Source organism: Kitasatospora sp. NPDC008115, from assembly GCF_042957205.1.
Taxonomy (GTDB): domain Bacteria; phylum Actinomycetota; class Actinomycetes; order Streptomycetales; family Streptomycetaceae; genus Kitasatospora.
Genome location: NZ_JBIBHU010000015.1, coordinates 1 through 55,618, shown reverse-complemented (window position 1 = coordinate 55,618; position 55,618 = coordinate 1). Strand labels below are relative to the sequence as shown.

Here is a 55,618-nt window from a genome sequence, read left to right as displayed (position 1 = left end):
TACCCCGACCAGCCGCACCGACGGGTCGGAGGCGCGCAGCCGGGTCGCCACCCCGCCGGTCGAGGCGCCGGAGCCGACGCCGCCGACGACGGTCAGCGCGGCGCCGGGGAAGGCGGCCGTGATCCGGTCGGCGACCTCGTGGTAGCCGAGGTAGTGGACGTCGTCGTGGTACTGCCGCATCCAGTGCCAGTCCGGGTGTTCGGCGAGCAGTTCGCGTACCCGCCGCACCCGCAGTTCCTGGTCCAGCTTGAGGTCCCGGGACGGCACGACCTGCTCCACGGTGGCGCCGAGGATCTCCAACTGGGCGCGGGTGGTGGCGTCGACGGTGGTGGACGCGACGATGTGGCAGCGCATGCGGTGCCGGTGGCAGGCGAGCGCCAGCGCGTAGGCGTAGATGCCGCTGGAGCTGTCCACCAGGGTCTGCCCGGGGCGGACGGTGCCGCGCTCCAGCAGGTGGCGGACGGCGGCGAGCGCCGAGTAGATCTTCATCGACTCGAACCGGACCAGCACGAGGCCGTCGGTGAGCCGGACGAGATCGGGGACCTTCAGGGCGTCGGCGATGTGGGGGTGGATCACCTGTAGCCTCCTTGGGCGAAGGAACACTGGTGGCCGAGCGAGTGGAAGAACGCGGACAGGTCCGACTTGAGCGCGGCGTCCGGGCGTTCGGGGAGCAGGTAGCCGATCAGGCAACCGGTGTGGGCGACGAAGATCCCGTCGGCGCCGAACTCCTCGCGGTGGGCGAGCAGCGCGTCGAACGTCCCTTTGGGGAGCACCAGTTGGGAGAGCGCGGCGCTGGCCGTGGCCGTCCGCGCGACGGCGGCCGGGTCGCCCGCGGCGAAGCCCGTCAGCAGGTCGGTCAGGCAGCGCCGGTACTCCTCGCCGTGCCGCCGGTAGTGCCCGAGCAGCAGGTCGGTGACGGCGGCGGTGTCCACCGTCCCGGGCTCGGTGATGTACGCGGTGTGGAAGCCGATGCCGGTGCCCAGCCGCCGCACCACCCGGTGCCGGCCGCTCAGGTGCAGGGCGAACTCGTCGAGGAAGACGCTGTCGGCCCGTTCGATCTCGCGCAGCACGGCGAGCACCACCCCGGTGTCGTACGGCAGCGCGAAGATCCGGAACAGACAGCGCAGCGTCGCCACGATGTCGGCGGTCGAACTCGCCATGCCCACCCCGATGGTGAGCTCGGAGTGCACGCACCAGCGGCCCGGCGGCAGGGTCAGCCCGAAGCGCTCCAGGAACAGCCGGGCGGCCGTCGCGGCCTTCGCCCCGAGCGGCAGCGGGTCCGGCGGGTCCGTCCCCGGGGTGAAGTGCACCCAGGAGTGGCGGTCGACGGGGAACGACACCACCGCGATGTCGGGGCGGGGACCGGCGTGCAGCGGTCCCTGGTAGAGCTCGCCCAGGGTGCCGTGGCAGACACCGGAGAGCGTGCCGCCCGGCGGTGGGGCGGGCCGGGCCCCTCCGGTGGGGGTCACCATCGCGCCGCCCGTGCCGCCGGTGGGCGGGCCGGTCGGCGCCCGGTGCGGGCGGGCGGAACTCGCGCGGTCACGGGCACGTCCTTCTCCTCGTTCCGAGCCCCGTGTCATGACCCGGAGGAGGAGGGCACGGCGTGTCGTCGCACGCCGCGCAGCCGTCCGTACCGCCGACCCAGTCCACGAGGTCACCGTGCACAGCCCGCACGTGGGGGTGCGGGCGCAGCGGCAGGTCTTCGGACTCGTGGGCCGGTGCGCCGAAGGACCGGCGCACACCTACCGGCCGTCGCTTCCCGGGCCGGGGCGGAGCCAGGCCCAGTGCTGATGACGGCTTTCGTTCCCACTCACCGCTGCGGGACAGTCCCGGTTTCCCACCGGGTTCCCTCTTGCGTCGCGCCGCCGAAGTCCGGTCGGTCGGGAGGCGCGAACCGGCTGCGGTCATGAGCATACGGGGGCTCGCGCTCCGGTGGCAGGGCGCGTGCGGGCGGTTGTCCGAATGCGGTCGGTCCGCGGGCCGGGGCGTCGGGGCGCTGCGACGGAAGGGCCGCCGGTCCACGTGCCACTCTGGCCGGATACGGGCTCGGCAAGCCGGAAGCCCTCCGCCACACTTGTTCGACCCATCGTCTGCTGTACACCGTCAAAAGGTGTCCCGCCGTTCCGGAAGGTCCACGATGCTGCCTGAGACGACGTCGGGGGACGACGCTCCGGACGCCCCGCCCGCCGCCGGGAGGCGGCCCGCCGAACGCGTCGCCCTGCGCGCCGACCTGCGGGCCGCGCTGCCCGACGCGGGCGCGGCGGTCGGCGTCACCGCGGCGGTGTTCGTGCTGCTGTACGTCCGGATGGACGCCGGAACCTCGGCGACGGTGGCGGTCATGCCGTTCATGGACGACTCGCGCACGTACTGGATGTACCTGCTGAGCCAGGCGTTCGGCTGGTCGGGACTGCTGTGGGCCTGGGGGACGGTGGTACTGGGGCTGCTGCTGTCCGGTCCGCGGCCCGCCCGGCTGCCGGTCGCCCGGCAGACCCTGGAGTGCTGGCACCGCACGACGAGCCTGACCACGACGGCCCTGATGTTCGCGCACGCGCTGCTGTTCGCGGCCGAACTCGTGCGCTACGAGGCCGAGTCGGCGTGGGGCGACCGGCTCTGGTCGGGGTTCGCCGACAGCTTCGTGCCCGGCTGGTACGACTCCGGTACCGGCCGGACCGCCATCCCGCTCGGGCAGGGCGCGCTCTACCTGGCCGTGCCGCTCGGCCTGCTGTTCTACGTGCGGCACCGGATCGGGCCGAACACCTGGCGCCGGCTGCACCGCTTCGTGGTCGTCGTCTACGTGCTGAGCGTCTGGCACACCCTGCTCTACGGGACCAACGTGTGGTTCGGCGAGTGGCCGCGCACGGTCCTGTGGCTGCTGCAGGTACCGCTCGCCGTCCTGCTGTTGGTCCGGCTGCTGCGGCCGGCCCGGCGGGCCGAGCGGTTGGGTGCGCCGGGGCGGGGCGGGGCCCGGTCGCTGCCGGCCTGGGTGGTGCGGGCGCTCGGACGGGTGGCGGTGGCGGCCGTCGTGGTCGCCCTGATCGCGGTGGCGGCGTCCGGCCACGACGGCGGGCGGGCCCGTCCGCCGGCTCCGCCGGCCTCGGTCGGTCAGGCCGGCGGCACCGGCTGACCCGCCGTCCGCGGGAGTACCGCCGGCCGCACGGGTGCCGCCGGCCGGTCCGGAGGTGGGCTGGGCGAGCGGCCGCTCCGATGGGATGATGATCGGCGACAGGGCGACGGCGGAACGAGGAAGCCGGTGGAAATCCGGCGCGGTCCCGCCACTGTGACCGGCGAGCGGATCCCGCACGGGCCACTGCCCCCGCAAGGGGCGGGAAGGCCGGGACGAGCAGCGACCCGGGAGCCAGGAGACTCACGGCGTCGCCTCCTCGTTGGAGCCCGGGGCGGATCTCCCCGGAGAGAGGGGTGGTTCGGCGTGCCCGACCTCATGGACCTCGGAAGGCCCGAAGCCGTCGGCGGAGCCCTCGCCGGTACGGGAGTCGGCATGGGAGCCGTCACGGGCGGTGAGGCGGCGGAACCGCCCGGCGCGGTGCCCTGCCGGGTGGTGGTCTGCCGGGACTGCTGCTGCGGCACGGTCAAGGTGGCCGGCGCGGACCACGCGGCGCAGACGGCGCGACTGCGCGAGGTCGCCCCGGTGGGGATCTCCGCCTGCCTGGACGTGTGCGAGCAGGCGAACGTGATCGTGGTCCGGCCGTCCGCCGGAGGCCGGGCGGCCGGCGGACGGCCGGTCTGGCTGGGCCTGGTCAACGACCCGGCCGCGACGGAGGCGGTTGCCGACTGGATCCGGGCGGGCGGGCCCGGGGTGGCCCCGCGCCCGCCGCTGCTGGATCGTCACGTCTTCCCCGCACCGGGCCGGCCGGCCGGCCGGGTTTCCGGCGCCGGGTGACGGGTGACGGGCCCGGCCCGGCGCCACTTCTGTGGCGAAGCCGTGGCACTGCGCCCCGAGGCGTCCGCCGGGCCCGCGCGGCCGGTTCGAACACATCGGCGACCGGGTCGCCGGAAGGGGTGAACGCCGCTGGGGACGGTCCATGGCAGTGGTCATCGGCGTCCGGTCCGGGCGGATACGATCATCGTTCTCCGGACCGCCCGGGCCTTGTGCGGCGGTCAGATCTTCCGACGACCCGAGGACCTTACGCGTGCACCCGAACCCGCAGCCGCCCACCCCACCGCAGCCGCGAACCACCGGCAACCGGCTGGTCCGGATCGCCCTGTTGATCCTGCTCCCGCCGGTCGCCGCCGTGCTGCTGTGGCGGTCGCGGCGGGTGCACGTCGCCCTCAAGGTGCTGCTCACCGTGTGGTGCGTGTTCATGTCCTTCTTCTGGCTCGGGGCGATCCTCGGCCCGGCCGAGAAGGACCCGGCGGCGCCGGTGGCCACCGTCACCACGCCCGCGCCCACCGACTCGCCCACTCCGACTCCGACTCCCACCGAGTCGGCCTCGGCCACCCCGACCGAGAGCCCGAGCGCCGTCCCCACGCCTGAGGCGGTCACCGCCGTCCCGACGCCGCCCCCCGTTCAGCCGCCCGTCCAGACCCCCGTTCCCGCTCCGGTCACGACTTCCGCCGCGCCCGCGCCCGTCCCGGCGCCGGACCGCACCACCCCGCCCGTGCCGACGGCGCCTCAGGTCCGGCCTGCCGAACCCCCGGTGGCGACCGTCCCCGCGCCGCCGCGGACCACCCCCGCCGCCGAGCCGACCCCCGAACGCCCGGCGGCCTCCTACCGGAACTGTGACGAGGCGAAGGCCGCCGGCGCCGCCCCGCTCCACCGCGGCGACCCCGGCTACCGCTCGGCGCTCGACCGCGACGGCGACGGAATCGCCTGCGAGAAGTAGCCGCTGTCGGGCCGTCCGCCGACGGCGGACGGCCCGAACATCAAGCCTGACGGTCAGTCGGAGACCTTCCCTTGCGGACCCGTTCAGTACACGGCGGGCCGGACGGGCCGGTCGGTGGGCCGGTGGGCACTCAGGAGCTGCGCGCCCCCGCGGGTGAGCAGTCCGACGTCGGTGCCCACCGCGATGAACCGGCAGCCCGCCGCCCTGGCGATCTCCGCGAGCCGCTCACTGCCGGCCAGGGTCCCCACCGGCTTGCCCGCGTGGTGCGCGCGCTCGACCACGTGCCGGAAGGCCGCGAGCACCTCGTCGTGCGCCGGCTCGCCGAGGCGGCCGGTCCCGGCGAACCCGCTGGTGCCGCCGCTCCCGTCCACGCTCCCGGCGTGCAGGGCCGGGGCCTGCCCGGCGGCGCTCAGGCGTGCGGGACGACGGCGACCGGGCAGCCGATGTGGTGGACGGCGGCGTGTGCGGTCGGGCCCAGGTGCGTACCGAGCGGCCACCGCCGGGCGGGCCGGCCCACGATCACCAGCCCGGCCGTCGCCGAGGCCTCGACCAGGGCGGCGGGCGGCGGGGCGTGCACCAGGACGGTGGTCGCCTCGACCTTCGGGTAGCGGTCGCGCCAGGTGGCCAGCAGGGCGTCCATGCCGTCCCGGTCGACCGCCGACAGGTCCCCCGCGCTGCCGTCGACGGCGGGGGAGGCCATGTACTCGCTGCCGATCGGCGGCTCCCAGCCGTGGACGATCCGCAGGGGCGCCCCGCGCAGGCCGGCGGCCTCGAAGGCGAAGGCGAGCAGCGCGTCGCACCGGTGCTTCAGGTCGACGCCCACCACGACCTCCCGGCCCTCCGGGGCGGGCCTCCCCTCCGCGACGGCGCGCACCAGGACGATGGGGCAGGCCGCCCGGCGCAGCACCTGGTGGCTCACCGAGCCGACCAGGAAGCCGTGCACGGTGCCCAGCCCCCGCGAGCCGAGCACCAGCAGGGAGGCGGTGCGCCCGGCCGTCACCAGGGCCTCGACCGGGTCCTCGGAGACCTGGGCCGAGGTCACCTCGCCCCCGGCGAACTCCGCGCGCAGCTCCGCCTCCCGGTCGGCCAGCCGGCGCCGGCTGCGGCTGATCACCTCGTCCGTGCCGAGCACATCGGTCTTCGGCCACGGCCAGGCCTGGAGCAGGTGCAGCGGCAGTCCGCGGCGCCGCGCCTCGTCGGCCGCCCAGCCGGTGGCGGCGAGGCTCTCGGGTGAACCGTCGAACCCGACGAGGACCGGTCCGGCGGCAGCGGGTCCGTCGGTGGCGGGTGGTTCGTTCACGGCGGCCTCCTCCCGGGAGGGATCGGTGCCGGTCAGCGCCCGTCGTCCGGCGGCGCCGGGACGGTGATGACGGGGCAGCGGGCGCGGCGGAGCAGCCCGGACGGCACGGAGCCCATCCGCATGCCGGTGAACCCGCCGTCGCCGCGCCGCCCGACCACGACGGCGAGCGCGTGCTCGGACGCCCGGGCCAGCTCCTCGACGGGGTGCCCGTGCAGCACCTCGTGGGTGAGGTGGACCTCGGGGTGCAGCGCGTGCAGGCCCGCGGTGCCGGTGACCAGCTCCCGCCGCAGCTCCGCCTCGACGGTGCGCGGGTCGGTCCGGTCGAACGCGGCGCGCTGGCGGACCCGGACGGCGCGCAGGTCGGCCCGCCGTTCCGCCGCGAGGCCGAGCGCGAAGCGGACGGCGTTGGCCGCGGCGGGGCTGCCGTCGACGCCGACCACGACGGACGGCGGGTCCTGGGTGGTGTGCTCGGGGCCCGGCACGACGACCACCGGGCAGCGGGCCTGGGCGCTCACCGGGACGGTCACCGAGGCGAGGCTCAGCACCTGCGCGACCCGGCTGAGGCGCCGGGTGCCGAGGACCACCAGCGAGGCGTGCGCCGACTCCCGGCACAGCGCGGGCGCCGGGATGTCCTCCTCGACCACCGTCGTGATCACCAGACCGGGATGGCGCGCGCGGGCCTCGGCGGCCGCCCGGTCGAGCGCCTCGTCGGCGCGCTCGCGCAGCGCCTTGTGGTAGCGGCCCTCGTCGGCGGGGCGGAACTCGCGGGCCACCGACGGGACGGCGTGGACCAGCCGCAGCGGGAGCCCGCGCCGCTCGGCCGCGTCCGCGGCCCAGGCGGTGGCCAACGGCCCGGGATCGCGGTCCACGCCGAGGACGATCGGACGGCTCCTGTGGCCCGGGGTGGTGGCTGTCATGGTTCCTCCGCACCGCTCGGCTCGACGCCGGTCCCTGTCTCCATGCTGCGCGCCCGCCCGGCTGCGCGCCCGCCGCGCCGCCGGTCGGCCGGTCCGGCCGGTCCGGCCAGTCCGGCCAGTCCGGTCGGTCCCGTCAGTCGCGCCGCACCGCCAGGAAGCTCGCGGTCCGCCCGGCCGGCGCGCCCCCGTGGGGCTCCGCCCGCAGCACCGTCCCGGCGAGGACCGTGCGCTGGCCGACGCCGGCCTCCCAGTGGCGCAGGACGGCGCCGTCGTACTCGTAGTGGAAGTCGGTGATGGGCGGGCGGCCCCGGCCGGTCAGGGTGAACGAGACGCGCGACGAGGCCGATGCCGTTCCGGTCATGTCCATGATGATCAGTGGTTCCTCTCCCGGGTCCGAGAGGATCAGCTCACCGCCGACCGCGCCGTCCGCTCCGGCCGTCAGTTCCAGGGTCGCCTGGGCGAACCGGAGCCGGTTGAAGTCGTCGACGGGGTCCGGCAGTTCGAGGAAACTCCGGTAGGTGTACGTCCCGGTCAATTCCATGACGTCCATTCCGTTCCTCCTGGGGTCGGTGGGGCTGCGGCACAGGCCAACAGTCGGAGAAGTGCCGACAAATCGCCAGGCGGGCTGGGCCGGATGGGCCTCGGCGGGAATCGGCCAAATCCGCGAGGCCCCGTGCCGCTCGCGGTGACTGGGCGTCAGGCTGGTGGGAGGGAATCGGACGAAGGAGGCCGGGCATGTCGACCTGGACGGGCGTCTCGAAGCTCTCGGTAGTGATCGAGAGCGGCTACCAGACCTGCGACATCTACGCGAACGGCCAGAACCGGATCGCCGTGACGGTCAGCGTCCAGCCGACCGACGAGAAAGGGGGGATCACCGCCGTCGATCCCGGGCACCTGCTCTCGCGGCTGTGGCTCATCGACTACGTCGACCAGTCGACGCTCTCCTGGAAGAGCGGGTCGGCCTGGTCCTACACGGACAGCGCGAACCGTTACACCGCGATCCCCGGGGGCGCCGGCGAGAAGGCCGAGGCCTCCTCCGCGGAGCGCGGCATCCAGCAGGTCACGTTCTACGTCTACTGCGGGTCCGGGGTGGTGAACGCGAAGTCGATCGGCGTCCTGGTCAAGACCGACTCCGGCGACACCTTCACCAGCTCCCTGAACGGCACGTTCAGCGACAAGATCGTCCTCACCCCGCTGTCGGCCACGGTGCACCGGCGGGGGGACGTCAGCTGGGAGTACGCGCGCACGACGACCGCCCTCGGCGGCGTCACGGAGTGGGTCACGACGGACGCCTGGAACTACTACCTGTCGCTGAACTCCGGGGAGAACCACTTCGTCACCTTCAAGGTGTGGAACTGCTTCAGCCAGGACGGCTGGGTGGGGCTCTTCTCCAGCCACATCCCGTCCGACAACCACCACGCGAACTTCTACGGCGGCTACGTCTGGAACAAGGAGCCGCACGCCTCCGCGTACTACGACGCGGACGACGGGCACAGCCTGGGGCAGGTGACCGACTTCCCCGACGGCAACCTGTGGTCCGACTACGCGAGGATCTACGACCGCAGCTACCCCGAGCGCTACCTCTGCTTCACCTGGGTGCACTCCACCACCGGCGGCGACGGCTGGCACATCCCGAACGGCCCGCTGACGCACTGGAGCGAGTGGATGACCCTGGAGATCGCCGCGTGGGACCAGTACGGCAACCGCAGCGAGTTCTGGGTGGACGGGGCCGACATCATCGGCGGACTCAACCTCTACGACAGCAGGCCGTAGCCGGCTCGCCCGGCGCCCGTCACAGGTAGCAGCGGCGGTGGCGGGCGCTGCCGGTGAGGCGGCCGGTGCGGAGGGCGAGTTGGGCGAGGAGGGCGGCGCGGCGGTCGGTGGGGCCGAGGAGGTCTGGGGTGCGGAGCAGCAGGCGCCACCAGGCGGCGGCGGCGTCGGCGAGCGGGGAGGAGGGCATGCCGGCGGGGGCGAAGTCGCGGTAGAGCTTGGGGTGCGAGCGCCCGTAGCCGTAGGACTGGCGGACGATGGCCCGGGTGTCGCCGCGGTGGCGGTAGTGCACGACGGCGTGCGGGGCGAAAGCCAGGCGGTGACCGGCCAGTTGGGCGCGCCAGAAGAACTCGGTGTCGTCGCCGCCGCCGTGGTAGCTCTCGTCGAAGCCGCCCAGCTGGTGCCACAGCTCCTTGTGGAAGCCGCAGTTGGCGCCCGCCGGGTAGGGCAGGAAGCCGAAGGTGTCGAGCAGTGCGGGGAGCTTCTTCGGCGGGCGCGCGGCGAGGGCCACCGGCCCGTTGAGCAGCCGGCGTTCGAGGGCGCCGCCGACGGCCGGGCTGGTGCGCAGGGCGTCGACCAGGCCGGCCACCCAGCCGGGGGCCGCCACGTCGTCCGCGTCGCAGAGCAGCACGAACTCGCCCTCGGCGTGGCGGCAGCCGGCGTTGCGTGCCCGGTTGACGCCGGGGGCCCCGGTGCAGGTCACCCGCAGTCGCGGCATGCGCCGCTGCCAGGACCGCAGGAGCGCACGGGTGCCGTCGCTCGATCCGTTCTCGACGACGACGACCTCCCACGGGTCCGGGTAGGTCTGCCCGCACAGCGCCTCCAGTTGCGTGGCGATGGTCGCCTCGGCGTTGCGGGCGGGGATGACGACCGAGACCAGGCGCACCGGGCGGACGCCCCCCGTCATCCGGGGTTCCCCGAGGTGAGCCCCACCGCCCGGACGGCGCGCAGCACGGCGGCGGTGTCGCGGAGGTCCGCCAGCACCGCGTCCGCGCCCGCCGCCCGCAGTTCGGCGGCGCTGCTCGCGCCCGAGGCGACGGCGACCACCCGCGCCCCGCCGACGCGCCCGGCCTGCACGTCCCGGGGCGTGTCGCCGATCAGCACGGTGTTGCCGGCGTCGAAGCCCGCCCCGTACACGGCCGCCGCGCGCCGCCGGGCGACCGGGACGAGCGCGGCCCGCTCGCGGGCGTCGCCGCCGTACGCGCCGGCCGCGGGATCCAGGTGGGCCGCGAGCCCGAACAGCCCCAGCTTCAGCTCGGCGTTGGCCCGCAGGTTCCCGGTGAGCACGGACTGGGCGACGTCCTCCCGGGCGGCCAGCGCCCGCAGGGCCTCGACGGCGCCGGGCAGGGCCCGTCCGGTGGCCCGGAGTGCGGGGGCCCGCCGGTGCAGCTGTGCGGCCAGTTCGGCGGTGACCAGGCCGGGATCGATCCCGCTGACGCCGTGCCGGGCGAACAGTTCGTCCATGATGTCGAGTTCGGTGCGGCCCGCGATGGTGACGCGGTGCAGCGCCGGGCGGCCGGTGAGGCGTTCGAAGGCGTGCGGGTAGAGCGCCTCGCAGACGTGGTCGCTGTCGATCAGCGTGCCGTCGATGTCCCACAGCAGGAGGAGCCGCTTCACACCCCGACCTCCTGCCGCCTGGGGGCGGGTCCGGCCGCGAACGGGCCGCGCCGCGTGGTGCAGGCCGCGCCGTGCCGGGCGGCGAGGTCCAGCGCGTCGGCCGTGGCCGAGCCGGTGGCGAGCGCGTAGGTGAGCACGGCCGCGAAGTTGTCCCCGACGCCGTAGGTGTCCACCAGCGGGCCGGGCGCGCGGGCGGGGCGGTAGCGCCGAGGGGGCTGGCCGCATCGGGTGAACACGCCGCCGTGCCGGCCCTCGGTGCTGACCACCAGGTCCGGCAGGCTGCGCAGCAGCGCCGGGTCGCAGCGCTCGGCGGGGTCGCAGGCGCTGCCCACCAGGGCGTCGACCCGGACGCCGGACTCCCGTACGGTGGCGAACTCGCGCGCGGTCACCACCAGCACCCCGGCCCGCCGGGCCAGGCGCAGCAGGGCGGCGTCCCCGGCGGTGAAGAACACCGCGTCGAAGGAGGCCAGCCGCCCCCAGCCGACGGGGTCGGCGGCGGCCGGTTGCAGGCGCTCGCCCAGGGTGACGGTGGTGCGCTCGCCGGAGCGGTCGATCATGCTCACCGCCGTCCGGGTGGGGCCGGGGCGGGGCGCGGCCAGTACCCGCACGCCCCGGCGTTCGAGTTCGGCCCGCGAGCGCCGCCCGGCGTGGTCGTCGCCGAGGGCGGTGAAGAAGGTGCAGCCGCCGGCCAGCTCGGCCAGCCGCACGGCCGCGACCGCACCGCCGCCGGCCGGGCCCCGCCAGAGCGGGTCCGCGTGCAGCACCTCGCCGGCGGCGGGCACCCGGTCGAGGCCCGCGATCGTCGTCCACTCGACGTGGCCCACCACGGCGACCCGGGGACGTGGGCCGCTGGGGGGAGCCGCCGCGGTGGGGCGGCTGTCTGCGTCCATCGTTCCTCGACTCTCGCTCCGGTCCTTCGCCGGCCTGCCTTCCAGTCGAGCACCCCGTTCCCGTGCCCGCACGGTTTCCTACGCCTGTCGTGGGTGCGTCGACGAACCATGAATGGCGGGCCCGGTGGGGCTGGGCCATGATGGACCCCTGGTGCCTGGCTCCGTGCACTGACCCTGGCCGCGCGGCCGTCCGCCGCTCGACGGAGGTGTACGTGAAGGACGTAGACGCGATTCTCTTCGATTTCGACGGGACGTTGTGGGATCCGGAGGCAGAGATATTCCGCGCCCATGCGGAGACCTTTCTGGAATTCGGCCACCGGCTCCCGGCCGAGGTGTGGGCGTCCCTCGTCGGCACCATCGGGCCCGACCTGTGGTCGGAGCTCGAACGGGCCACCGGCTGTACGGCGGACCGCCGTGAACTGCAGGAAAGGGTCCGCCGCCGGCAGTCGCGGCTGCTCGGCGGGCTGGGCGGCAGGCCCGGTGTGCACCGGGTCCTGGGCGCGGTCGACGCCCTCGGGATCTCCCGGGGGATCGTCAGCAACTCGACCCGGGAATGGGTCGCCCGGTACGCGCGGCAATGCGGCCTCGCGGACGGGTGGAGCACCGTGCAATGCGCCGACGGCGACCGCGCCAGCGCGAAACCGGAACCGAATCTCTATGTTGCGGCACTGGCCTCGCTGGGAATTCCCGCCGAGCGGGCGGTGGCGTTCGAGGATTCGCCGAGCGGCGTCCGCGCCGCGAAAAGGGCCGGAATCCGCTGCGTCGCGATACCGAACTCGATGACCGCCGCACTCGATCTCCACGAGGCGGATCTGCGTTTCGAATCCTTCGAGCAGGTCGATCTGCCAGGAATTGTCGGAGGAAAGCCGATGAGACAGGCCAGCCCCGCGGCACGCGCCGCGTCCGCCACGCCGAAGGCCCCGCCCGGCGGGGACGCCGCGGCGGCGCTCCAGCACTACTACTACCGGCCGGACGACCTCCGGGTGGTCGGCGGCGAGGGCGTCCACCTCTACGCCGAGGACGGGCGGCGCTTCCTCGACTGCTCCTCGGGGACGTTCAACCTGAGCCTGGGCTACGCCCATCCCGAGATCGTCGAGGTGGTCCGCGAACAGGCCGGCCGGCTCATCCACGTCACCTCCAGGTTCCAGACCGAGCCGCTGAACGCGCTGGTGTCGAAGCTGGCCGAGGTCTCACCGGCGAACCTCACCCGGGTGCACCTGAAGTCGGCCAGCGGCTCCGACGCCAACGAGGGCGCCGTCAAGATCGCCCAGGTGCACACCGGGAAGTCCGACGTGGTCACGCTCTTCCGCGGCCACCTCGGCCAGACCCTCGGCATGATCGGCGCCTCCGGCGCGGCCTTCCGGCGCGCCCCCTTCCCCTCGCACCTGCCGGGTGTGGTGCACGTCCCCGACCCGCACTGCCTGCGCTGCTTCTACCGGCAGGAGCGGGCCACCTGCGGCCTGCTGTGCGTCGAGCGGATCAACGACTTCATCGACTACGCGAGCACCGGCCGGGTGGCCTGCGTGGTGCTGGAGCCGATCAGCGGCAACGGTGGCAACGTCGTCCCGCCGGACGGCTACCTCCAGGCGCTCAAGGAGCTGTGCGAGGAACGCGGCATCGTGCTGGTCTTCGACGAGATCCAGACCGGCTTCGGGCGTACCGGCCGGATGTTCGCCGCCGACCACTTCGGCGTCGCCCCGCACATGATGACCTTCGGCAAGGGCCTCGGCGGCGCGGGCCTGCCGATCGCCGGCATCCTGACCGAGGAGCGGCTGACCGGCGTCGAGGGCCACCACATCAACTCGACCTTCGGCGGCAACGTGCTGGCCGCCGCGGCCGCCCTGAAGACCCTGGAGATCATCGGCCGCCCCGGCTTCCTGGAGAACGTGCGCGACGTCGGCGCGTACGTGCTCGGCCGGCTGCGCGACCTGGCCGCCAGGGTGCCGTTCGTCCAGGAGGTCCGCGGCGTCGGGCTGATGATCGGCATCGACATCGTCGACCGCGACGGCCGCCCCGACCCCGCGCTCACCAACCACCTCGCCGAACTCGGCATGGACCACGGACTGCTGCTGCGGACCTCGCTGTACGGGCACGGCAACGTGCTGAAGGTCCGCCCGGCGCTGATCATGACCCGTCAGGAGGCGGACGAGATGTGCGACCTGTTGGAACGACTGCTCCTCTCGGTCTCATGAGGGGCCTCGTCCAGGAGCTGTCCGGGCGGATCCGGACGGCCGTGCGCGACGGACTCCACCAGGTCGGCAGCCGCTACGTGGCGGGCACGGCGAAGGGCGGCGACGCGGAGTTCCCCGTCGACGTGCTCGCGGAACGCGCCGCCTGGGACTTCCTGCGCGAGCGCGGCGAGCCGGTGGCCGTCTACACCGAGAGCGAGGGGCTGCGCACCATCGGCCGCGCGCCCGGGTACGTGCTGATCATCGACCCCATCGACGGCACCCGGGGCGCCGCCGCCGACCTGGAGATGGCCTGCGTCTCCATCGCCGCGGCACCGTTCGGCGAGGCGCCCGTCATCGGCGACATCCGGTACGCGATGCTCCAGGAGATCAAGACCGGCAACTGGCTGTACGCCGACGCGGACGGGAGCGGGATCGAGTCGTCCGGCTACCCCGTGCCGGTGCCCCGGCTCTCCGCCACCGCCGACCCGGAGCGGATGTTCTGGTCCCTGGAGTTCAACGGCCACCCGGCGCAGCTGATGACCGGCGCCTACGGCCACCTGATCGACGCCTCGGCCAACACCGGCGGCGTCTACGTGTTCAACAGCGCCTCCTTCTCCATCTCACGGATCATCACCGGCCAGATGGACGCCTACGTCGACATCGGCAACCGGCTGCTGCGCGACCGCCCCGAGACCGAGGCGGACTTCCGCCGGGTCGGCCACGGCAGTGTGCTGCACCTGTTCCCGTACGACATCGCGGCCTCGGTGTACCTGGCGGAACGCGCCGGCGTCACCATCACCGACGCCTACGGCAAGCCGCTGCACGACACCCTGCTGCTGGAGATCGGCCCGCTGAACCAGCGCTCCTGCATCGCCGCCTGCACCCCGCAGCTGCACGCGGCGCTGATCGACTCGATCCGCTGGTAGGAGGCGGCCGTGCCGACCGAGCACCGGCAGGTCACCGCCGCCCGCCCGCCCGGCGGGTGGACCGGGCAGACGGTCCTGGCGGCCGTCGCCGACGCCCTCTGCCTCACCGTCGGGGAGGAGATCCTGGACGGCGGGTCGCCCGCCCGGGTGCACCGGGCCACCGGCCCGGCGGGGGAGCGGCTGGTGGTCAAGGTCCTGGTGCCCGCACCGGGCGCCGTGGACGGCCACGACCTGGTCTCCTTCCGCCGCAAACCGCGCCAGATCGAGCTGCTGCGCACCGTCGCCCCGCGGCTGGCCGCGCACTACCTGCCGGTGCCGCACGTCCTGGACGGTGACGGCTGGTCGGCCTGCACCACGCCGTACTACGACTCGGCGGACCTGGCGGCACCCCTGCGGGCCTCGCCGCAGGGCACGGGGGAGTTCTTCCGCCGCTACACCGCCCTCGTCCAGGCCCTGGTCCTGGACGGCTACGCCGCGCGCTCCCACCCCACCCCGCCCGGCCACCTGGCGGACGTCGTCGTCGGGCGGTTCCTGCGACGCCTGCCCGTGCTGTCCCGCGCCCTGCCGGCGGAGCTGATGGCCGCCGAGCGCCTCACCGTCAACGGAGTGCCCTGCGAGGCCCCGCACCTGGTCCTGCGCCGGCTGACGGGGCGGCTGCCGGCCGGGCTGGCACCCGCCCGGCTGATGGCCCCCGGACACGGGGACGCCAACACCCGCAACGTGCTGCTGTCCACGAGCCCCGGGGCGGCGGCGGAGGACTTCCGGCTGATCGACCCGCGCGGCTCCGTCGAACCCTGGGACCCGGTCTACGACCTGGCCAAGACGCTCTTCAGCCTCACCGTCTGGGACCCGGCGCTGCGCACGGGCTTCTCGGTGCACAGGTCGAAGCACGGCTACGAGGTCGGCTTCCGGCAGCCGGTGTTCCCGGGCTACCGCGCGGCGATCCACCGGTTCCTGCCCCACCTGGCGTCCCACCGGGGCCTGGCCGCCCTGTTCCACGACGACCCGCTCTGGCGCGAACGGCTGCTGCTCACCCACGACCTGCACGTCCTGGCGGAGGCCCCGTGCCGGCTCTCGGACCGCAAGCCCAAGCCCGACCTGCGGGGCCGGGACTCCACGCCCACCGAACTCGCCCTCGGCCACTACCTGCTCGGCACCCTGCTGATCAACGACCTCGCCGCCGGGCTCACCCGCCCCGGCGGTGGCGTGGACGCCGAGCGCCACCTCGCCCTGGTCGCCGATCTAGGCGGCTAGGTGCGCGAGCGCTTCGTCCAGACCGGGGCCGAGCAGGGTGTGCCGGGTGCTGCGCAGCACCAGCCGCGGCGGGCGGCGGCAGCCGGAACCGCCCTCGGTGGGTACCACCCGGGTGGGGAGGCCGAGGGCCCGCCGGACCGCGGACATCAGCTCGAACCGGGTCAGCACGTCGGCGCCGCCGTAGTGCACGACGCCCGTGCGGTCCCAGAGCCGCTCCAGCGCCGGGCCGATGCTGGGCAGGTAGACGGGGGCGCAGACCAGGTCCGTGCGGGCGGCGGTCGTCGGACCGGCCAGCCGGTCCAGGAAGGTGTTCGCCCAGGGGCCGCGCCCGAAGACCAGCGGAATGCGCACGATCAGGTGCCCGCCCTCGGCCAGCAGCAGGTCCTCGGCCGCCGTCTTGGTCCGCCCGTAGACGTTGACCGGGGACCTCGGGTCGTCCTCGGTGTACCGGGGGCGGGTGCCGTCGAAGACGTTGTCGCTGGAGAGCAGCAGCAGCTTGGTGGCGGAGCCGCGTACGGCGTCCAGCAGCACCTCGACGGGGCGGACGTTGAGCCGGTGGGCCAGGGCCGGGTCGGCCTCGGCCGCCTCCAGCGGGACCAGGCCGGCCGCGTGGACGATCAGGTCGAAGCCGCCGGCCGCGAGCGCCGCCAGCCGGGGCTCGTCCCGCAGGTCCAGCCGGACCAGTCCCGGCAGCGGCCGGGTGGCGCAGGTGCCGACGACCTCGTGGCGCGGCGTCAGGGCGGTCCACAGGCCGCCGCCCACGAACCCCGACGCGCCGAGCAGCAGGATCCTCGGCCGGGAGCCCGATGGCGTCGGCCACCCGCTCGGCTGCCAAAACGGGTTCATACCGGACACTCTATGCGACCGTTGGTGAACGATCCGCTGGGAGGCTGCGCATGAAGGCCGTCGTGTTCGAGGACGTGGGCCGGCCCGGGATCCACGAGCGCGCCGTCCCCGCCTTCGCACCGGACGAGGTCCTGGTGAAGGTGGCGGCCACCGGCATCTGCGGCACCGACCGGGCGATCCTGCTGGGGGAGTTCCCCGCCCGGCGGGGCGTGGTGCTGGGGCACGAGGCGGTCGGCGCGGTGGCCGCGACCGGGGCCGGCGTCGGCTCGGTGACGCCGGGCGACCGGGTGGTGATCAACCCGACGTACCACTGCGACCGGTGCCGCCCCTGCCGGCGCGGGCTGCCGGCCCACTGCGGGGCGAAGGCGGGCCGGGAGGTCGGCGTCGACCGGGACGGGACGATGGCCGACTACGCCGTGGTGCCCGAGCGCTTCGTCCACCGGCTGCCCGCCTCGGTGTCCTACCGGCGCGGCGCCCTGGTGGAACCGCTCGCCTGCGTGCTGAACAACCTGGCGGCGGCCGGGCCGCGCTGGGACGACCGGGTGCTGGTGGTCGGCGCCGGTCCGATCGGGACGCTGTGCGCGCTGGTGCTGGCCCGGCGCGGGGCCAGGGTCACCCTTGCCGAGTGCGACCAGGGCCGGGTGGACCTCGCCCGGCTGCTGCTGCCGCGCACGGTCCGGGTGCTGACGGCGCAGGAGGCGGCCGGGGCGGTACGGCCCGATGTGGTCGTCGACACCACCGGGGCGCTGCCGGACGGCCTGCTCGGCGCGATGGCGCCCGGCGGCACGGTCGTGGTGATGGGCGAGAAGGAGACCGGCGTCGCCACCGTGCCGCTGCGGGCCCTGGTGACCGGGGGCATCCGGCTGGTGGGGGCGGGACCGTACCGGCCGGCGGACTTCGCGCTGGCGGTGGACCTCGCCCGGGAGTTGCCGCTGGAGGACCTGGTGACCCACGTCCTGCCGCTCGAACGGTACGCCGAGGCGCTCGCCCTGCTCGCCGTCGCGCCGGGGGCGGGCTACCGCGCGATGAAGGTGCTGCTCGCCGCCGACGAAGGCCTCGCCCCGTGAAGCCCCGCTTCGTCGACGGAACCCTCTGGCTGGACGGCCGCCCCCGGTTCCTGATCACCGGTGAGTACCCCTACTACCGGGACCGTCCCGGCCGGTGGGCCGCCAAGCTGGCGGCCGTCCGCGAGGCCGGCATCGAGGTGGTCACCTGCTACATCCCCTGGCGGCACCACGAGATCGCCGACGGCGACGGCCGGCGGTGGTGCTTCGACGGTGATGACGGCGACGGTGGCAGCGACGGTGGCAGCGACGGCAACCGCGACCTGGGCCGCTTCCTGGACCTGGTCGCGGCCACCGGGCTGCTCGCGGTGGTGAAACCCGGCCCCTTCGTCCACGCCGAACTCCCCTACGGCGGACTGCCCGACCGGGTCAGCCCCGCGCTCGACCCGACCCGGCCGGCCGCCCGGTCCGCCGACGGCCGGCCGCTGCCCTGCCGGCAGGACCCGCTGCCCTCCGCCCATGACCCGGGCTTCCTCGCCGACGCGACGGACTGGCTGCGCGCCGTCGGCCGGTTCCTGCGCCCCTTCGCCCACCCGCACGGACCGGTCGTCGCCGCCCAGATCGGCAACGAGGGGCACTACGGCGAGAGCGCCCTGCCGATCGACGCGCTCGACTACTCGCCGCCGGGCACCGCGGCCTTCGCCCGCTACGCCCCCGGCACCGACGCACCCGCCCCGGCGCCGGACGTGTCCGCCAACGCGCTGCGCTCCCAAGTGGATTGGGGAAGGTGGTCGGCCGAGGCGCTCGCCGCCGGGATGGCGGCCTTCGCCGAGGCGCTCGCGCCCGGCGTCCCCGTCTTCACCACCTGCGCGCCACCGGCCAGGGCCGACCGCGTCCCCGGTCGGGAGGTCGGACGCCATGACGCCTGGCTGGCCAGGAACCGGATCGGCGCGGCCGGCGCACTGCCCCGCGCCTACACCGGCTGGACGGGCGACGTGCTCCGCGACGAGGAGGCCCTGGTCCACTACGTCCTGGCGGCCAAGGCCGGACCGGGCCCCAACATCGAGGAGAACTGGGGCCTCGGCTGGGCGGACGCGGGCTGCGCCTTTCCGGTGGTGCCGGTTCACCACACCCTGCTCGGCGTCGCCTGCGGGGCGACCGGCGTCAGCGTCTACCCGGCCTGCGCCACCGAGGGCTGGGGCCGGCACCTCGCCGTCGACCGCGCCCTGCCGACGGAGACGGCCGGGGACCTCGCGCCGTTCGAGCCGCCGTACGGGGACGCCGCGCCGATCCTGCTCGACGCCCGCCCCGGCCCGGCGTTCGCCGCGCTGCGGGTGCTGACCCACTTCCTGGCCGGGCGGCAGCAGGCGCTCGCCCTCTCCCGCCCGGAACCCGGGGTGCGGTGGGGCGTCCATCCGCCGTACGCGGCGATCGGCGCATGGGACTGGGCGCGCGACGGCGACCGGCCGGTGCCCTCGGCCGACCGCACCCTGGTGCCCTTCGTCGCCCACTGCCTGCGGCGGAGCCTCCCCTTCCGGCTGACCGAACTCACCGGCCGGACGGCCCCCGACCCCGCGGCCGGGCCCCTGGTCGCCGTCTCCGGCCGTTTCATGGAGCGGGCCCTGCAACAGCGGCTCGCGGACTTCGTCGGGCGGGGCGGCTCCCTGCTGCTGGTGGGTGAACCGCCCGCGCTGGACGAGCACTTGAACCCCTGCACCGAACTGGCGGACGCGGTGCGGCGGAGCGGGACCGGCGTCGTGGCGCTCGACGGGCGGCCCGTCGCGGCGGCCGTCGAGGACTGGCTGGCCGACCGGCCCGGCGCCGTCGTACGGGCCAGACCGGGCCCGTGGCTCGACCTGCGCAGGACCACCGAGGACCCCGGGGAGGCGCTGGTCTTCCTCTTCAACCGCTCGGACGCCCCCGTGCGGGCACGCACCGCGTACGGCGGACACCCCGTCACTGCCGACCTGGTCGGCGGCGGGTGCGCCGTCGTCCAGGTGACGGACGGCAGGCTCGGCGCCTGCTACGTGAAGGGCCGCAACGAGCGGACCGGCGCCCAGGTGCCGGTCCGGGTCCAGGTGGGCGGCGACCTGCTGAGCACCGACCGGCCGTGCGACCTGTCCGCCCTCCGCGCGCCGGACGGCTTCGCGGTACGGACCTCGGCGGAGCGCGGCGAGGCCAGGGTGTTCCTCCCGGCGGGCCCGTGACCGCGCCCCCGGCGGAGGCGGTCGGCATCGACGTCGGCGGCACCAAGATCGCGGCGGTCCGGGTGACGGCCGACGGTGCGGTGGCGGCGCGGGCCCGCTGCGCCACGCCGCGCCGCACGGCCGCCGACCTGGTCGCCGCCGTCGCGGGCCTGGTGGCGCGGGTGCGCGGCGAGCGGTCGGCGGCGGTCGGCGTCGGGCTGCCGGGGATGGTCGACGCCCGGAGCGGGGCGCTGGCCTTCGCGCCCGGGCTGGAGTTCGCGCGGGCGCCGCTGCGGGAGCTGATCGCGGACGCCGTGGGGCTCCCGGTGGTGACCGACAACGACGCCAACGCCGCCGCCTGGGCCGAGTACCGGCTCGGCGCGGGGCGCGGGTACGAGCACCTGGTGCTGGTGACGCTGGGCACCGGGCTCGGGTGCGGCGTGGTGGTCGCCGGGCGGCTGCTGCACGGCTCGCACGGCTTCGCCGCCGAGGCCAGCCATCTGATCGTCGAGCCCGGGGGGCCGCTGTGCGAGTGCGGCAGCCGCGGGTGCTGGGGCGAGACGGCCTCCGGCGCCGCGATCGGACGGCGCGGGCGGGCGGAAGCGGCGGCCCGCCCGGCCTCGCCGCTGGCCCGGCTGCTCGGCGCGGGCCCGCCGGACGCGGGCCAGGTCGTCACCGAGGCCGCCCGGAGCGGCGACCCGCAGGCGCTGGCGATCCTGGAGCGGGTGGGCACGCTCACCGGCGTCGGCCTGGCCGCCCTGGCGAACGTGTTCGACCCCGCCGCGCTGATCGTCGGCGGCGGGCCCGTCGCGGCGGGCGGCCTGCTGCTCGCACCGGCGCGCGCCGCGCTCGCCGACCGGCTCCACGCGCCCGGCGACCGCCCGCCCGTGCCGGTGCTGGCGGCCCGCTTCGCCGGTGACGCCGGCGCGATCGGCGCGGCGCTGCTGGCGATCGACCGCTTCCCCTGACGGCGCCTCAGCGGCCGCGGGCCGGCCGGGGCGTGGCCGGGTCGGCGAGCAGCGCGGCGGCCGTCCGGAGCGCCTCGTCGGCGTCCGGCGCCCGCCGGGCGACGGACCGGTGCCGGTCGTGGTCCCAGGTCTGCCAGTAGCCGCTGATCTTGCCGTTCCGGTCGTCGACCACCACGTGCGGCAGACCGAGCAGCAGGCTCAGCAGATGTCCGTGCAGCCGGTCGGTGACCACCGCCGAGGCGCTGCCGAGCAGCCGGCAGCCGCGCTGGAGCTGGAGTTCGGCGTGGCGGTCCTGGGCGTCGGCCAGCTCGGCCGCCGCGCTGTCGGCCGCCGTCCGGCAGAGCTCCGCCGAGGCCCGCTCGATCCGCCGCCGGACATGCCGGGCCGCGGCGGTCCAGCGCGCGTCGGCGCCCTCCTGCGCGGTCCAGTCCGTGCGGTGCACCTCGCCGTCCGGACGCGGCTCGCCGGGGGCGGCCGACTCGTGGTCACCGCGCCGCAGCCAGAGGATCCGCCGCTCGGGCTGCGGGAGCCGGGGCAGGCCGGGCAGCGCGAAGGCGCAGTCCGGGGCGAGCGAGGAGGGGGCGCGGAAGGACCGGCGGGCCGTGCGCAGGCTCGGCTCGTCCCGCAGCAGCAGGGTCAGATCGGGGTGGGCGTCGAAGACGGCCCGGGCCCGTTCGAGGCGGGCCGGGTCACCGAAGTGGACGGACTGCGGCAGCTGGACGATCCGGTGGCCGGGGAAGGCGCCGACCACCTGTTCGCGCATCCGCTGGTGGCTCGGCCACAGGTCGCCCAGGTTGCCGCCGCCGGTCAGCAGGATGGTGCCGCTCGGCAGCCGCCGGGCGAGCGTCGCCGGGCAGAAGTCGTGGTGGTCGGCGGTGTAGACGACCTCGGCGCCCAGTTCGGCGAGCAGCGCGCGCACCCCCAGCCAGATGGCGCTGTCGCCGACGTTGGCGTAGTACGGGAAGCCCAGCAGCGCGCAGCGGGTCGACGGCTCGACCAGGGAGCCGAGGAGCTCGGCGAGCCGGCGCCGGTTGCCGGCCCACCGGCCGGGCCCGGTCACCGCGCCACCGCCGCGGGAAGCCGCGTCCCGGCCCGGACGGCGGCCGGCAACTGCCAACCGGGCGGGCTCGGTTCGCACCTGACATCCTCGACGATGATTCCTCTGCGGCAGCTCACCATCCGCTTCTACCAGGCCCGCCCCGCCTGCCCGCCCGGCGGCGCGGGCACACGCCCGGTGTCCACCCGCGCGGGTCTAGGGTCCGTCTTCGAACCCCCGCCTGCCGGGCGGCGTCTGGGCACGCACCTCGCCGCGTTGTCGTCGGTCGCCGATGGCCCCCGGCCTGGCGGCCGGGAGGTTCCCCCACCTCCGCCCTAGGGCCCGTCTTCAAACCCCCGCCTGCCGGGCGGCGCCTGGGCACGCACCTCGCTGCGTTGTCGTCAGTCGCCGATGCTCCGCATGGACTCCCTCCTCCGCCTTGCGATGCACGCACCCAGACGCCGCCCGGCCCGCCCTGCGGGCGGACGACGGGGGTTTGAAGACGGGACCTAGGGTCCCCACGGGGAGGACACGGCGGCCCGTTCGAGTTCGGTCACGCCGTGGGCCCGGCGTTCGCGGAGCAGTTCGCCGCCGATGGAGTAGCGGGGGGCCGCGGCCTCGGAGCGGGCGGCCCGTTCCACGATGGCGTCGACCAGGGAACGGACCATGGACAGGCGCGGGTGGGCGGCGTGGATCCGCGGCTCCCACCGGGCGACGACCTCCGCCCTGCGGCCGAAGTCGACGCCCACGCCCTCGCGGGTGAGGTGGCAGAGCAGGCCCCGGCGCTCGGCGATGCCGGGCGAGGTGTGCAGGGCGATCGCCTCCCACACCCGGTCGACGTCCGCCTCGGGGACCTGGTGGCGCCGCAGCACTCCGGCCGCCAGGTCGGCGCCCTCGACCTCGAAGCGGGCCTCGCCCCGGGCGAGGTCGCCGGCGCCCAGATCGTGCAGGGCGGTCGCGGCGAACAGCAGGTCGCGGTCGTAGGCGGCGTCCTCCAGGCAGCCCTCGTGGGCGGCGACGAGCTGGGCGAAGAGGAAGCTGCGAAGGCTGTGGTTGGCCACCGAGGGGGAGGTGGAGGTGCGTACGGCGGAGAGGACCGCCTCGGCGAGGGGGCCGGTCGGCAGGTCGAGTGAGAAGTCCATGACCGCAGGTTAGGAATCCCCCGCCCATCCCCGACAGTGGCACCGGGACCAGGTACCGCTAGGATCGTGCCATGACGGCCGTCGATGAGCACCGGGTCGTGGTGCTGGCGCTTCCAGGAGTCCTTCCGCTCGACCTCGGCATTCCGGTGCAGGCCTTCGGGCCGGACCCGCACTACCGGGTGACGGTCTGCACCGATCCGTCCGCCGGGCCGGTGGTCAGCGGCGGGTTCACCGTCGTCACGTCGGCCGGGCTGGAGGCGCTGCGGGAGGCCGACACCGTCGTCGTCCCGGGCTACACGGACCCGGAGACCGCGCCGTCCGCCGCGGTGCTGTCGGAGCTCCGTTCGGCGCACGCGCGTGGCGCGCGGCTGGTGTCGATCTGCACGGGGGCGTTCGCGCTGGCGGCCGCCGGGCTGCTGGACGGGCGGCCCGCGACCACCCACTGGCGGGACGCCGCCGCCCTCCAGCGCCGCCACCCCCGGGTCGACGTCCGGCCGAACCTGCTCTTCGTCGACGACGGCGACATCCTCACCTCCGCCGGGGTGACCGCCGGCATCGACCTCTGCCTGCACGTCATCCGGCGAGACCACGGCGCGGCGGTCGCCAACGCCCGCGCCCGGGCGCTCGTCGCCCCACCGCAACGCCCCGGCGGCCAGGCGCAGTTCATCGAGCGCTTCCGGCCGGCCCCGCGCGGGGACGAGCTCGCGCCGCTGCGCGCCTGGATGCTGGAGAACCTCGCCCAGCGGCAGGGTGTGGACGAGCTGGCCCGGCGCGCCCACATGTCCCGCCGGACGTTCATCCGCCGCTTCCAGCAGGAGACCGGCACCTCGCCGATGGCCTGGCTGACCGCCGCCCGGATCGACTGGGCCCGTGAGCTCCTGGAGACCACGGCGACCCCCGTCGAGCAGGTCGCCCGGCTCAGCGGGCTGGGCAGCCCCGCCGCCTTCCGCGCGGCCTTCCACCGTCACGTCGGCACCTCGCCCGCGGAGTACCGGGTCACCTTCCGGGCGTGACCCCCGGCCGGTGGCCGGCGTGGTCGAGGTGGCCGGCGTGGTAGGCGACGTAGCGGAGCAGGCCGTCGCGGTTGGAGGGGACGGGGCGGGCGGCGGCGAGGGTGGCGAGGTGGGCGGCGCGGGTGGTGCTGAAGCGGGCGGCGGCGTCCTCGAAGGCCATCGGTGAGCGGTCGGGGCGGGTGGTCGGCACCGGCAGCAGGGCGAGCGCCCCCGCGAGCGGGCGGTTGTCGGGCTCGGCGGCCGCCGTCCGCTGGACGGCCTGCCAGAAGTCCCGGTACTCGACCTTGCGCAGGCCGAAGGCGGACCCGAAGGCGCCGAGCAGGTCGTCGAGCGGCAGCGGGCCGGGGCGCAGCAGGTGGAAGTAGCCGGGCTGACGGTGGGTGACGGCGGCGACCAGCAGCCGCCCGACGTGGTCGACCGGGGTGTAGTCGGTGCTGAGGTCGCTGGTGAAGTAGGCGCCCACCCGCAGGCAGGCCTGGATGAGCAGTTCGACCCGGGAGCCGGGGTTGGGGATTCCGGTGCCGGTGGCGGGCATGACCTCGCCGAGCCGGTGCACCGCGACCGCCAGGCCGCGGTCGCCGGCGAGCTGGACGAGGTGTTCGGCGACCCGCTTGGACTGCCCGTAGCCGGTGTCGGGCGTGCGGTCGGCGGGGACCGGCAGCTCGGGGACCGGTGTGTCGCCGGCCTCTCCGGCCGGGCAGGCGGCCAGGGTGGAGATGAAGTGCACCATGGCGGGGCGGCCGGTGGCGGCGAGCCGGAGCAGGTCGACGGTGCCGGTGACATTGGCGCGGCGGTGGGCGCGGTAGCCGCGGACCAGGTTGACCATGGCGCCGGCGTGCACCACGGTGTCGATCCGCTCGGCCAGCCGGTGGTGGTCGGCGGGGGAGAGGCCGAGCCGCGGGCTGCCCAGGTCGCCGGGTACGGCGTGGATCCGGTGGCCGCTCCGTTCGGACCACAGCCCGTACCGGTGCAGCGCGTCGGCCAGCCGGCGGCGGGCCGCGGCCGGTCCGTCGGCGCGGACCAGGCAGTGCACGGTGGCGTCGGTGCCGTCCAGCAGGTCGCGCAGCAGTTGGGCGCCGACGAAGCCGGTCGCGCCGGTGAGCAGCAGGTGCCGGGGCGGGCCGGAGGGGACGCCGGCCGGGCGGATGTCGGCGGGAAGGGTGAGGTCGCCGGCGGAGGCCGCGCTGACGGGCGGGGCGGCGGGCAGGGTGCGGCGGCCGTCGAGGGCGGCGGCCTGGAGCGCGATGGTGGGCGCGTGGACGATGTCCCGGATCGAGAGCGGGGTGTCGAAGCGGGCCGAGACGGCGAGGGCGAGCCGCTGGGCGCGCAGCGAGTCGCCGCCGCTGTCGAAGAAGTCGGCGTCGGGGCCGGCGACGGGTTCCGGCAGCAGGGCGTTCCACAGCTCGGCGAGGGTGCGCTCGGTGCTGCTCCCGGCGGCGCTCCAGCCGTTCGGGTCCAGCGGGGCGCGCGTCCTGAGGAGTTCCGCGAGGGCCTTGCGGTCGGTCTTCCCGTTGCCGTTCACCGGGACGGCGTCGATCCGGAGGAACCGCTTGGGGATGAGCTCGGCCGGCAGCAGGGTCCGCAGGTGCGTCCGCAGCCGCTCCATCGTCAGTTCTCCGCGCAGGGTGACGAAGGCGGCCAGGTGCTGTCCGCCGCCCTGGTCGCCGACCAGTACCTTGGCCTCGCGCACCAGGGGGTGCGAGGTGATCGCGTGCTCGATCTCGGAGAGCTCCACCCGCACTCCGCCGATCTTCACCTGCTGGTCGCGCCGGCCGTCGAAGTAGAGGAGTCCGTCCGCGCCGTAGTGGCCGAGGTCGCCGGTGCGGTACATCCGTTCGCCCGGGAGCCCGGGGAAGGGGTTGTCGACGAAGGCCAGGGCGGTGCGCTCGGGGTCGCCGAGGTAGCCGGTGCCCAGGCAGGCGCCGCCGATGCAGATCTCGCCGATCTCCCCGTCGGGGGCCGGCCGCCCGCGCTCGTCCAGCACGATCGCCCAGGTGTTGTCGATCGGCCGGCCGATCGGCACGGGGACGGAGTCCTCGGGTGTCACCTCGTGGAAGACGGAGCCGATCGAGGCCTCGGTGGGGCCGAAGGTGTTGGTCACCCGCAGCCGCGGGAGGAGCCCGCGCAGGGCGCGCACGCTCTCCGGGGCGATCTCCTCGCCGCCGACCAGCAGCATCCGCAGGCTGCCCAGGCCCGTCACCAACTCGGGCCGCGACTCCAGGAGTTCGACGAGGGCGGTGAGGATGGTAGGTACGAAGTCGGTCATCGTGACGCGGTGGCGCCCGATGACCTCGACGGTCGCGGTCAGGTCGAGGATGTCGTGGGAGCGGGGGATGACCACCCGGCTGCCGCAGGTGAGCGGCCAGAGCAGCTGCCACAGTGAGGAGTCGAAGGTGTGCCGGCTGTTCTGCAGCACCACGTTGTGCGGGGAGGTGCCGAACCGGCGGCCCATGGCGAGCAGCCGGTTGGCCAGGCCGCCGTGCAGGTTGAGGGCGCACTTGGGGGTCCCGGTGGAGCCCGAGGTGTAGAAGCCGTAGGCGAGTTCGTCCGGCCGCGGCGGTTCGGGCGACGGCGGTTCGGGCGTGCGCGCGGCGGGCGACGGCGGCGCCGGGTCGGGCGGTGCGGGGTCGGGACCGGAGACCGGGTCGACGGTGAGGGCCGGGGCGGTCCAGCCGTCGGTGGTGGCGCCAGGGGAGAGCAGGACGACGGCGGGCCGGCAGGCGTCGACCATGGGGCGCAGCCGGGGGCCGGGCCACTGCTCGTCCAGCGGGACGAACACCGCGGCCGAGCGCATCACGGCGAGCATGGCGACCAGCAGTTCGGGCCCGCCGGCCATCACCAGCGGGACGAGGTCGCCCCGGCCGACCCCGGCGCGGGCCAGCCGGGCGGCCAGCGCCTCGGCCCGGTCCAGCAGCGCGCGGTAGGTCAGGGTGCCGCCGGGTTGCTCGACCGCGACGGCGTCGGGGGTGCGGGCGGCCGCCGCCTCGATGAGGCTCCAGGCGGTGGCGTCCGGGTGGCGGGGGACGGTGTCGCCGCGGTACTGGCTCAGCTTCCGCTCGGTCGGGGCTCGCATGGGTCTCCCTTGGTTGCCGAACAAGGACGAGGACGGGGCGGGCCCGGCGCGACCGGGCCGGCCCGCGGCCGCAGCAGGTGCGGGCGCCGGCCGGCCCGGGAGCGGATCAGAGCCTCAACGGCACTGCGAGGGGTCTCAGACCTCCGTCGCCACCCAGCTGATGTACCAGCCGTGGCTCACGGCGTACTCGACCGGCAGCGGACGGCCGTCCTGCCAGCGGACGTAGATCCGGAAGCCCTTCGCCGTCGGGGTGTAGATGGTGTTGCCGCCGGTGGTCGTCCACATGGAGTCGCGGCCGCAGAGGTTGGCGGTGTAGACGGGCGTCTCGGCGAAGTTGCCCGCCGAGGTGTCGACATCGATGTAGATGCCGGTGCCGTTGTCCTCCTCCACGTGCTGCTGCCAGTCGTCGATGGCCGTGTTGCCGGCGATGAACCTGGGGTTGCTCATACCTGTCTCCTCGCTGTGATCACAGAAATGGGCAGGGGGGCGGATCAGAATGGATCGCCGGTTGCACCAGGGATCATCCGCCGCAGCCGAGTCTGAGTGAATCTTTCATTGATCACAAGAGCGCTGGATGCGAACCATCGAATTCCGGTTCCGGCGGCCGGTCAATCGGGCTTTTCCGATCAACAACACTGCCCTTCCGGATCCTTGACGTTGCGTGGTTCGATCGTGCTATACCTGTGGCTTCTGACGTGGTCCGGTCACCGGACCCCCGTGTGCGCTGGTCCACCTGTCTCTGGAAACGCGCTGTCTCATATTCCGGTACGTCATGGTCTGAATTCCAGAAATCTTCAGTATGCGAGGAGAGCGTGATCAGCATGCCCGAATTCCTGTCCGTTCCGGAGATTTCCGCCGCAGATTCCTGGGAGGACCTCGCTCCGGTCGTGGAGCTGGCGTACGGGGGCTACGGGCACTCCGCGGACTACCACGCCTCGGCCGCGTCGGTCTTCGAACCCAAGCGGTCCCTGGTCGCCAGGACCGGCGGGCGCACCAGCGGGACCTGCGCCGTCTACTCCCTGGAGATGACCCTGCCGGGCGGGCCGCGGCCGGTGGCCGGCCTCGGCTACGTCAGCGTCGCGCCCGAGTACCGGCGGCGCGGAGTGATGAGCGCCATGGTGCGCCGCGTCCTGCACACCCTGCACGAGGGCGGCGGCGAACCGGTGGCCGCCCTCAACACCACCGAGGCCGGCATCTACGGCCGCTTCGGCTTCGGCCTCGCCAGCCAGGCCGCCAAGGTGCGGATCCACCGGCACGCCCGTGACCTGCGGGTGGACGCCGGCGACCGGACCGTCCGGATCGGCGAACCGGCGGAGCACACCGCCGCGCTCGCCGCCGTCTACGCGCAGTGCGCCGGCGAACGCCCCGGGACGCCGGCCCGCAACGCCGCCTGGGCCGCCCGCGCCGTGCTCGACCTGCCCGACCACCGCGGCGGCTCCGGACGGCTGCTCTGCATGGTGGCCGAGGAGGACGGGGAGCCCTCCGGCTACGCCCTCTACCGGCTGACCTCGGCCTGGGAGGACTCGGTGCCGCGCTACGAGGTGTCGGTGCGCGAGCTGTTCGCCCGCGACCCCGGCTCCCACGCGGCGCTCTGGCGCGCCCTGCTCGACGTCGACCTGGCCGGCAGCGTGGTCGCCGACCGGCCGGTGGACGACCCGGTGCTCGCCCTGCTCACCGACCCCCGCAGCGCCGCGCCCGTCCTGCGCGACCAGCTGCACGTGCGCCTGGTGGACGTGGACCGGGCGCTGGAACAGCGCGGCTACGCCACCGAGACCGAGATCGTCCTGGACGTCACCGACCCGCTCTGCCCGTGGAACGAGCGGCGCTTCCGGCTGCGCACCGGCCCCGAGGGCGGCGAGTGCCGCCCCACCACCGGCCCGGCCGACCTGGAGCTGACGGCCCGCGAGCTGGGCGCTCTTCACCTCGGCGGCACCTCCCTGGTGCAGCTCGCCCGGGCCGGCCTGGTCCGCGAGCTGCGCCCCGGCGCCGTCCGGGCCGCCGCCACGGCGTTCCGCCACGACCCGGCCCCGTTCTGCCCGATCGTCTTCTGACGCGCTTCCCGAATCGTCTCCCGACCGGACCGTTTCCTGACCGGAACGCCTCCCGACCGGACCGCCGAGCGCGCCGGCCGGCCCCCCGCCCTGCCATCCGACCGACCACCGGTCGACGTCCGCCCTAGGAGCCTCATGCCTGGTCCCGGATACGCGCACTTCGGCGCCGAGGAGCGCCGCAACCTCCTCGAAGTCGTCGACTTCTGGCTCGCCACCTCCGACGCGCACTCCCGCCCACCCGGGGTGGACTCCCAGGTCCGCGACCTGGAGCAGGAGCTGTCCGCACGCTTCGCCAGCCCGCACTGCCTGGCCGTCAACAGCGGCACCTCCGCCCTGCTGGCCGCCCTCGCCGCGCTCGGCATCGGCCCGGGCGACGAGGTCATCGTGCCCGGCTACCTCTACACCGCCTCGGTGTCGGCCGTCGTCTTCGCCGGCGCCACCCCGGTGATCGCCGAGGTCGACGAGTCGCTGACCCTCGACCCGGCCGACGTGCTGGCCCGGATCACCCCGCGCACCAAGGCCGTCATGCCGATCCACATGCTCGGCGCGCCCTGCGATCTGACCGCCCTCGGGCAGATCGCCGACGACCACGGCCTGTACCTCCTGGAGGACGCCGCCCAGGCCTGCGGCGCCACCTACCGGGGCCGTCCGGTCGGCACTTTCGGGCAGAGTGGTGCCTTCTCCACCAACATCTTCAAGGTGATCACCGGCGGCGACGGCGGCTTCCTGCTCACCCCGGACGAGCGCGTCTTCCAGCGCGCCTACTCCTTCCACCACCACGGCTGGTTCCCCTACGGGCAGGAGACCGGCGACGGCGACCAACTGTTCGGCCTCAACCTGCGGATGAACGCCTTCACGGCGGCCGTCGCCCGCGCCCAACTCGGCCGTCTGGACGCCATCCTGGACCACAACCGGACGCTCGCCCGGGCGCTGTCCGCCGCGATCCCGGCCCGCGACGGCCTGCGCCCGCGCCCCCTGCACGACGCCGACGGGGACTGCGCCACCCTGCTGGTCTACCTCTTCGACGACGCGGCGAGCGCCGACGCCGTCGCCAAGGAACTCGGCACCCGCACCCTGCTCCACTCGCCCAAGCACCACTACGGCGGCCTGCCCGAATTCGCCGCCCTGATGGCCGGCGACCCCCGCCCGAGCCCCTTCCGCCGCCCGCCCGACAAGGCGCGGCACGACTACCGCACCGGCGCGCTGCCGCAGACCGACGCCGTGCTGGCCCGCTCGCTCGCGCTCACCATCGGCCTGACCGACACCTACCTGGGCGCCGACTTCGGCCTGACCACCCGCAGCACTCCCGCCGACGTCGACGCCGTCGCCGAACGGTTCAACGCCGCCGTGACCGGAGTGCTGGGCCCGTGACCGCCGCCGACCCGCCACACGACGCCGTCGACGCCGACGTGATCGTGGTCGGCGCCGGCTTCACCGGCCTGGCCGCCGCGCACGAACTCGCCCTGGCCGGCCTGCGCTGCCAGGTCGTCGAGGCGGCCGACAGGATCGGCGGCCTGGCCGCCACCTTCCCGATCGGCGGCCGCGAGCTGGAGCGGTTCTACCACCACTGGTTCGACTCCGACCGCGAGATCTTCCGGCTCTGCGCCGAACTCGGCTGCGCGGACCTGATCGAACGCCACCCCACCAGCACCGGCGTCTACCACGCCAACGCGGTCTACCGGCTCTCCAGCCCGCTCGACGTGCTGCGCTTCGCCCCGCTCCCGCCGGCCGACCGGCTGCGCCTCGGCCTCTCCGCGCTGCGGGCCGGCCGGGTGCGGCACTGGCGGGAACTGGAGTCGCTCACCGCCGAGCAGTGGCTGGTCCAGCTGGGCGGGCGCCGGGCCTACGAGGTGGTCTGGCGCCCGCTGCTGGAAGGCAAGTTCGGCTCCTACGCCTCCCAGGTGGGCGCCACCTGGATGTGGACCAAGCTGCACCTGCGCGGCGGCAGCCGCTCCCGCTCCGGACGCGAGGTGCTGCACTACCTGCGCGGCGGCTCCGGGGCCCTGCTGGACGCCTGGCGCGACCGGCTCCAGCAGTTGGGCGTCGAACTGCGCACCGGCACCCCGGTGGACTCGGTGCTGGTCGGGGAGCGCGGGGTGAACGGCGTCCGGGCGGGCGGACGCACCCTGCGCGCCCGCCGCGTCCTGGTCACCACCGCCCCCGGACTGCTGGCCGGCATGCTCGACGGCGACCCCGACGCCCACCCCGCCCTCCCGGGGCTGGTCCGCCGGCTGCGCTCCGTCCCCTACCTGGCCAACCTGTGCCTGGTCCTGGAGAACCACCGCGCCCTGTCCGACACCTACTGGCTCAACGTCACCGACCCGGCGTTCCCCTACGTCGGCGTCATCGAGCACACCAACCTCGACCCGCCCGACCGCTACGGCGGCCGGCACCTCGTCTACCTGTCGAAGTACCTCCCCGTCGACGCCGAGCTGTACCGGATGAGCGACGAGCAGGTCTACCGCCACAGCCTGCCCCACCTGCGCCGGATGTTCCCGCGCTTCCGCGAGGACTGGGTGCGCCGCTACCACGTCTGGCGGGCCGAGCACGCCCAGCCGGTGATCACCCCCGGGTACTCCCGGCGCGTCCCCGAGGCCGAGTGCGCCGTGCCCGGCCTCTACATGTCGAGCATGGCGCAGGTCTTCCCGGAGGACCGCGGCACCAACTACGCCGTACGCCACGGCCGGAACACCGGACGGCTGATCGCCGACCGGATCCGCACCCGCGAGCGCGCGGAGCCCCGCACGACACCGACCGAGGAGGCGGTATGAACGACCTGCTGGACATCGCGGCCGCCGAGAACCTGACCGAGGAGCAGGTGCACACGCTCTACCGCAGCTTCGTCAGCCGCAGCCAGGTCTCCCTGGTCGGGGCGTTCGGCTTCGGGCACGACCAGGTCGAGCGCGCCGAGGGCTGCTGGATCACCCTGCGCGACGGCCGGCGCGTCCTCGACTTCACCGGCGGGATCGGCGTCCTCAACCACGGCCACAACCACCCGAGGATCCTCGCCGCCCGCCGCCGCTTCGCCGAACAGCGCCGGATGGAGGTCCACAAGAACTACCTCTCGCCCTACGTCGCCGCCCTCAGCCACAACCTCGCCCGGCTGCTCCCCGGCGACCTGAACATCAGCTACTTCCCCAACTCCGGGGCGGAGGCGGTCGAAGGCGCCGTCAAACTCGCCTACAAGTACCACGGCGGCCGGCGCGGCACGGTGCTGCACTCCGACATCTCCTTCCACGGCAAGCTGCTCGGCGCGGGCAGCCTCACCGCCTCGCCCGAACTCCACTTCGACTACCCCCGGATCCCCGGCACCGACTTCTTCGGCTACGACGACCCCGGCTCCTTCGCCCTCGCACTCGACCGCCACAAGGCCCTCGACGGCGGCAGCGACGTCTACGCGGTGGTCCTGGAACCCTTCAGCGCCTCCAGCCTGCGCCAGTGCTCGGGGGCGTTCCTGCGCGAGGTGCGCCGGCTGTGCACCGAACGGGACATCGTGCTGGTCTTCGACGAGGTCTACACCGGCTGGGGCCGCACCGGCGCGCTGTTCCACTTCATGCACCACCCCGGGCTGGTCCCCGACGTCGTGACCATGTCCAAGTCCTTCGGCGGCGGCAAGGCGTCCATCGCCGGGTACGTGGCCCGCGAACCCGTCTTCCGCCGCGCCTACGACAACCTCCAGGACGCCACCCTGCACAGCACCACCTACTACGGCTTCGGCGAGGAGACCGCCACCGCGCTGGAGGCCGTCGCCGTCGCCGTCGAGGACGACTACCCCGGACGCGCCCGCAAACTCGGCGCCGTCCTGGAGGCGGGCCTGCGCGACATCGCCCACCGCCACCCCGCCCTGGTCGCCGCGACCGCCGGAAGCGGCGCCCTGCACGGCATCTTCCTCAAGGCCGGACCCGCCTCGCTCGACCGACTGCTGCCGCTGCTCCCGGCAGCACTCGGCGGCGACCCCCGGCTGCGGACCAAACTGATCACCGGGGCGGTGATCGCCGCCCTCTACCGCGACCACGGCGTGCTCACCTTCTTCGGCTCCAACCACGGCCTGCCGCTGATCGTCGCCCCGCCGCTGGTCGCCGAGGAACCCGAGGCGCAGACCTTCCTGCGGGCCCTGGACGACGTGCTCGGACAGGGTGCGGTCCGCCTGCTCGGCCGGCTGGCCAAGGAACTGGCCGCCGGGAGGCTCCGCCCGTGAACACCGACCTGCTCCTGCGGATCTGGTCGCTGCGCCACCCCGCCCTGCGCGAGCCCGATCCCTGCGCGGCGGCCCGCGCCCACGTCCTCGGCAGCCTCGGCCGGCTCGCCCCGCACTACCGGGCCGGCTTCGCCCTGGCACTGCGGCTGGTGCCGCCCGCACTCCTGCTGCTCACCGGCCGCCGCCCGGCCGCCGCGCCGCCCGCCGCCCTGCTGGCCGGGCTGCGCCGGGTGGAGCGGCTGCCCCTGCTCGGCACGGCGGTGCGCACGGCCGAGACCCTCGCCCTCTACAGCGGCCTGGACGCCGCCGCGCCCGTCCGGAGCCCCGCCGGCCTCGACGCCCTCGGGCTCGACGCCACCGGCCACCTCCCGACGCCCCTTGCCGCCGACCGGAGGGTCTCCCGATGAGCCGGGCGGCCCGCCCGATCGACTGCGACGCCCTGGTGATCGGCTCCGGCGCGGGCGGCAGCGTCGCCGCCCTCGGCCTCGCCCAGGCCGGCCGCCCGACCGTCGTCCTCGAAGAGGGCCCCCGGGTCACCACCGCCGAGATCGCCGCCTCCACACCCGCCCAGAACCTCCGCCGCCTCTACCGCCACGCCGGCCTGGCCCCCATCCACGGCCGGCCCGTCATCGCCTTCGGCGAAGGCTGCTGCGTCGGCGGCACCACCGTCGTCAACGGCGGCCTGCTCTGGGAACCGCCCGCCGAACTCCTCGACCGCTGGGCCGACCGGGCCGGCACCGACGGCTACCAGCGCACCGACCTGGACCGCCACCTGCACGAGATCACCCGCCGCCTCGGCGTCGCCGCCCAGCACCCCGGCGACGGCAACCGCGACTCCCGGCTGCTCGCCGACGGCGCCGACCGCCTCGGCTGGCACTGGGCCGCGGCCCGCCGCGCCGCCCCCGGCTGCTCGCACGCCAACCGCTGCCCCACCGGCTGCCCCTCCGGCGCCAAACAGAGCATGCTGCTCAGCTACCTGCCCGCAGCCGAACGCCACGGCGCCCGCATCCACCCCCGCACCCGCGTGCTGAAACTGCGTCACCGCGGCCGGACCGTCACCGAGGTCCACGCCCTGGGCCCCGAGGGCGAACCGCTCACCTACCGGCCGCGCACCGTGGTCCTCGCCGCCGGACCGATCGGCACCCCCGCCCTGCTCCAGCGCAGCGGCATCCACCGCCGCCACGCCGGCCGGCACACCGCCGTCCACGTCAACCTCAAGGTCGTCGCCCGCTTCCGCGAACCCGTCCGGGCCACCCGCGGCACCATCTTCACCGCCCAGCTCCAGCACTTCCAGGACCAGGGCCTGCTGGTGATGCCCGCCAACCTCACCCCCGGCGCCCTCGCCGCCGCACTGGTCGGCCACGACCCCGCCACCGTCCACACCCTGCTGGCCGACCTCGACCGGGTCGCCCTGTTCACCGCCCAGGTCCGGGTGGAAGGACCGGTCGCCGTCACCGCCCTGCCCGGCGGCCACACCCTGCTGCGCCACCGCATCACCGCCGACGACGGCCGCCTGCTGCGCGCCGCCCTGCACCGCACCGCCCGCCTGCTGCTCGCCGCAGGCGCCACCGAGGTCCACCCGCCCTTCCCGGGCCCGCCGCTGCGCACCGAGGACGAGGCCCGGCAGTGCGCCGAGCACAGCGCCCTCGCCGACTGGCCGCTGGTCTCCGTCCACGCCATGGCCTCCTGCCCGATGGGCGCCCCCGCGCGCGGCGGGATCTGCGACCCGCTGGGCCGGCCCTACGGCTACGACAACCTCCACCTCTGCGACTCCTCCGTCCTACCCGGCGCGACCGGCATCAGCCCCCAGGGCACCGTGATGGCCTTCGCCCACGAGATCACCGAACGCCTGCTGAACCCCACCCGACGGGAGAACACAGGATGACGCACGACCAGACACCGCACCGGCCCCCGGGCGTGATCGAACCGGACGGACCGGAGCTCACCTGCGACCTCGCGATCCTCGGCTCCGGCATGGGCGGAGCCACCCTCGCCTACGCCCTGCGCGAGTCCGGCGCACGGATCCTCGTCGTCGAACGCGGCGACTTCCTGCCGCGCGAACAGCAGAACTGGAACCCGGAGGCCGTCTTCGTCCAGGGCCGCTACCGCAACGGCGACCAGTGGCAGGACGCCCAGGGACAGCCCTTCCAACCCGGCGTCCACTACTACGTCGGCGGCAACACCAAGGTCTACGGCGCCACCCTCCCGCGCTTCCGCGAGACCGACTTCGGCCCGGTCGCCCACGCCGAGGGCGACGCACCCGGCTGGCCCGTCGACTACGCCGACCTGGAACCCCACTACGGCCGCGCCGAGGACCTCTACCGGGTGCACGGCACCCGCGGCGAGGACCCCACCGACCCCTGGCGCTCCACCGACTACCCCCACCCGGCCGTCGAACACGAGGAAGCCGTCGCCGACCTCGCCCACCGCCTGCGCGGCCAGGGCCTGCGCCCCTTCCACCTGCCCACCGGCATCGACCTGCGCGAGGGCGGCGACTGCGTGCGCTGCGGCACCTGCGACAGCTTCCCCTGCCTGCTCGGCGCCAAGAGCGACGCCGACGTCCGCGCGCTGCGCCCCGCCCTGGCCGCCGGCGGCGTCCGGCTGCTCACCCGCACCCTGGTCGGCCGGCTGTACGCGGACGCCGCCGGACGGGTGACGCACGCGGTGGGGACCCGCGACGGCAAGGAGGTGACGATCCGCGCCGAACGCTTCGTGCTCGCCTGCGGCGCCGTCAACACCGCGGCGCTGCTGCTGCGTTCGGGCCTCGCCAACGGCTCGGGCCGGGTCGGGCGCAACTACATGGTGCACAACAGCACCTTCCTGGTCGCCGCCGACCCCGCCCGCCGCAACCGCGCGGTCTTCCAGAAGACCCTCGGCCTGAACGACTGGTACCTCGCCCGCGGCGGCCGGGCACCGCTGGGCAACGTCCAGATGCTGGGCAAGCTCCAGGAGCCCATGGTGCGCTCGGCCCAACCCCATGTGCCCGCTGCCGTGCGCCGCTTCGTCACCGACCGCAGCCTCGACCTCTACCTGACCAGCGAGGACCTGCCGACCCCGGACAACCGCGTCGTCCTGGACACGGCCGGGCGGATCACCGTGCACTGGCGGCCCAACAACCTCCGCGCCCACCACGAACTGGTCCGGCGCACCACCCGCTCCCTGCGCACGGCCGGCTACCCGCTGGTCTTCACCCGCCGGATGGGCATCGAGACCAACTCCCACCAGTGCGGCACCGCCGTCATGGGCACCGACCCCGCCACCAGCGTCGTCGACCCGGCCGGCCGCACCCACGAGCACGACAACCTCTGGGTGGCGGACTCCTCCGTCTTCTGCTCCTCGGCGGCGGTCAACCCGGCCCTGACCATCGCCGCCAACGCCTTCCGCATCGCCGGGGGAGTGCTGGCCTAGGGTCCGCTAACCGCCCTGGTCCGCGGCCGAACGCAGCAGGTCGCGGGCCAGGAGGCCGGCGCCCAGGGAGCCGGCTTCGTAGGCGAGTTCGGCGGGGCGGACCTCCGGCATGACCTGGAAGGCCAGCCGGGCGGCGAGGCGTTCGCGCAGTGGGGTGAAGAGGAGTTCGCCGGCGCCTGCCAGGCCGCCGCCGAGGACGATGGCGGAGGGGTCGAAGAGGGTGACGGCGACGGCCAGTGACTCGGCCAGGACGTCGACCGCCTCGGACCAGACCCGGACCGCGTCCGGGTCGCCCTTGCGGGCCAGTGCGGCGACTTCGGCGGCGTCAGCCGGCCCGTCGGGGCCGGTGCCGGCGAGTTCGCGGTAGTGGCGCAGTACCGCCGGGCCGCCCACGATGGTGGAGACGCAGCCGAGTTGGCCGCATCCGCAGGGCTCGCCGCCCGGCCGGACGATCAGGTGCCCGAGCTCGCCGGCCTGCCAGTGCGCGCCGCCGAACGGCTTGCCGCCGATCATCACGGCGGCGCCGACGCCGGTGCCGATCGGCACGAAGAGGAACACCTCGTGCCCGCGCCCCGCGCCGAGCCGGGCCTCGGCGATGCCGCCGGCCCGCACGTCGTGCCCGAGCGCCACCGGCACCCCCGCGCGTTCGGCGACCAGTCTGCGCAGCGGCACGTCCCGCCAGCCGAAGGAGGCCGAGAAGACCGCGACGCCCGCCCGCTCGTCGACGATCCCGCAGCTGGCCAGGCCGACCGCCCGGACCGGTGTGCCGCGCTCCGCGGCCGCGGCCTGCGACTCGGAGACGACGTCCAGGAGGGTCTCGACCACGGCCTCGGCCCCCCGCTTGGCCCCGGTGGGCCGGCGGGTGGTGGCCAGCGTGGTGCCGTCCGGGCCGAACAGGGCGGCCTTGACGACGGTGCCGCCCAGGTCCACGCCGAGGACGGCGCCGTCGTCCGCCGGTTGCGCCCGCGGACTCACTCGGCGAGCTGCTTGGTGCTGAAGGGGATGACGACGCGGTGGTTGACCTCGTCGCCGTGGACCGGGTGGCCGTCGGGGGAGAGCATCGAGTAGGCGGTGACCTTCGCGCGGTAGATCCGGATCGGGGAGTCCCCGGCGAAGTCCTGCGGCGGGCGGAAGCGCCGGGCCCGGGCCGCCTCGTCCGGGTAGCGCCGTCGGTAGTACAGGTCGCAGCCCTCGGCCAGCTCGTCGCCCTCCAGCACCTCGGCCCGGGCCAGCGCGTAGAGGGCGTCGCCGCCCCCGCCGGCCGGGTTGGAGTCGTAGACGGTCAGCGAGACCACCGGGTTGGCCGCGATGTTCCGCGAGTGGAGGGTGTCCAGGCCCGACTGCCAGTAGAACCGGTCCTCGTCGTCCCAGGCGTGGGCCACCGGGGCCACCCAGGGGACGGCCTGCGGCGAGGCGGTGCCGAGGGTGAGGTAGCGGGTGGAGCGGAGGAGCTCGCGTGCGGAGGTGCAGAGTTCGTCGTCCGAGCTGGGCACAGTGCCTCCGGTTCGGTGTCGGTCGCTCCGCCGGGCATCCCGTGGCCGTGCGGCAGGGACGCCGGCTCTTCGCGTCCTTACTGTAGCGAGGCCGGGCGAAGGTCAGTAGAGGGCCGCGCCGTCAGGTGGCGGGGAACGGGCTGAGCACGGTCTGCACCGCGCCCTCCCGCGCCACGTTGACGACGCTGCTGCGGCTGGTCCGGCTGAGGTAGCCGAGGACGGTGTGGTCGAGGACGGCGACGCACAGGTCGCGGGTCAGGGAACCGACGGTGGCGGGGGCGACCCGCTCCTGGACGAGCCAGCCCCGGTGCCGTGGCGCGCCCATCAGCTCGGCCCAGTCCTCCGGGCGGTGCTCGCGCCCGATGCGCACGCTGTTGCCGAAGTACCCGTAGGGCGCCTTGAGGACCAGACGGGTGCGGTCGGCGACCGCCTGCTCGACGGTGATGCCGTCACCGAGCTTGCGGCTCCACGGCACGATGGTCCGCAGCGTCGCCAGGGCGGCGGGCGGGAAGAGGCCCTCGAAGCGGGGGTCGGACAGGACCGCGAGGCAGAGCTTGTTCTCCGCCACCCACCGCTGGGCGAGCACGTTGGGGATGACCAGTTCACCGTCGGTCACCGCCGCGCAGAACCGGTCCCAGCCGTGGACGGGGTCCGGATCGGCCGGGACGTGTTTGAGGTAGCCCAGCCGCACGCCGTCCCCGGCCGAGTAGTCCGACGGCAGCCGCATGAGGGCCGTCCGGCCGCCGCGCCGGAACTGCTCGGCGATCAGGTGCGGATCCGGGTTGCGGCCCGCGGTGTGGTAGACGCCGATGTGCCGGGTCTGTTCCTCGGTCAGGCCGCGGGCCCGGCCGTGGGCGAGCAGCCAGGAGGTGAACCAGTGCTCGTCCTCGAATCGGCCGGCGGGTACCCGCCACTCGTCGAGCAGAGCGCCGATCTCGGGCGTCCGGCGCCAGAGCCGGGCCAGGGTGCCGCATTCGATCACGGCGCCGGGGCTGCTGGCGTTGAACTCCAGGACCCGTACGGTGCCCAGCCGGTCGCCGAACAGGTCCAGCCGGCAGAAGTCCACGGTCAGGGATTGCGGGTCCCGGTGGCGCGCGATCCAGCGGTGGAGGACCGGCGGCACGTCCAGGAAGTCCTGGAGGAGCGGGTTCCCGGGATAGGCCCGCACGATCCGCTGGAGGCAGTCCACGGCGGTCAGGACCCGCTGCCGCAGGAGCGGCTCGGCCTCCGGGTGCAGGACGCTGACGGCCGGTGCCACCGGCAGGGGCGCGGACGCGGGGTCGGCCTCCGCCTCCACCGCCCGGCAGACCGCGGCGTGGGCCTTCAGCAGCGCCGGGCGGAGGGGCTGCGGATCAGCGCCCGGGACGGTGGTGAGGTCGCGGTCGGGGTCGATGAGCGACAGGTCGTCCATGGCGGCTCCTCAGAGGTAGAGCGGGTGGAGGCGGCCGGTGCGGGCGACGTTGAGCCGTGCCTCGTGGCCGGTGCGGACGAAGGCGGAGACCAGCCGGCCGTTGACGGCGCCGAGCGCCAGGTCGTGGTGGACGGGGGCTCCGTCGGGGCCCAGGCGCAGCCGCGGGCTGGGGAGGTACTCCTGGACCAGCCAGCCCCCGGCGGCGGCGTGGCCGACGGCTGCGGCCCAGGCGGCCTCGTCCGTCTCCGCCCCGACCACCACACCGCGGCCGTTGGCGTCCAACGGGCTCTTGAGGACGTACCGTTGGCGCTCACGGGTGATCCGCCGGACGGTCGGGGCGTCGCAGTGGGCGAGGTTGCGCGACCACGGGACGGCCGGCTGGACGAGGCGGTGGTCGGCCGGGTCGAAGAGGTCGGCGAACCGGGGGTCGGAGAGGACGGCGAGGCAGAGCTTGTTGTCGCCGATGACGCGGGCGCGCAGGCCGTTCTGCACGAACAGGGCGCGCTCGCGCACGGCCCGCAGGTACGGGCCCAGCTCCCCGGCCAGTTGCCCGAGGTCGCGCATGCTGATCTTGGCGTAGGCGTGCCGGACCGGCTCGCCGTCCAGGACGGCGCCCCCGTCCGGGCCGGTGCGCAGCTCGCGCGGGTCGGCGTGCAGGACGCGGACGCCGAGGGCGAGCAGGCCGTCGTGGTAGGAGCGGACGGCGTTGCGGTCGGCCCGGTGGGGGTACAACAGCGTGACGGTGTCGGGGCGTCGGCCGCTCTCCTGCTCGGCGAGGTCGAGCAGCCAGCGGCCGGTCCATCCGGCGTCGTCGGCGGGCAGCGGGCGCGGCAGGCCGAGGCCGTGCCGGGTGAGCAGCGGCCGCCAGGCGGCCCGCGCCCGGCCGACCACGGCGAGGCCGCCGGGGCCGTTGGCGTTGGTCTCCAACACGCCCAGCCGGCCGTCCGGTTGGGGCAGCAGGTCGAGCCGCAGCAGATGCACCCGGGTGTCGTGGGCGGCCGCCGCCTGGGTGCGCAGCGACTGCGGGAGGGTGAGCACCTCGCGCAGTCGCGGATCGTGCTCCCAGGCGGCCACGACGGCCTCGATCATCCGGTGGTAGGCGGCGGTGAAGGCCTCCAACTCCTCGCGCAGGCCGGGCCGCAGCCGCAGCGGGAGTCCCAGCGGCCGGGCCCTCCCCGCGGCCGGGTCGCCCACGGTGTGGGCGTCCGCCAGCGCCCGGCCCTCCGCCGTGCCGCCGACCTCGGCCACCCGCCGGGTGAACTCCTCGTCCAGTCCTGACCAGTCGTCATCATCGGTGCGGACGTCGTCGGTCATGCGCGGGACCCTGCCCCTCAACTGGTGGAACGCCCGGATGGCGCACCGAGGGTAGTGGTACCGCTACTCCGCCCCAAGTAGGCATTGGTCCAGACCTATTGACGGACCTTGCCGCCGCTCCTACGATCCGGACCGGCACATCCCCACATGTCCCCACCCAGAGCCGGGCGTCACGCCCCCACAGCGACGGTCATGCCCATGACCCCCGGCGGGAAGCGAGCACAGCATGTTCCGTCGGAGGTCGCACACTCCACAGCCGCAGCGGGCGGTCGTGGAACGCGCAGCGCAGACCCACCGGACCACCGGCACCGCGTCCGGATCCAGCGTCGCGCGGCGCTCCCTCGCCGCGCTGAGCGCGGCCGTCGTCGTCGGTGCCGGCCTGGTCGCGGCCGGCAGCGTCACGGCCGGGGCCGTCACCCCCAACCTGGTCGCCAACCCCGGTTTCGAGAGCGGGCTCTCCGACTGGAACTGCGCCGGCGGTGTCGGCGCCACCGTCGGCAGCCCGGTGCACGGCGGCACTTCGGCGCTCAAGGTCTCGCCGACCGGCCAGGACACCGGCCAGTGCACCCAGACCATCAGCGTGCAGCCCAACTCCCAGTACACGCTGAGCGCCTACGTCCAGGGCAGCTACATCTACCTGGGTGCCACCGGCACCGGCCTCACCGGTTCGACGTCCACCTGGACGGCGAGCGCCGCGTCGTACAGCAAGCTCAGCACCACTTTCTCCACCGGGGCGAGCACCACCTCGGTGACCGTCTTCCTGCACGGCTGGTACGGGCAGCCCGCGTTCCACGCCGACGACGTGGAGCTCGCCGGCCCCGGCGGCACCACGACGCCGCCGACCACCCCGCCCACCACCCCGCCGACGACGCCTCCCACGACGCCGCCGACCACTCCGCCGACCACGCCTCCCACCACCCCGCCCACGACAGGGCCGACCACCCCGCCGGGCTCCACCTGCCCGACGAAGCCCAAGCCCGCGGGCAAGGTCCTCCAGGGCTACTGGGAGAACTGGGACGGCGCCTCCAACGGGGTCCACCCGGGCATGGGCTGGATCCCCATCAACGACAGCCGGATCGCCGCGCACGGCTACAACGTCATCAACGCCGCCTTCCCGGTGATCCTCTCGGACGGCACCGTCCTCTGGGAGGACGGCATGGACGCCACCGTCAAGGTGTCGACCCCCGCCGAGATGTGCCAGGCCAAGGCGGCCGGCGCGACCATCCTGATGTCGATCGGCGGCGCCGCCGCGGGCATCGACCTCAGCTCCAGCTCCGTCGCGGACAAGTTCGTGGCCACCGTCGTCCCGATCCTGAAGAAGTACAACTTCGACGGCATCGACATCGACATCGAGACCGGCCTGTCCGGCAGCGGCAACATCAACACGCTGTCCGCCTCGCAGTCCAACCTGATCCGCATCATCGACGGCGTGCTCGCCCAGATGCCGGCCGGCTTCGGCCTGACGATGGCCCCGGAGACCGCGTACGTCACCGGCGGCAGCGTCACCTACGGCTCCATCTGGGGCTCCTACCTGCCGATCATCAAGAAGTACGCCGACAACGGCCGCCTGTGGTGGCTGAACATGCAGTACTACAACGGCAGCATGTACGGCTGCTCCGGTGACTCCTACCAGGCCGGCACCGTCCAGGGCTTCACCGCCCAGACCACCTGCCTTAACAACGGCCTGACCATCCAGGGCACCACCATCAAGGTGCCCTACGACAAGCAGGTCCCCGGCCTGCCGGCCCAGCCCGGCGCGGGCGGCGGCCACATGGGGACGAGCCTGGTCAGCCAGTCGTGGAACGCCTTCAGCGGCCAGCTCAAGGGCCTGATGACCTGGTCGCTCAACTGGGACGGCTCCCGGGGCTGGTCCTTCGGCGACAACGTCAAGTCCCTCCAGGGGCGTTGACGTCCCGCTGAGGTGACGGGCGAGTGAAGGCAGGGCCCCGGGAGACCGCCGACGGCGGGACCCGGGGCCCTGTCGCGCCTATCATCGTCGGATGAGCGAGCGCGCGATGCAGGAGCCGACCGTGATGGTGCTGACGGCCCTCGCGGACGAACCCCGGCACGGCTACGCCATCGCGCAGGAGGTCAAGGCGATCACCGGCGGCCGGGTCGTGCTGCGCACCGGCGCCCTGTACGGGGCGCTGGACCGGCTGCTGGCCGACGGCCTGATCGCGATCGACCGCGAGGAGGTCGTCGACGGCCGCGCCCGGCGGATCTTCGCCCTGTCGGCGGCGGGCCGGGAGCGACTGGAGGTGGAGGCCGACCGTCTGGCCGAGACGGCGCGGGAGGCCCGCCGCCGCCTGTCCGCCACCCGGCCGTCCACCTCCGCCCCGTGATCGAGCGCGTGCTGCGGGTCTACCCCGCCGCCTACCGGCAGGCCCACGGCGACGAGATCGCCGCGACCTACCGGGAGATGACCGCGGGCGAGCCGTGGGGCTCGCGGCTGCGGGAAGGCGCCGGGCTGGCGGCGTACGGGCTGAGGATGAGGCTGGGGTCGGCGGCGGCCAAGCCCGCCGCGCGGGTGCTCGGCCTGGCGTACCCCTTCGTGCTGGCCGCCTCGGCCGCCGCCTGCGGCCTGCACCTGCTGCGCTGGTACGCGGGCTTCGCCGCCTCGCCCGCCCCGGCGTGGGCGCAGCTGCGCGCCGACGTGTCCGGAGCGTGGGGCGCGCTGCTCGCCGCCTCGCTGCTGGTGTTCACGGGTGCGGCGGCGGCGCTGGCCGGCCGGTGGCGGACCGGGCTGCCGTGCACGGTCGCCGGACTGCTGTCGTTCTCCGCGGCGGCAGTGGCCAGCGGTCCGGCGTTCGGCGACCCGGTGGTCACCCCGGCCGCGACGGCGCTGGCGGCGGCCGTGCTGCTCGCCTGCCCGCCGGACCGGCGCCTGGAGCGCGGTGCGGCGGGCCCGGCGGGCGCGGCCGGCGCCGCGATCGCGCTGGTGGTCGTGCCACGGGCGGTGCTCGACGCCCATGTGCTGCCCTGGGTCAGTACCGACTACGGCTGCTGGCCGCTGCTCGGCCTCGGCGCGGTCGGCGTGGTCCTGACCTGGCGTCACGGCCTGCGGGGCGGCCGTGCCTTGGCGGCAGCGGCGCTGGCGTGCCCGCCGCTGCTCGCGGACGCCTGCCTCACGGCGCGCGGCGATGCGACCGCTGTGGCGGGCCTGGCCGTCGTCCTGCTGGCCGTCGTGGTGCTCATCCCACTGGCCGGCCACCTGGGCCGGGCCAGGCGCACCTCCCGCTGAACACCCCGCTGAACACCCCGCCGGACGCGCCGGGGTGCGCCGTACTCTCCATAGTCCGTTTGCCGTAGCATTCCGTTTGGCGGACTATTGGGTCCGTGCGAGAGGATGCCCATGCCCTTCACGCTGTCCCACCCGGCGGCCGTCCTGCCGCTGCTGCGACGCCCCTTCAGCCGCACCGCCCTGGTCGCCGGAACCGTCGCACCGGACCTGCCCTACTTCGTGCTCACCACGGGCCTGCCGGTCAGTGCGCAGAGCTGGTACGAACCCTTCGTCAACGCCACCACCTCACACAGCACTTCCGGCGTGCCGACGGTGGCGCTGCCGTACGCCCTGGCTCTGTGGGCACTGTTCCGGGCCGGCCGCCGGCCGCTGGCCGCCCTGCTGTCCCTGTCCGCCCCCGCGGCGCCGTCCGGTCGATGGGTGCGGCGGGGCGGGTGGGTCGTCCTGTCGGCGCTGATCGGCGCCGCCACCCACGTGGTCTGGGACGCCTTCACGCACATGGAGGGCCTCGCCCGGGGCCGGGTGCTGCAACACGCGAGCACGGTCCTCGGCCTGGCGCTCCTGGCGGTGTACCTGTGGCGCCGTCGGGCCGGTCTTCGCCTCGGGCGGAGCAGGGCCCTGCCGGCGATCGCCCTGTGCACGGCCGCCGCGGCCGCCGCCCACGCCTGGCGCCGGCTCGCCGGCCCGGAGGCGTCGATCGTCGGTCTTCCCCTGCCCACCGTGATCGAGGGCGTGCTGTCCGACGCCGCGAAGGGTGCCGGCGCCGGCCTGCTGGCCGCCCTGGTCCTGTACGTGACGGCGTGGTGGATCCACCACGCCGTCGGGAGAACCGCAGCTGCCACCCCACCCACAAGAAGCGGCACCCGGCGGTGAAGACGCTGATCTCGGTCGGCGGCTGGGCGGGCACCCGGAACGCCCACGCGATGGCCACCAACGCCGACGGATCGGTCAACCGGGCGGGCATCGACACCTTCGCCGACTCCGTCACCGCCTTCCTGGAAGCGGTACGGCTTCAACGGCGTCGACATCGACTACGAGGACCCGACCGCGCTGCCCAACACCGGCCACCCGCTGGACCGTCCCGTAGCCCCAGTCCCGTAGCCCCGGTCCCGTACCTCCGGTCCCGTAACTCCGAGGACGGCCGGACACCGCCACGACGAGGCGGTGTCCGGCCGGCTGCGTCTCTACTGCTGGGACGGGGCCGGCAGGGGCAGCAGCACGTGGAAGGTGCAGCCGCGGCCGGGGGCGGTGTCCAGGGTGATCCGGCCGCCCTGGGCGGTGACCAGGGCCTGGGCGATGGCGAGGCCGAGGCCGGAGCCGCCGGTGGTGCGGTCGCGGGAGCCGTCGGTGCGGTAGAAACGGTCGAAGACCCGTTCGCGCTCGGCCGGGGTGAGGCCGGGGCCCTGGTCGGCGACCTCCAGGACGGCGTGGCCGCCGGCGGTGCCGACGCCGATGCGCAGCGGGGTGCCGGGCGGGGTGTGGGTGACGGCGTTGCCGATCAGATTGGTGACGACCTGGCGCAGCCGGGCCTCGTCGGCGACGGCGGGTGCGTTGGACGGCTTCCCGCCGCCGGGGCCGGTGAGGGTGACCGGGCGGCTCTTGTCCAGCGCGCGGACGTCGCGCAGCGCGTCGGCGGCCAGCGTGCGCAGGTCCATCGGGGCGAGGTCGAGCGCGAAGGCCGGCTCCGCGCCGGGCCCGCCGGCCGGGGGGTGGGCGTCCTCGTCGAGCCGGGCGAGCAGGAACATCTCCTCGACCAGCCGGGCGAGCCGGGTGGACTCGGCGGCGATCCTGGTCATCGTCCGGTCGAGGTCCTCACGGGTGGACAGCGCGCCCATCCGGTAGAGGTCCGCGTAGCCCTTGATGCCGACCAGGGGCGTGCGCAGCTCGTGGCTGGCGTCGGCGAAGAAGCGCCGGGTGCGCGACTCGGCTTCCGAACGGGCCCGGAAGGCGGTGTCGATCTGGCTGAGCATCTGGTTGAGGCAGGCCGTGAGGTGCCCCACCTCGGTGTGCGGGGCGGCCAGTTCGGGGACCCGCCGGGAGTAGTCGCCGTCGGCGATCGCCGACGCGGTCTCCTCGATCCGGGTCAGCGGGCGCAGGCCCGAGCGGACGGCGAACCAGCCGACCGCGGCCAGCACCGCCAGCAGCGCCGTTCCCATGGTCAGCGAGAGGTTGCGGGTCTTGGCGATGGTGCGGTCGACCTCCTCCAGGGAGGTCGCCACGACGACGGTGCCCCGGGCGGGCGGCGGGTCCGGCGCGATGAGCTGGGCCGGCTGGGGGAGCGCGATGACCCGCCAGGCGCGGTCGCTCTCCTGTGAGGGCACGGTGAAGGGTCGGCCCCCGTGGGCGACGACGGCGGCGCGGTCGAGGGGCGGCAGTTCGGGGCCGCCGTGGGGCGGTGCCGGGCTCACGTCGAACGCCCGGCGGACGGCGCCGGCGTCGTCGAGGTAGGTGACCGTCGTCTCCCCGAGGAGGCCCAGGGCCTGCACGCCGGTCGGCGTGTCGGCGCCGGAGGGCGGCGAGAGACGGGAGGCGACCTGCCCGGTCAGCACGAGCCGGTCGTCGACCCGGTCCTGGAGGTAGCCGTGCAGGGCGCCGGCGACCAGCACACCGGTCCCGAGCAGGCCGACGGCGACCAGGGCGACGGACAGGCAGAGCAGACGGGTGCGCAGCGACAGTCCGCTCAGCCCGCGCCTGAGCGACCGCAGGGCGCGCAGGGTACGCCGCTCCGGTGCCGGGGGCGGAGTCATGACCGGGGCCCGCGCAGCACGTAGCCGACCCCGCGCACGGTGTGGATGAGCTTGGGCTCGCCGCCGTCGACCTTGCGCCGCAGATAGCTGATGTAGGTGTCGACGATGCCGGCGTCACCGCCGAAGTCGTACTCCCAGACGCTCTGCAGGATCTGGTTCTTCGACATGATCCGTCCGGCGTTGGTCATCAGGAACTGCAGCAGGCGGAACTCGGTGGGGGAGAGCCGCACGCTCTGCCCCGCCCGCGTCACATGGTGGCCGTCCGGTTCGAGTTCGAGGTCCCCGACGGTGATCCGGACCGCCTGCTCGCCCCGGGTGCGCCGCAGCACGGCGTGGATCCGGGCGATCAGCTCCTCCAGGTCGAAGGGCTTGGTGAGGTAGTCGTCGCCGCCGATCCGCAGACCGTGCAACAGGGCCTGGCGGTCCTCACGGGCGGTGACGAAGAGCACCGGCACGTCGCCGCCGCGCCCGGGGTGGTGCGACCGGGGCTGGGCGCGCAGGCGGCCGATCACCTCGAAGCCGTCCATGTCGGGGAGCATCACGTCCAGCAGGACGAGGTCGGGGGTGCGCCGGGCGGCGAGGTCCAGCGCCTCCCGCCCGGTGCCGGCGGCGTCGACGTCGAAGCCGGCGAACCGCAGCGCGGTGCGCAGCAGTTCCCGGACGGTGGGCTCGTCGTCGACGACCAGCAGGTGGTCCGGCCGGTCACCCGAGGGCCGGGCCGGGGGTGTCGGTGCCGCCATGGTGTGGATTGCCGCCTTCACGGACAGGACTGAGTGGGGTCCTCCCAGCATCACATGCTCAGGAGGCCGGGCCGGAGGAGCCCCGGGCGGAGCCCGTGCGGGCCAGGACGGGGACGGGGGCCCCGCGCCGCGGCTCGTCGGCCTCGACGCTCCGGGCGGCGGCGGCCGCGTCCCGGCGACGGGCCCGCCGCTGCTGGAGGCGGATGCCGCCGTACCCGGCGACGGCGGCCAGCACGACCGCGGCGAGTGCGGACAGCCCCGGGCTTCCGTCGAGGCTGGCGGTCACCCCGCCCATCTCGCGGCCCATCGCGCTGATGCCGATCCCCACCGATCCCCGGGCCGCCGGCGGCAGCAGCAGGAAGGGGAGGCCGACCGCGATCCCCAGCCGCATGGCGATCTCGGTGTTCCGGCCGAAGACGGCCTGCGCCTCCTCCTTGCGGGTGCGCGCGGGGGTGCGGGCCGCCGTGAGGTAGCCGGCGACGACCGCCAGGAGCAGCGCGAACAGCAGGCCGATCAGCCACAGCGGCACGCCGGCGCCCGTCCAACCGGTGAGGTCGACGGACCGGTCCGCCGGCGCGCCGTCCCCGCCCGCTCCGCCAAGCCCGCCGAGCATCCCGCCGCCCTGGGCCTCGACCCGCTGGATCCCCGCCCCCCACGGCGTTCCCAGCCCGGAGGTGAGCAGGACCGCGAGCAGGTTCGGGCCGAGCAGCAGCAGCGCCCCCGCCGCCCGGGCGGCCTGCTCGCGGCCGGCCAGGGAGGCGAGGCCGGCCAGCAGGGCGAGCACCAGGACGGAGCAGCACAGGACGGCCGTGATCCCGCTCAGCGCGGAGGTGACGGCGTGCCACGACTTCCGGCCCTGCCCGAGGGAGAGGTGCCGTGAGAGCGTGGTGCGCCGGGCCGCGAGGCAGTCGAGGCCGAGGACGACGCAGACCCAGAGCAGGCCGAAGAAGACGGTCACCGCGACATCGGTGCCGAAGGCCACCGAGGACAGCGAGTCGGTCAGGCCGCCGCCGAGCCCGCCGAGGCCTTCGGACCCTCCGCCCTTGCCGAACCGTTCCGTCACGCCCTCGGGCAGCCGTGCCGTGCCGTGCGCGGTGCCGGCCAGCAGGGGGAAGACCACCGCCGCGGCCGCCAGCGCGCCGCCGAACCGGGCCCACAGCAGCTCCGAGGCGGGCTGCGGGCGCCGGTACAGCGGCCGGAAGAAGCCGAGCGCCAGGACGGCGGTGCCCAGGAAGGTCACGGTCAGCGGCATCACCGAGACCACGCCGGTCAGCCCGAGGTCCAGGCCGCCGAGCATCCCGCCGAGGCCCTCGTCCTCGCCCGACCCGACGGAGGGCGCCGACGTCAGGGTGATGCCGCCGCCGAAGGCCATGCCCACCACGGCCGGCACCAGCCGGGCGGCGGGCGCGACCGCGCCGGCGCCGAGCAGGGCCAGCGCCGCCCAGACGGCGGCGGCCATCGCCACCGCGGCGGCCAGGGTGGCCAGCGCGCCCTCGAAGGCGTTGCGCCAGAGCGCGCGGGCGGGGGCGGGGCGCGGCGCGGCGGGGCGCGATCGGACGGCGGACATGGGCGGGCCTCCTCGGGTACGGGGGGGTGAAGGGTGTGGGGCGGACGGCTCGGACGGCGGCTCCGACCGGTTCGGGGCGGGTCGGAAGACCGCACCGAAGCTGTCAGCCCTCTCTGAGCGCCCCCGAGGAGAATCTGTGAGCCCTCTGAGAACTCCGTCCGCCGCCGCGACCGCACCGGGCCCGGACCCCCGGGGCCCGGCCGATATTCACAGGAGGCTCTGCGGCTGTCCGGCCGGGGCGTGGCCCACCGGCGTCGTGGCCGACTCGTCGCGGCGGGGGAGCAGCAGCGGGCTGAACAGGATGAGCACGCCCGCGGCCGCGATGGCGGTGCGGGGGCCGGTGAGACCGGCGAGCAGTCCGCCGAGCGCGGTGAGGACGGCGGTGGCGGCCTGCTGGCCGATCGACCAGGCCGCCAGGGTGCGGGCGACAAGCTCCCCGGGCGTGCGTTCGAGCCGGTGGGTGGCGAGCACCGGCGTGTACAGGCTCATGCTGACGATGATCGCCAGCTCGACGGCGATCACGGTGACCAGGCCGATGACACCGGGCCGGACGAAGGCCAGACCGATCAGCCAGACGGCGCGCAGCGTGCCGACGACCCGGAACACCCGCTGCCGGCCGAAGCGGGCCACCACGCGGCGGGCCAGCCGGGAGCCGACCAGCCCGCCGAGGCAGGGGGCGGCGAAGGCGAGCCCGTACTGCCAGGGAGCGAACCCGAGCCGGTCGAGCAGCAGCACGGCCAGCAGCGGTTCGGTGGCCATGATCAGTCCGGAGACGAGCAGGTTGTTGAGGTAGAGCGCCCGCAGGCCGGAATCGCCGATGATGTGCCGCCAGCCGTCGAGCACGGCGCCCGCCCGGACCCGGCTGCCGCCGGGCGGCCGCGGCGGCGCCTCCTCCCGGCCCCGGATCGCGCCGATGCCCAGCGCGGAGAGCAGATGGCTCACCGCGTCCGCCAGCACCGTGGCGACCGGCCCGAACAGGCCGATCGCCGCCCCGCCCAGTGGCGGTCCGACTGCGAGGGAGCTCCAGTTGGTGGACTCGAAGCGGGCGTTGGCCACCAGCAGGTCCGCTGGCCGGACCAGCGCCTTGAGGTGGGCGCCGGCCGCCGCGTTGAACGCGATCCCGGCGGCGGCGACCACGGCCGAGACCGCCAGCAAGTGGACGAAGCCGAGCCGGCCCAGGGCGTAGGCGACCGGGACGGAGGCCAGGGCGGCGCACCTCACCAGGTCGGTCGCGATCATCACCGGGCGCTTGCGCCGGAACTCCACCCACGGCGCGAGCGGCAGCGCCAGCAGCGCGCCCACGGCGGGACCCGCCGCCGACAGCGCCGACACCTCGGCGGGACCGGCGTGCACCACCAGCACGGCGATCAGCGGCAGCGCCCCGAACCCCAGCCCGGACCCGTAGGCGCTCGCCGCGTACGCCGCCCAGAGCCAGCCGAACTGCCGGCCCAGCGTCATGCGGCCTCCCTTCTGTACAAACGACCGTTGCCCGGGGAGAGCCAAGCGGTCCGGAGAACAGCAGGTCAAACAACCGAATGACCCGTCGGCCACAACTCCTGGTTGTTCACTAGGGTGGTCCGCCATGGACCTCGAAGCCGTACGCACCTTCGCCGCCGTCGCCGAGGCGGGCCAGTTCCAGAAGGCCGCCGCCGACCTGTCGCTCACCCAGCAGGCCGTCTCCAAGCGCATCGCCGCGCTGGAACGCGACCTGGGCGTGCGGCTGTTCAACCGCACCCCGCGCGGCGCCGAGCCCACCATCGACGGGCAGGCGTTCCTGCCCCACGCACGCGAACTGCTGCGCGTCGCCGAGCGCGCGGCCGCCTCCGTGCACGCCGGCCGCCGGCCGCTGCGCGTCGACGTGCTCAGCTCGCGCAGCGCCGGCTCCGGCCTGCTGCGCGACTTCCACCGGGCGCATCCCGCGATCGAGCTGGACGTGCTGATGCTGCTGGAGATCGGCGCCGCCGTCGACGCCGTCCGTGCCGGGACGATCGACGCCTCCTTCCGGGCCGTCGTCATGCCCGGCCGGCCGCTGCCCGAGGACATCGCGTGCGTCCGGGTGGCCGACGAGCCCCTCCACCTCCTCACCGGCCCCGGCCACGCGCTGGCGGACGCCAGGTCGGTGACCGTCGCCCAGCTGGCCGGCCACCGGATCTGGATGCCCGGCATGCTCCCCGGCTCCGAGTGGGCCGCCTACTACGACGACCTGGTCGCCGGGTTCGGCCTCACCATCGAGGCGACCGGCCCCAACTTCGGCTCCGACGCCCTCCTCGACACCGTCGCCGACACCCCGGCGCTGGCCACCTTCATGGGCGGCCTCACCCGCCTGGTCTGGCCCGCCGGCCACGGCCTGCGCCTGATCCCGGTGACCGACCCCGCGCCCGTCTACCCGCACGCCCTGCTCTGGCACCGCGACAACCCCCACCCGGCCCTCACCGCCCTCCGCGACCACCTCGCCGCCACCTCACCCGGCCACGACGCCCCCGGCACCTGGCGGCCGGACTGGGTGATCCCGCACTGACGGACCGGCGAACCTCCAGACCCCGCGTCCCGATCCCGCGCGACCCGAGGGCCCCGTCACCGGGTGCGGACGGGGCCGCCACCCGGGTCCAGTACGCTGAGGCCCCGGCCGTAACCGTCAAGCAGCCGACCAGAATTGAGAGCAGCGAAGCGTGATCTCGACCATCAGCGCCAATGGAATCTCCATGGGCGTCGAGTCGTTCGGTGACGACGACGCGCCGCTCGTCCTGCTCGCGGGCGGGACGACGATGCTCTCCTGGCCCGACGCGCTCTGCGAGCGCCTCGCCGCCGGCGGGCGCCGGGTGGTGCGCTACGACCTGCGCGACAGCGGGGAGTCGACCACCGCGGATCCGGAGGCGCCCGGCTACACCCTGCGCGACCTCGCCGCCGACGCGGCGGCCCTTGCCGCCGCGCTCGGCGGGGGACCCGCGCACCTCGCGGGGATCGGTGTCAGCGGGATGGTCGCCCAGGTGGCCGCGCTCGACCATCCGCGCGCCTTCTCGGCGCTCACCCTGGCCGGCACCCGCGCGGTGGCCCCCGGCCCGCCCGACGACGACCTCCCCGGCCATGACCAGGCGACGATGAGCCGGCTGTTCGCGCGTCCGACGCCCGATTGGAGCGACCGCGAGGCGGTGGCGGAGTTCGCCGCCGCCGGTGCGGAGATCCTCGGTGACGACCCCGGCGCCGCCCGCGCACTCGCCGCGCGGATCTGGGACCGCACTCCGGGCACCACACCCCCGCTCCAGACGGCCAACCAGCTGCGCATGGTGTTCTCCAGGCTCGACTGCGAACCCCGCTGGCGCGAGCGCCTGCCCGGGATCGCGGTCCCCACGCTGGTCGTCCACGGCCGCCGCGACCGGTTCTTCCCCGTCGGCAACGGCGAGGCGATCGCGCGCGAGATCCCCGGGGCACGGCTGCTCGTCCTGGAGGAGGCCGCCACCGCGCTCCCCGATGCGGCGGTGGGCACAATCGCCGACGCGATGCTCGCGCTCGGGTAGCGGCGCGGTGGTCCACGGCGCGGCCCGCGGGGCTACCGGTCGACGCGCTCGAACACGAAGGTGGAGCGGTCGAGGTTGTCGAGGGCGGGCAGCACCTCGATCCGGCCGTGCTCGCCGTCGGCCGGGGCGAGCCACACCACGCCCCGGCGCGAGCGGACCTCGTAGCCGTCCGCGGTGCCGTCGACGGGGGTCAGCTCCCACTCCTCGGCGTACTCCTGCTGGACGAGCAGGGCGACCAGCGGCCCGGCCGGCTCGTTGTTCTCGACCCCGGTGGGGGCGCGCTTGGCGTACAGCCTGTGGCGCCCGCCGGGCAGCGCCTCGGCGATCCAGATCGCGTCCTCGTCGTCGGTCCTGGCGAACACGGCCTTGGGCGACAGGTCGAACACCTCGGTCCTGGCGCGGCCGACGGGCTGTCCGGCGTTGCGGATCCTGTAGAGACCGGAGTCCAGGGTCATCGGTGCTGTCCGTCCTACGCAGAAGGGGTGAGCGGTACACGGACGTTGTACGCGCCACCCCGTACGGTCCGGGCGGGGACCCGCGCGCGGGCCACCCGAAAGAGTGATGGCCGCCCGTAGTCCGGCCGTCCGTACTGTTGACCGACGGCGGTGTCGGCGCTTGGCTCTCCCCGGGCCCGCCGGCCCGGGGAGCATGGGGGCGGGCCGACCGATGACCAGGGGAGGACGCTTCACCATGCATCGACCGGCAATCCGAACAACCCGCCGCACCCGCCGAGTCGCCCGCGCCGCCTGCGTACTCGCGGTGGCGGCGGCCCTCGCCGCGACCGCCGCACCGGCCCAGGCCGCCCCCGCGTGGGGCCCGATCGCCCAGGTCGACCTGGGCGTGGACGGCGCCCGGGCCGACCAGGGGTCCGAGGGCTTCGGCCTCAGCGGCAACGGCCGCTACGCGCTGTTCGGCTCGTCCGCGACCAACCTGGTGCCGGGCACCGCGGGCCTCGCCTACGGCCTGTACGTCCGCGACCTGCGCACCGGGCGGACCGAACTCGTCAGCCGGGCCGACGACGGCACCCCGCTGGCCACGGTCGACGAGCGGGCGGGGTTCAGCGGCGACGGCCGCTACATCGTGTTCTCCGCCGCGGTCGACGGCGTGTACAACGTGTACGTCCGCGACCGCGTCAGGAACCGCACCCGGGCCCTCACCACCGGCACGGCGAGCGGCGAGGGCCGCGACAACGGCTCCTACCACCCGGCCATCAGCGCGGACGGCCGGCGCGTCGTCTACATGTCCTCCCGCGCCGACGTGGTGCCGGGCGCCCCGGCGAACCCGGACACCCGGAACATCTACGTCACCGACCGGATCACCGGTGCCACCCGCCTGGTCAGCGTCGGAGCGGACGGGCAGCCCGCCGACGCGGACTCGGACAATCCGACGATCAGCGCGGACGGCCGGAAGGTCGGCTTCGGCTCCAAGGCCGGCAACCTCCTCCCGGCGCCGCCCGAGGGCGCGGCGGGCCTGCTCCGGCCGCGCTTCACCACCCTCTACGCCACCGACCTGGACCGCGCCACCACCGTCGTCGCCGGCCTCGCGGCCGACGGCACACCGGGGGCGGCGGACCCGGTCCTGCGCTTCAGCCCCGACGGCCGCTACGCCGTCTACGCCCTCGGCGCGCCCCCGCTGCCGCGCGGCAAGTCCCGCACCGAGCTCTTCGTCCACGACCTGCGGACCGGCCGGGTGACCGCCATCAGGACCTCCGCCAACCCGGACGCGATCTGCTGGGCCGACTCCTCGGCGGCCGTCACCGCCGACGACCGGTGGATCTACTTCTCCGGAGGCTGCTCCGACACGATCATCAATGCCAGCCAGGCGCGCTACGACCTCCACCGCCAGAACCTGGCCACCGGCCGCACCGAACTCCTCACCACGGCCCACGACGGCTCCCCGCAGGACGGCGCCGCCCACCGCCCGTTCGTCACCGACAACGGCCGCACGGTCCTGTTCGACGACAGCAGCACCAACCTCTTCCCGGGCACCCCCGGCTCCTACGGGTGGCAGGTCTACGTCCGCTCGCTGACCAGCAGGTGACGGAACGCCGGTGGGCCCGACGCGGTCCGTCGGGCCCACCGGCCGCCGTCAGACGGTGTACAGGCCGTGGGCGGTGAACACGGCGCGGGCCGCGGCGGTCTGCCCGGCGGTCGGCACCGGGGTGGCGGCGAGCGGGAAGTCGAGCCCGAGGGCGCTCCACTTGGCGGCGCCGAGCTTGTGGAAGGGCAGCACGTCGACGCGGGTGACGTTGCCGAGCGAGGCGGCGAAGGCGGCGACGCCCTCGACGTTCGCGGCGGGGTCGGTCAGGCCGGGGACGAGGACGAAGCGGACGTGGACCTCGGTGCCGAGGCCGGCCAGCCGCCGGGCGAAGTCCAGGGTGGGGGAGAGGCCGCGGCCGGTCACCCGGCGGTACAGCGCGCGGTCCCAGGACTTGATGTCGAGCAGCACCAGATCGGTGTCCGCCAGCAGGGCGTCATCGGCCTTGGCGCCGAGGTGGCCGGAGGTGTCCAGGGCGGTGTGCAGCCCCAGTTCGTGCTTGAACCGGTGCAGGAGTTCACCGGTGAGGCCGGGCTGGAGCAGCGGCTCGCCGCCGCTGACGGTCGCGCCGCCGCCGGAGGCGCGGATGAAGGAGGTGTACTTGGCCGCCTCCCGGACGACCTCGTCGGCGGTGACCGGGCGGCCGTCGGCCAGGTAGCGGGTGTCGGGGTTGTGGCAGTACTGGCAGCGCAGCGGGCAGCCGGCCAGGAAGGCGACGAAGCGCGTGCCCGGGCCGTCGACGCCGGTGGACAGGTCCCAGGAGTGCAGCCTGCCGTCCATGGGGGATCTCCTCCTTCGGTGGTGCGCCGCCCGGGCCCCCCGGGGCCCGGGGGGCCCCCCCGCCGCCCCGGGCCCAAAAACCCGAGGGGTAAGTGGGGTTTTACACCACCACCAGCGGCCACCCGGTAACCCCCACCCAAATTAACCCCGAACCCCCGGCAC

48 protein-coding genes, 4 pseudogenes and 2 riboswitches (1 of these 54 cut by a window edge) are annotated in these 55,618 nt (G+C 74.9%); of the genes and pseudogenes, 28 read left to right on the top strand and 24 right to left on the bottom strand.

The annotated features are described in order from the left end of the window. Both ACFZBX_RS20045 and ACFZBX_RS20040 read right to left on the bottom strand, forming a co-directional pair. On the bottom strand, positions 1–576 hold the 5' portion of the coding sequence (locus ACFZBX_RS20045) for a cysteine synthase family protein (RefSeq protein ID WP_391535088.1). 447 nt of this gene lie to the left of the window's left edge; the window shows 576 of its 1,023 coding nt (coding positions 1–576); the start codon lies at positions 574–576; the stop codon falls past the left edge of the window. Beyond that, positions 573–1,472: a hypothetical protein gene (locus tag ACFZBX_RS20040; protein WP_391535087.1), complete on the bottom strand. Its 900-nt coding sequence runs from the start codon at positions 1,470–1,472 to the stop codon at positions 573–575. The genes ACFZBX_RS20045 and ACFZBX_RS20040 overlap by 4 nt, the downstream gene beginning before the upstream one ends. A 224-nt stretch (positions 1,473–1,696) precedes the next feature. Beyond that, positions 1,697–1,854, bottom strand: a riboswitch (cobalamin riboswitch). Positions 1,855–2,137: 283 nt separating this feature from the next. On the opposite strand from ACFZBX_RS20040, the gene ACFZBX_RS20035 reads away from it, so the two are divergent. The 3 genes from ACFZBX_RS20035 to ACFZBX_RS20025 all read left to right on the top strand — a co-directional run bounded on the left by ACFZBX_RS20035 (position 2,138) and on the right by ACFZBX_RS20025 (position 4,841). Continuing rightward, positions 2,138–3,124: a ferric reductase-like transmembrane domain-containing protein gene (locus tag ACFZBX_RS20035; RefSeq protein ID WP_391535086.1), complete on the top strand. Its 987-nt coding sequence runs from the start codon at positions 2,138–2,140 to the stop codon at positions 3,122–3,124. A gap of 113 nt (positions 3,125–3,237) precedes the next feature. Next, positions 3,238–3,366: riboswitch (cobalamin riboswitch) on the top strand. Positions 3,367–3,496: 130 nt separating this feature from the next. Then, positions 3,497–3,898 carry a (2Fe-2S) ferredoxin domain-containing protein gene (locus ACFZBX_RS20030; protein ID WP_391535085.1) on the top strand — a complete coding sequence of 134 codons (402 nt, stop codon included), beginning with the start codon at positions 3,497–3,499 and terminating at the stop codon, positions 3,896–3,898. Positions 3,899–4,148: 250 nt separating this feature from the next. Next, positions 4,149–4,841 (top strand): excalibur calcium-binding domain-containing protein, encoded by a 693-nt coding sequence (locus tag ACFZBX_RS20025; RefSeq protein WP_391535084.1) that lies wholly within the window; start codon positions 4,149–4,151, stop codon positions 4,839–4,841. An 83-nt stretch (positions 4,842–4,924) separates the two neighbouring features. On the opposite strand, the gene ACFZBX_RS20020 is transcribed toward ACFZBX_RS20025, so the two are convergent. The 4 genes from ACFZBX_RS20020 to ACFZBX_RS20005 all read right to left on the bottom strand — a co-directional run bounded on the left by ACFZBX_RS20020 (position 4,925) and on the right by ACFZBX_RS20005 (position 7,608). Continuing rightward, entirely contained in the window at positions 4,925–5,212 is a 288-nt protein-coding gene (locus ACFZBX_RS20020; RefSeq protein ID WP_391535083.1) for a hypothetical protein, read from the bottom strand. Positions 5,213–5,250: 38 nt separating this feature from the next. Beyond that, positions 5,251–6,141, bottom strand: a complete 891-nt coding sequence (locus tag ACFZBX_RS20015; protein ID WP_391535082.1) for a universal stress protein — start codon at positions 6,139–6,141, stop codon at positions 5,251–5,253. Between the two features lie 32 nt (positions 6,142–6,173). Then, on the bottom strand, positions 6,174–7,058 hold the full coding sequence (locus ACFZBX_RS20010; protein ID WP_391535081.1) for a universal stress protein: 885 nt from the start codon (positions 7,056–7,058) through the stop codon (positions 6,174–6,176). A 133-nt stretch (positions 7,059–7,191) separates the two neighbouring features. Then, positions 7,192–7,608, bottom strand: a complete 417-nt coding sequence (locus tag ACFZBX_RS20005; RefSeq protein WP_391535080.1) for a hypothetical protein — start codon at positions 7,606–7,608, stop codon at positions 7,192–7,194. A gap of 185 nt (positions 7,609–7,793) precedes the next feature. On the opposite strand from ACFZBX_RS20005, the gene ACFZBX_RS20000 reads away from it, so the two are divergent. Beyond that, entirely contained in the window at positions 7,794–8,831 is a 1,038-nt protein-coding gene (locus ACFZBX_RS20000) for a hypothetical protein (RefSeq protein WP_391535079.1), read from the top strand. A gap of 19 nt (positions 8,832–8,850) precedes the next feature. Here the strand turns inward: ACFZBX_RS20000 and ACFZBX_RS19995 are convergent, their stop codons facing one another. From ACFZBX_RS19995 to ACFZBX_RS19985, 3 genes are read right to left on the bottom strand one after another with little or no spacing between them, the layout of a single operon-like run. Beyond that, positions 8,851–9,735: a glycosyltransferase family 2 protein gene (locus ACFZBX_RS19995; RefSeq protein WP_391535078.1), complete on the bottom strand. Its 885-nt coding sequence runs from the start codon at positions 9,733–9,735 to the stop codon at positions 8,851–8,853. Next, entirely contained in the window at positions 9,732–10,445 is a 714-nt protein-coding gene (locus ACFZBX_RS19990; RefSeq protein WP_391535077.1) for an HAD family hydrolase, read from the bottom strand. The genes ACFZBX_RS19995 and ACFZBX_RS19990 overlap by 4 nt, the downstream gene beginning before the upstream one ends. Further along, on the bottom strand, positions 10,442–11,335 hold the full coding sequence (locus ACFZBX_RS19985; protein WP_391535076.1) for a PfkB family carbohydrate kinase: 894 nt from the start codon (positions 11,333–11,335) through the stop codon (positions 10,442–10,444). Before ACFZBX_RS19985 ends, ACFZBX_RS19990 begins: the two co-directional genes overlap by 4 nt. A gap of 137 nt (positions 11,336–11,472) precedes the next feature. Here ACFZBX_RS19985 and ACFZBX_RS19980 point away from each other — a divergent pair. The 4 genes and pseudogenes from ACFZBX_RS19980 to ACFZBX_RS19965 form a co-directional block, all read left to right on the top strand. After that, a pseudogene (locus ACFZBX_RS19980) lies at positions 11,473–12,129 on the top strand (HAD family hydrolase); the annotation flags it as partial. Between the two features lie 75 nt (positions 12,130–12,204). Further along, a complete protein-coding gene (locus ACFZBX_RS19975) occupies positions 12,205–13,527 on the top strand; it encodes an aspartate aminotransferase family protein (protein WP_391535217.1) in 1,323 nt (440 codons plus the stop codon). Beyond that, complete coding sequence (locus ACFZBX_RS19970; protein ID WP_391535075.1) at positions 13,524–14,432, top strand: inositol monophosphatase family protein; 909 nt, start codon at positions 13,524–13,526, stop codon at positions 14,430–14,432. Before ACFZBX_RS19975 ends, ACFZBX_RS19970 begins: the two co-directional genes overlap by 4 nt. Positions 14,433–14,441: 9 nt before the next feature. Beyond that, on the top strand, positions 14,442–15,686 hold the full coding sequence (locus ACFZBX_RS19965) for a hypothetical protein (RefSeq protein ID WP_391535074.1): 1,245 nt from the start codon (positions 14,442–14,444) through the stop codon (positions 15,684–15,686). On the opposite strand, the gene ACFZBX_RS19960 is transcribed toward ACFZBX_RS19965, so the two are convergent. Continuing rightward, entirely contained in the window at positions 15,675–16,532 is an 858-nt protein-coding gene (locus ACFZBX_RS19960; protein ID WP_391535073.1) for an SDR family oxidoreductase, read from the bottom strand. The two genes, ACFZBX_RS19965 and ACFZBX_RS19960, sit on opposite strands and share 12 nt — an antisense overlap. 50 nt (positions 16,533–16,582) lie before the next feature. Here ACFZBX_RS19960 and ACFZBX_RS19955 point away from each other — a divergent pair, with 50 nt between their 5' ends. From ACFZBX_RS19955 to ACFZBX_RS19945, 3 genes are read left to right on the top strand one after another with little or no spacing between them, the layout of a single operon-like run. After that, positions 16,583–17,599: a zinc-binding dehydrogenase gene (locus ACFZBX_RS19955; protein WP_391535072.1), complete on the top strand. Its 1,017-nt coding sequence runs from the start codon at positions 16,583–16,585 to the stop codon at positions 17,597–17,599. Further along, positions 17,596–19,743, top strand: a complete 2,148-nt coding sequence (locus ACFZBX_RS19950; RefSeq protein ID WP_391535071.1) for a beta-galactosidase — start codon at positions 17,596–17,598, stop codon at positions 19,741–19,743. Before ACFZBX_RS19955 ends, ACFZBX_RS19950 begins: the two co-directional genes overlap by 4 nt. Further along, positions 19,740–20,690 carry an ROK family protein gene (locus ACFZBX_RS19945; protein WP_391535070.1) on the top strand — a complete coding sequence of 317 codons (951 nt, stop codon included), beginning with the start codon at positions 19,740–19,742 and terminating at the stop codon, positions 20,688–20,690. Before ACFZBX_RS19950 ends, ACFZBX_RS19945 begins: the two co-directional genes overlap by 4 nt. A gap of 7 nt (positions 20,691–20,697) precedes the next feature. Here the strand turns inward: ACFZBX_RS19945 and ACFZBX_RS19940 are convergent, their stop codons facing one another. After that, positions 20,698–21,750 (bottom strand): polysaccharide pyruvyl transferase family protein, encoded by a 1,053-nt coding sequence (locus tag ACFZBX_RS19940; protein WP_391535069.1) that lies wholly within the window; start codon positions 21,748–21,750, stop codon positions 20,698–20,700. A gap of 485 nt (positions 21,751–22,235) precedes the next feature. Beyond that, positions 22,236–22,868, bottom strand: a complete 633-nt coding sequence (locus tag ACFZBX_RS19935) for an HD domain-containing protein (protein WP_391535068.1) — start codon at positions 22,866–22,868, stop codon at positions 22,236–22,238. Between the two features lie 71 nt (positions 22,869–22,939). Here ACFZBX_RS19935 and ACFZBX_RS19930 point away from each other — a divergent pair, with 71 nt between their 5' ends. Then, the gene (locus ACFZBX_RS19930; protein ID WP_391535067.1) at positions 22,940–23,881 is read left to right on the top strand and encodes a GlxA family transcriptional regulator; all 942 of its coding nucleotides are present in this window, start codon (positions 22,940–22,942) and stop codon (positions 23,879–23,881) included. On the opposite strand, the gene ACFZBX_RS19925 is transcribed toward ACFZBX_RS19930, so the two are convergent. Further along, on the bottom strand, positions 23,865–26,954 hold the full coding sequence (locus ACFZBX_RS19925) for an amino acid adenylation domain-containing protein (protein WP_391535066.1): 3,090 nt from the start codon (positions 26,952–26,954) through the stop codon (positions 23,865–23,867). The genes ACFZBX_RS19930 and ACFZBX_RS19925 overlap by 17 nt on opposite strands. 135 nt (positions 26,955–27,089) lie before the next feature. After that, positions 27,090–27,401, bottom strand: a complete 312-nt coding sequence (locus tag ACFZBX_RS19920; protein WP_391535065.1) for a hypothetical protein — start codon at positions 27,399–27,401, stop codon at positions 27,090–27,092. A 374-nt stretch (positions 27,402–27,775) separates the two neighbouring features. Between ACFZBX_RS19920 and ACFZBX_RS19915 the strand changes: the two genes are divergently transcribed. The 7 genes from ACFZBX_RS19915 to ACFZBX_RS19885 all read left to right on the top strand — a co-directional run bounded on the left by ACFZBX_RS19915 (position 27,776) and on the right by ACFZBX_RS19885 (position 36,611). Beyond that, the gene (locus tag ACFZBX_RS19915) at positions 27,776–29,005 is read left to right on the top strand and encodes a GNAT family N-acetyltransferase (protein ID WP_391535064.1); all 1,230 of its coding nucleotides are present in this window, start codon (positions 27,776–27,778) and stop codon (positions 29,003–29,005) included. Between the two features lie 135 nt (positions 29,006–29,140). Beyond that, positions 29,141–30,376, top strand: a complete 1,236-nt coding sequence (locus ACFZBX_RS19910; protein WP_391535063.1) for a DegT/DnrJ/EryC1/StrS family aminotransferase — start codon at positions 29,141–29,143, stop codon at positions 30,374–30,376. Continuing rightward, on the top strand, positions 30,373–31,776 hold the full coding sequence (locus ACFZBX_RS19905; protein ID WP_391535062.1) for an NAD(P)/FAD-dependent oxidoreductase: 1,404 nt from the start codon (positions 30,373–30,375) through the stop codon (positions 31,774–31,776). The genes ACFZBX_RS19910 and ACFZBX_RS19905 overlap by 4 nt, the downstream gene beginning before the upstream one ends. After that, on the top strand, positions 31,773–33,203 hold the full coding sequence (locus tag ACFZBX_RS19900; protein ID WP_391535061.1) for an aspartate aminotransferase family protein: 1,431 nt from the start codon (positions 31,773–31,775) through the stop codon (positions 33,201–33,203). The genes ACFZBX_RS19905 and ACFZBX_RS19900 overlap by 4 nt, the downstream gene beginning before the upstream one ends. Continuing rightward, on the top strand, positions 33,200–33,610 hold the full coding sequence (locus ACFZBX_RS19895; RefSeq protein ID WP_391535060.1) for a hypothetical protein: 411 nt from the start codon (positions 33,200–33,202) through the stop codon (positions 33,608–33,610). Before ACFZBX_RS19900 ends, ACFZBX_RS19895 begins: the two co-directional genes overlap by 4 nt. Next, on the top strand, positions 33,607–35,088 hold the full coding sequence (locus tag ACFZBX_RS19890) for an FAD-dependent oxidoreductase (RefSeq protein ID WP_391535059.1): 1,482 nt from the start codon (positions 33,607–33,609) through the stop codon (positions 35,086–35,088). The genes ACFZBX_RS19895 and ACFZBX_RS19890 overlap by 4 nt, the downstream gene beginning before the upstream one ends. Next, on the top strand, positions 35,085–36,611 hold the full coding sequence (locus ACFZBX_RS19885; protein WP_391535058.1) for a GMC oxidoreductase: 1,527 nt from the start codon (positions 35,085–35,087) through the stop codon (positions 36,609–36,611). The genes ACFZBX_RS19890 and ACFZBX_RS19885 overlap by 4 nt, the downstream gene beginning before the upstream one ends. Before the next feature lie 6 nt (positions 36,612–36,617). On the opposite strand, the gene ACFZBX_RS19880 is transcribed toward ACFZBX_RS19885, so the two are convergent. The 4 genes from ACFZBX_RS19880 to ACFZBX_RS19865 all read right to left on the bottom strand — a co-directional run bounded on the left by ACFZBX_RS19880 (position 36,618) and on the right by ACFZBX_RS19865 (position 40,829). After that, positions 36,618–37,586, bottom strand: a complete 969-nt coding sequence (locus tag ACFZBX_RS19880) for an ROK family protein (RefSeq protein WP_391535057.1) — start codon at positions 37,584–37,586, stop codon at positions 36,618–36,620. After that, positions 37,583–38,104 (bottom strand): pyridoxamine 5'-phosphate oxidase family protein, encoded by a 522-nt coding sequence (locus tag ACFZBX_RS19875; protein ID WP_391535056.1) that lies wholly within the window; start codon positions 38,102–38,104, stop codon positions 37,583–37,585. The genes ACFZBX_RS19880 and ACFZBX_RS19875 overlap by 4 nt, the downstream gene beginning before the upstream one ends. Positions 38,105–38,225: 121 nt before the next feature. Next, on the bottom strand, positions 38,226–39,515 hold the full coding sequence (locus tag ACFZBX_RS19870) for a hypothetical protein (protein WP_391535055.1): 1,290 nt from the start codon (positions 39,513–39,515) through the stop codon (positions 38,226–38,228). A gap of 9 nt (positions 39,516–39,524) precedes the next feature. Further along, complete coding sequence (locus ACFZBX_RS19865) at positions 39,525–40,829, bottom strand: hypothetical protein (RefSeq protein WP_391535054.1); 1,305 nt, start codon at positions 40,827–40,829, stop codon at positions 39,525–39,527. A 226-nt stretch (positions 40,830–41,055) separates the two neighbouring features. Between ACFZBX_RS19865 and ACFZBX_RS19860 the strand changes: the two are divergent. The 6 genes and pseudogenes from ACFZBX_RS19860 to ACFZBX_RS19835 form a co-directional block, all read left to right on the top strand. Beyond that, positions 41,056–41,589, top strand: a pseudogene (locus ACFZBX_RS19860) (carbohydrate binding domain-containing protein); the annotation flags it as partial. 195 nt (positions 41,590–41,784) lie between these two features. After that, positions 41,785–42,738: pseudogene (locus tag ACFZBX_RS19855) on the top strand (chitinase); the annotation flags it as partial. 91 nt (positions 42,739–42,829) lie between these two features. Continuing rightward, on the top strand, positions 42,830–43,171 hold the full coding sequence (locus ACFZBX_RS19850; RefSeq protein WP_391535053.1) for a PadR family transcriptional regulator: 342 nt from the start codon (positions 42,830–42,832) through the stop codon (positions 43,169–43,171). Beyond that, positions 43,168–44,070: a hypothetical protein gene (locus ACFZBX_RS19845; RefSeq protein WP_391535052.1), complete on the top strand. Its 903-nt coding sequence runs from the start codon at positions 43,168–43,170 to the stop codon at positions 44,068–44,070. Before ACFZBX_RS19850 ends, ACFZBX_RS19845 begins: the two co-directional genes overlap by 4 nt. A 105-nt stretch (positions 44,071–44,175) precedes the next feature. Beyond that, complete coding sequence (locus ACFZBX_RS19840; RefSeq protein WP_391535051.1) at positions 44,176–44,943, top strand: DUF4184 family protein; 768 nt, start codon at positions 44,176–44,178, stop codon at positions 44,941–44,943. Continuing rightward, positions 44,922–45,159, top strand: a pseudogene (locus ACFZBX_RS19835) (glycosyl hydrolase family 18 protein); the annotation flags it as partial. The gene ACFZBX_RS19840 and the pseudogene ACFZBX_RS19835, both read left to right, overlap by 22 nt. Before the next feature lie 95 nt (positions 45,160–45,254). On the opposite strand, the gene ACFZBX_RS19830 reads toward ACFZBX_RS19835, so the two are convergent. From ACFZBX_RS19830 to ACFZBX_RS19815, 4 genes are all read right to left on the bottom strand, one after another. Further along, a complete protein-coding gene (locus ACFZBX_RS19830) occupies positions 45,255–46,817 on the bottom strand; it encodes a sensor histidine kinase (protein ID WP_391535050.1) in 1,563 nt (520 codons plus the stop codon). Then, the gene (locus tag ACFZBX_RS19825) at positions 46,814–47,557 is read right to left on the bottom strand and encodes a response regulator transcription factor (protein WP_391535216.1); all 744 of its coding nucleotides are present in this window, start codon (positions 47,555–47,557) and stop codon (positions 46,814–46,816) included. The genes ACFZBX_RS19830 and ACFZBX_RS19825 overlap by 4 nt, the downstream gene beginning before the upstream one ends. Positions 47,558–47,615: 58 nt before the next feature. Continuing rightward, entirely contained in the window at positions 47,616–49,124 is a 1,509-nt protein-coding gene (locus ACFZBX_RS19820) for a streptophobe family protein (RefSeq protein WP_391535049.1), read from the bottom strand. A 207-nt stretch (positions 49,125–49,331) separates the two neighbouring features. Beyond that, positions 49,332–50,582: an MFS transporter gene (locus ACFZBX_RS19815; protein ID WP_391535048.1), complete on the bottom strand. Its 1,251-nt coding sequence runs from the start codon at positions 50,580–50,582 to the stop codon at positions 49,332–49,334. Positions 50,583–50,706: 124 nt separating this feature from the next. Between ACFZBX_RS19815 and ACFZBX_RS19810 the strand changes: the two genes are divergently transcribed. Together ACFZBX_RS19810 and ACFZBX_RS19805 are read left to right on the top strand one after the other, a co-directional pair. Beyond that, positions 50,707–51,642 (top strand): LysR family transcriptional regulator, encoded by a 936-nt coding sequence (locus ACFZBX_RS19810; RefSeq protein ID WP_391535047.1) that lies wholly within the window; start codon positions 50,707–50,709, stop codon positions 51,640–51,642. Between the two features lie 184 nt (positions 51,643–51,826). Further along, complete coding sequence (locus ACFZBX_RS19805; RefSeq protein ID WP_391535215.1) at positions 51,827–52,639, top strand: alpha/beta fold hydrolase; 813 nt, start codon at positions 51,827–51,829, stop codon at positions 52,637–52,639. A 32-nt stretch (positions 52,640–52,671) separates the two neighbouring features. Here the strand turns inward: ACFZBX_RS19805 and ACFZBX_RS19800 are convergent, their stop codons facing one another. Next, positions 52,672–53,094: an I66 family serine proteinase inhibitor gene (locus ACFZBX_RS19800; RefSeq protein WP_391535046.1), complete on the bottom strand. Its 423-nt coding sequence runs from the start codon at positions 53,092–53,094 to the stop codon at positions 52,672–52,674. 235 nt (positions 53,095–53,329) lie between these two features. Here ACFZBX_RS19800 and ACFZBX_RS19795 point away from each other — a divergent pair, with 235 nt between their 5' ends. Beyond that, complete coding sequence (locus ACFZBX_RS19795) at positions 53,330–54,679, top strand: hypothetical protein (RefSeq protein ID WP_391535045.1); 1,350 nt, start codon at positions 53,330–53,332, stop codon at positions 54,677–54,679. Positions 54,680–54,727: 48 nt separating this feature from the next. On the opposite strand, the gene pflA is transcribed toward ACFZBX_RS19795, so the two are convergent. Next, on the bottom strand, positions 54,728–55,456 hold the full coding sequence (pflA, locus tag ACFZBX_RS19790; protein WP_391535044.1) for a pyruvate formate-lyase-activating protein: 729 nt from the start codon (positions 55,454–55,456) through the stop codon (positions 54,728–54,730). Positions 55,457–55,618 lie beyond the last annotated feature (162 nt).

What these genes read in the sequence shown, in the direction of transcription:
- ACFZBX_RS20040 (WP_391535087.1), bottom strand. Translation starts at nt 1,472, where the DNA reads ATGGTGACCCCCACCGGAGGGGCCCGGCCCGCCCCACCGCCGGGCGGC.
- ACFZBX_RS20035 (WP_391535086.1), top strand. Translation starts at nt 2,138, where the DNA reads ATGCTGCCTGAGACGACGTCGGGGGACGACGCTCCGGACGCCCCGCCC.
- ACFZBX_RS20030 (WP_391535085.1), top strand. Translation starts at nt 3,497, where the DNA reads ATGGGAGCCGTCACGGGCGGTGAGGCGGCGGAACCGCCCGGCGCGGTG.
- ACFZBX_RS20010 (WP_391535081.1), bottom strand. Translation starts at nt 7,058, where the DNA reads ATGACAGCCACCACCCCGGGCCACAGGAGCCGTCCGATCGTCCTCGGC.
- ACFZBX_RS20005 (WP_391535080.1), bottom strand. Translation starts at nt 7,608, where the DNA reads ATGGACGTCATGGAATTGACCGGGACGTACACCTACCGGAGTTTCCTC.
- ACFZBX_RS20000 (WP_391535079.1), top strand. Translation starts at nt 7,794, where the DNA reads ATGTCGACCTGGACGGGCGTCTCGAAGCTCTCGGTAGTGATCGAGAGC.
- ACFZBX_RS19995 (WP_391535078.1), bottom strand. Translation starts at nt 9,735, where the DNA reads ATGACGGGGGGCGTCCGCCCGGTGCGCCTGGTCTCGGTCGTCATCCCC.
- ACFZBX_RS19985 (WP_391535076.1), bottom strand. Translation starts at nt 11,335, where the DNA reads ATGGACGCAGACAGCCGCCCCACCGCGGCGGCTCCCCCCAGCGGCCCA.
- ACFZBX_RS19975 (WP_391535217.1), top strand. Translation starts at nt 12,205, where the DNA reads ATGAGACAGGCCAGCCCCGCGGCACGCGCCGCGTCCGCCACGCCGAAG.
- ACFZBX_RS19970 (WP_391535075.1), top strand. Translation starts at nt 13,524, where the DNA reads ATGAGGGGCCTCGTCCAGGAGCTGTCCGGGCGGATCCGGACGGCCGTG.
- ACFZBX_RS19960 (WP_391535073.1), bottom strand. Translation starts at nt 16,532, where the DNA reads ATGAACCCGTTTTGGCAGCCGAGCGGGTGGCCGACGCCATCGGGCTCC.
- ACFZBX_RS19955 (WP_391535072.1), top strand. Translation starts at nt 16,583, where the DNA reads ATGAAGGCCGTCGTGTTCGAGGACGTGGGCCGGCCCGGGATCCACGAG.
- ACFZBX_RS19935 (WP_391535068.1), bottom strand. Translation starts at nt 22,868, where the DNA reads ATGGACTTCTCACTCGACCTGCCGACCGGCCCCCTCGCCGAGGCGGTC.
- ACFZBX_RS19930 (WP_391535067.1), top strand. Translation starts at nt 22,940, where the DNA reads ATGACGGCCGTCGATGAGCACCGGGTCGTGGTGCTGGCGCTTCCAGGA.
- ACFZBX_RS19925 (WP_391535066.1), bottom strand. Translation starts at nt 26,954, where the DNA reads ATGCGAGCCCCGACCGAGCGGAAGCTGAGCCAGTACCGCGGCGACACC.
- ACFZBX_RS19920 (WP_391535065.1), bottom strand. Translation starts at nt 27,401, where the DNA reads ATGAGCAACCCCAGGTTCATCGCCGGCAACACGGCCATCGACGACTGG.
- ACFZBX_RS19915 (WP_391535064.1), top strand. Translation starts at nt 27,776, where the DNA reads ATGCCCGAATTCCTGTCCGTTCCGGAGATTTCCGCCGCAGATTCCTGG.
- ACFZBX_RS19910 (WP_391535063.1), top strand. Translation starts at nt 29,141, where the DNA reads ATGCCTGGTCCCGGATACGCGCACTTCGGCGCCGAGGAGCGCCGCAAC.
- ACFZBX_RS19900 (WP_391535061.1), top strand. Translation starts at nt 31,773, where the DNA reads ATGAACGACCTGCTGGACATCGCGGCCGCCGAGAACCTGACCGAGGAG.
- ACFZBX_RS19890 (WP_391535059.1), top strand. Translation starts at nt 33,607, where the DNA reads ATGAGCCGGGCGGCCCGCCCGATCGACTGCGACGCCCTGGTGATCGGC.
- ACFZBX_RS19885 (WP_391535058.1), top strand. Translation starts at nt 35,085, where the DNA reads ATGACGCACGACCAGACACCGCACCGGCCCCCGGGCGTGATCGAACCG.
- ACFZBX_RS19870 (WP_391535055.1), bottom strand. Translation starts at nt 39,515, where the DNA reads ATGGACGACCTGTCGCTCATCGACCCCGACCGCGACCTCACCACCGTC.
- ACFZBX_RS19865 (WP_391535054.1), bottom strand. Translation starts at nt 40,829, where the DNA reads ATGACCGACGACGTCCGCACCGATGATGACGACTGGTCAGGACTGGAC.
- ACFZBX_RS19850 (WP_391535053.1), top strand. Translation starts at nt 42,830, where the DNA reads ATGAGCGAGCGCGCGATGCAGGAGCCGACCGTGATGGTGCTGACGGCC.
- ACFZBX_RS19840 (WP_391535051.1), top strand. Translation starts at nt 44,176, where the DNA reads ATGCCCATGCCCTTCACGCTGTCCCACCCGGCGGCCGTCCTGCCGCTG.
- ACFZBX_RS19830 (WP_391535050.1), bottom strand. Translation starts at nt 46,817, where the DNA reads ATGACTCCGCCCCCGGCACCGGAGCGGCGTACCCTGCGCGCCCTGCGG.
- ACFZBX_RS19825 (WP_391535216.1), bottom strand. Translation starts at nt 47,557, where the DNA reads ATGGCGGCACCGACACCCCCGGCCCGGCCCTCGGGTGACCGGCCGGAC.
- ACFZBX_RS19820 (WP_391535049.1), bottom strand. Translation starts at nt 49,124, where the DNA reads ATGTCCGCCGTCCGATCGCGCCCCGCCGCGCCGCGCCCCGCCCCCGCC.
- ACFZBX_RS19815 (WP_391535048.1), bottom strand. Translation starts at nt 50,582, where the DNA reads ATGACGCTGGGCCGGCAGTTCGGCTGGCTCTGGGCGGCGTACGCGGCG.
- ACFZBX_RS19810 (WP_391535047.1), top strand. Translation starts at nt 50,707, where the DNA reads ATGGACCTCGAAGCCGTACGCACCTTCGCCGCCGTCGCCGAGGCGGGC.
- ACFZBX_RS19805 (WP_391535215.1), top strand. Translation starts at nt 51,827, where the DNA reads ATGGGCGTCGAGTCGTTCGGTGACGACGACGCGCCGCTCGTCCTGCTC.
- ACFZBX_RS19800 (WP_391535046.1), bottom strand. Translation starts at nt 53,094, where the DNA reads ATGACCCTGGACTCCGGTCTCTACAGGATCCGCAACGCCGGACAGCCC.
- ACFZBX_RS19795 (WP_391535045.1), top strand. Translation starts at nt 53,330, where the DNA reads ATGCATCGACCGGCAATCCGAACAACCCGCCGCACCCGCCGAGTCGCC.
- pflA (WP_391535044.1), bottom strand. Translation starts at nt 55,456, where the DNA reads ATGGACGGCAGGCTGCACTCCTGGGACCTGTCCACCGGCGTCGACGGC.